Source organism: Acinetobacter sp. PC34 (assembly GCF_051789135.1).
Taxonomy (GTDB): domain Bacteria; phylum Pseudomonadota; class Gammaproteobacteria; order Pseudomonadales; family Moraxellaceae; genus Acinetobacter; species Acinetobacter johnsonii.
Genome location: NZ_CP196664.1, coordinates 2,418,760 through 2,476,430 on the forward strand (window position 1 = coordinate 2,418,760; position 57,671 = coordinate 2,476,430).

The window sequence follows — 57,671 nt, forward strand, 5'->3', positions numbered from 1 at the left end:
ATCCTAAGTCTGTAGCTAACCCAGAGGTCAAACTTGAACATCCTTTAGAACTGATGATGCACGGCGCCAATCACGGTGGCTTATGGCGTGTAGCTTATTTAGCACGTACTGCACTGCCCTTTGCAGCACTTTATGGCTTTGCCGCAGATAAACTACCTTTAGACAAAGTCTGGGCGAAGTTCAAAAAGTAAAATATGAACAGCATCGTTCATAAAATACAGAGCTAAAAAACGCTACCTTAGGTAGCGTTTTTTTATCATTGGTTTTTACGCATCAAATTAAACGAACTGTAGGAACAACCAGAACAAACCACCTGATAAACAGATCGTGGCTGGTAAGGTAAAGATCCAAGCCGAAAGAATGGTTCTCACTGTTGCAAAATTCAGACCTGACTTATTCGCCACCATGGTCCCTGCTACCGCAGAGTTCAATACGTGTGTGGTCGATACTGGCATACCAAAGCCATCCGCAGCTGCAATCGTAGTCATAGCCACTAACTCGGCTGACATACCTTGACCATAAGTCATATGGTTCTTACCAATACGCTCCCCCACAGTCACGACAATACGCTTCCAACCGACCATCGTACCTAGACCTAAAGCCAATGCCACAGCCACTTTCACCCACGTTGGGATGTACTGTAAGAATGAATCTAAGTTACTACGATATTCTTTTACTGTCTTTTTGCCCTCTTCCGACATCGCTGGCAATTGATTCGCTTTATCCAAACGTTTGAACGCTGTCGTGCTTAAGTACATGTCATTACGTAGTGCAGAAACTTCAGCTTCAGGAATATCTTTAAGATCTCCATAATGGCCAACACGCTCACCCAAATGATCTGTCAAACTGGCTAAAGCAGGTACGACTTCTGGGGTCATTTCTTTGGTTTGAATATATTGCGTGATCACCGTACGGGCTTTTTCATCTGCAATATCGTTATGATTCGGATAAATCACAGCCGCAGTTTGATCTGAAAGTTGAGCAAATGACTGAATGTGCTGTGAATCTAAATTCTTATTTAAAGAATAAGCCAAAGGCACAATACCAATCAAAATCAGCATGATTAGACCCATACCTTTTTGACCGTCATTTGAACCGTGAGCAAAACTTACACCTGTGCAAGTAAAAATCAAAATGGCACGAATCAGTGGAGGTGGTGGTTTGTTGCCTTCAGGTGGTTGGAACAGTTCCAGTTGTTTCTTAAAGATTTTTTTCACCAATAAGAACAACACTGCTGCAAAAGCAAAACCGATCATGGGTGAAAACAGTAAAGCTTTACCGACTTTAATCACCTGATCCATATCGACACCCGAAGCACCACTGCCTGAATGCATCAAGTAGTTCATGATGCCCACACCTAAGATCGAACCGATCAAAGTATGTGAACTTGATGCTGGAATACCCAAGAACCATGTGCCCAAGTTCCACAAAATCGCAGCAATCAACATGGCAAACACCATGGCAAAACCTGCGCCTGAGCTGACATTCATAATCAACTCAACGGGCAGCAGCGCAATAATACCGTAAGCCACTGCACCACTTGCGACCATAACCCCAAGAAAGTTACAGAAACCTGCCCACATCACCGCAACAGGTGCAGACAGTGCATTTGTATAAATGACCGTTGCAACCGCATTGGCAGTGTCGTGGAAGCCATTTACAAACTCAAAACCCAAAGCAATGAACAACGCCGTCGCTAAAAGAATTAAAGAGTAAAGATTCAGTGCAGGAACATGCGATAAGTCAGCAGAAAGCTGAAAGCCAATATAAATTAGCGTTGAAATAATGACCGTTAAAAACACCGGCATAAAAAATTTCGGTGTAGGTACGTGCACATTCGTCGACTTGACCTGTGTCACGTGCACCTGATCTTGGACGGGAGGAATATTAGAATTCATGCAGACGGCTAAAGAGGATATCAATATCCCCTATTGTTCAATTTAATTGTGACAATTATATGACAAATGCGTGTCACATGAAGCCAATTTTTTCATAATTGGCTTATTTTAGATCAGCAGTAAATCGCTTATAAGCCTTGAACGCACTGTGCTGGCTCAAAATTTAACTTTTCGGTGCGGATTACGCTGAATTATTTTCTTACATTTGGCTGTGCTGTCTGTAACAATCTGCTCCAATCAATATTTTTCATCTCTATTTCTTCTGATCTATTAACATAGCGGGTCTATATTTCACTTTCGTGAAAACTAAAGCTAAATCAGCCTTTTTTATTTGCCATATAGCCAATACCACTTGAATTAGGCATCAATCAACCTGCTTTTCTGCTAAAATATTGCACGTTTTGAAAACCTGTTTGTGAGTTTTGAATGTCTACACTTGCCACCTTAAAAGCACTTCTTGCCGAGCGCATCCTTATTATCGATGGTGCGATGGGTACCATGATTCAGCGTCACAAGCTCGAAGAAGAAGATTATCGTGGTGAACGCTTTGTAGATTGGGCTTCTGACCTCAAAGGTAACAATGACCTGTTGGTATTGACTCAACCGCAAATTATTCAAGGCATTCATGAAGCGTACCTCGATGCTGGTGCAGACATTATTGAAACCAACAGCTTTAACGGCACACGTGTTTCAATGTCGGATTACCACATGGAAGATCTTGTTCCCGAGATTAACCGCGAAGCGGCACGCTTAGCCAAAGCCGCTTGTGAAAAATATTCAACCCCTGACAAACCACGTTTTGTGGCAGGTGTATTGGGGCCCACATCACGTACCTGTTCGATTTCACCGAATGTAAATGACCCTGCGTTCCGCAACATTACTTTTGATGAACTCAAAGAAAACTACATCGAAGCGACGCATGCCTTGATTGAAGGTGGTGCAGACATCATCTTGATCGAAACCGTGTTCGATACCTTAAACTGTAAAGCTGCGATCTTTGCAGTAAAAGAAGTGTTCAAACAAATTGGTCGTGAACTTCCACTCATGATCTCAGGCACCATTACCGATGCATCTGGTCGTACCTTAACAGGTCAAACCGCAGAAGCGTTCTGGAACTCGGTTCGTCATGGTGACTTACTCTCAATTGGTTTTAACTGCGCCCTAGGTGCAGATGCCATGCGTCCACACGTGAAAACCATTGCTGATGTAGCCGATACTTTTGTTTCAGCGCATCCAAATGCAGGCTTGCCAAATGCTTTTGGTGAATATGACGAAACCCCTGAACAAACCGCAGCCTTCATTAAAGAATTTGCAGAAAGTGGTTTGATCAATATTACCGGTGGTTGCTGTGGTACAACGCCTGATCATATCCGTGCAATTTACAATGCAGTGAAAGACATTCAGCCACGTCAGGTGCCAGAAACCAAACCTGCCTGCCGTTTAAGTGGTTTAGAACCGTTTAACATTTATGATGATTCGCTATTCGTGAACGTCGGTGAACGTACCAACGTCACAGGCTCAAAAAAATTCCTACGTCTCATCCGTGAAGAAAAGTTTGCTGAAGCTTTAGAAGTTGCACAACAACAAGTTGAAGCTGGTGCACAAATCATCGACATTAACATGGATGAAGGGATGCTCGATTCGCAAAATGCGATGGTGCATTTCCTGAATCTGGTTGCATCTGAGCCTGATATTTCTCGTGTGCCAATCATGATTGACTCATCAAAATGGGAAATCATTGAAGCTGGTTTGAAATGCGTACAAGGTAAGCCAGTCGTCAACTCGATTTCCTTAAAAGAAGGTTATGACGAGTTTGTCGAAAAAGCGCGTTTATGCCGACAGTACGGTGCTGCGATAATTGTTATGGCCTTTGATGAAACAGGACAAGCTGATACTGCTGAACGCAAGCGTGAAATCTGTAAACGTTCTTATGATGTTTTAGTCAATGATGTTGGCTTCCCTGCCGAAGATATTATTTTTGACCCGAACGTGTTTGCAGTTGCAACAGGGATTGAAGAACATAATAACTATGGCGTCGACTTTATTGAAGCCACAGGTTGGATCAAGCAAAACCTACCGCATGCTATGATCTCAGGTGGTGTCTCTAACGTCTCCTTCTCCTTCCGTGGTAATGAACCTGTACGTGAAGCGATTCACTCTGTGTTCCTTTACTATGCCATCAAACAAGGCATGACCATGGGGATCGTCAACGCGGGTCAAATGGCGATTTATGACGATATTCCAAAAGAACTGAAAGATGCTGTTGAAGATGTTGTTCTGAATCAAAACCAAGGTGAATCAGGTCAAAACGCCACAGAAAAATTGCTTGAAGTGGCAGAAAAATTCCGTGGTCATAGTGGCGCGCAGCGTGAAGCTGAAAACCTTGAATGGCGCAATGAATCCGTTGAAAAACGTCTCGAATATGCGTTGGTAAAAGGCATCACTACCTATATCGACGAAGATACCGAAGAAGCCCGCCTCAAAGCTAAACGTCCACTGGATGTGATTGAAGGTGCTTTGATGGATGGCATGAACGTGGTCGGTGATCTGTTCGGTTCGGGTAAAATGTTCCTACCACAAGTGGTGAAATCTGCACGTGTGATGAAACAAGCTGTGGCTTGGTTGAACCCGTACATCGAAGCCGAAAAAGGCAATGCACAATCCAAAGGTCGTGTGTTAATGGCAACCGTAAAAGGTGACGTACATGATATTGGTAAGAATATCGTGGGCGTGGTCTTGGGTTGTAATGGTTATGACATCGTTGACCTCGGCGTCATGGTTCCTGCGGAAAAAATCCTGCAAACCGCGATTGATGAAAAATGTGACATCATCGGTTTGTCTGGTTTGATCACGCCATCTTTAGATGAAATGGTGTTTGTGGCCAAAGAAATGCAACGTAAGGGCTTCAAAATTCCATTGTTGATTGGTGGTGCAACGACCTCTAAAGCACATACCGCCGTTAAAATTGACCCGCAATATTCCAATGATGCGGTGATTTATGTGGCTGATGCTTCACGTGCTGTTGGTGTGGCAACCACCCTGCTGTCTAAAGAAATGCGTGGCAACTTTATTGCCGAGCATCGTGCTGAATATGCCAAAATTCGTGAGCGTTTAGCCAACAAGCAACCGAAAGCAGCGAAGCTTGGCTATGCAGAATCTGTTGAAAATGGCTTTAAGATTGATGACAACTATGTGCCACCAAAGCCAAATGCTTTGGGTACGCAAGTCATCACCAACTATCCATTGGCAACATTGGTTGAATATTTTGACTGGACCCCATTCTTTATTTCTTGGAGCTTGGCGGGTAAATTCCCGAAAATCCTAGAAGATGAAGTAGTCGGTGAAGCTGCAACGGATTTATATAACCAAGCGCAAGCCATGCTCAAAGATGTGATCGAGAATAATCGTTTCGATGCCCGTGCTGTATTTGGTCTATATCCTGCTCAACGCACAGGTGCAGATACAGTCAGCGTGTTTGATGAAACAGCGCAGAATGTCACGCATACTTTTGAACACTTGCGTCAGCAGTCTGACAAAGTTACAGGCAAGCCGAATTTATCTTTAGCCGACTTTATTAGCACCTCGAAGGACAATACCGATTATCTTGGTGGTTTCACGGTATCAATCTTTGGCGCAGAGGAATTGGCGAATGAATACAAAGCCAAAGGTGATGATTATTCTGCAATCTTAGTTCAGTCTTTAGCGGATCGTTTTGCTGAAGCTTTTGCAGAGTACTTACACGAGCGTATTCGTAAAGAGTTCTGGGGCTATAAAGCCGATGAAACCTTGAGTAATGAAGAGCTGATTAAAGAGAAGTATGTCGGTATTCGTCCTGCACCAGGTTACCCTGCTTGCCCAGAGCATTCGGAGAAAGCAGTGTTATTTGATTGGTTAGGTTCAGAAGCGAAGATTGGTACAAAATTGACTGAACACTTTGCGATGATGCCACCTTCTTCTGTGAGTGGTTTCTATTATTCACACCCTGAAAGTGAATACTTTAACGTGGGCAAGATTTCTCAAGATCAGCTTGAGGATTATGCAAAGCGTAAAGGTTGGACACTGGATGTAGCGAAGCGTTGGTTAGCGCCGAATTTAGATGATTCGATTATTTAATTTAGAGTTCTTATAATCTCCCTTACGAAGCAATGCTTCTCACCTTCTTTAAAAAAGAGGGGGATGTCATGTGATTCAATTTGTTACGTGACAGCTCCTCCCTTTTCAAAGGGAGGTTGGGAGGGATTAACATATTGAATAAAAAAATAAAATCTATAATATCAAATAAATAATTAGGGTCTGTTGACATTTACTGTTCATAATTAACCCTATAAAGGTAGCCATAAAAATATACAGGCTAAAGCAACAGAACTTTGATAATTTCTTTTGAGCTTGTCATATCGAGTAGCTATTCCTCTAAATTGCTTTAATCTACAAAACATATTTTCAACTAAATGCCTGATTTTATATAAATACCAGTCCATATGGTCATTGTTCGATTGGCTATTTGTTTTCTTTGGTATATTCGCTTTAGTCCCTGTTTTCCTGATCTGTTCACGCAGTGGTTCTGAATCATAGCCTTTATCTGCACATACCACTTTTGTCTCTTTTAAATCTAATGTTGATATTAAATCAGGTGCAACTTTAACATCATGTGTGGTTCCATCGGTAATCATGAAATCAATAGGATTGCCATGTGCATCAACAATCAAATGTATTTTTGAGGAATTTCCTCCTACACTTTTAGAAATAGATTGATTCGCTATGCCGGCAGAATGTTGATGAGCACGTACATGAGAGCCATCAATAAAAATCCACTCCATATCGGGGCATGAGGCTAGTAATTTGAATAATCTAAGTAACTTACCGCTGCTTGACCAACGATTAAAACGTTTAAAAATAGAGTTTGAATGACCAAAACAACAAGGAATATCTCGCCACGGACAGCCTGTTCTAATTCTATAGAGAATAGCTTCAATAAAATTGCGTAAATTTGAGTTGTGGTGAATGGATAAATTACGCAGAATAACTTTCAACTTTTGCCAGTGTTGATCTGTCAGCATGGTACGAGGCATAGCGAATAGTAAAATTGGGTTTGGCGATTTGATTTTACTACTTCGCTATTTTTTTAAGCTAAAAGTGTCAACACCCCCTAAATTGCTTTGAGCATGGGGAAATATGTCTATTCCAAAGATTAAAAAATTAATCATTAAAAACTTTGGTTGTATTGGGTCAAATTCCATTGAATTAGAAATTGATAAAATTGTAATTTTAGTTGGAGCAAATAATGCTGGTAAGAGTACAATTTTAAGAGCCTTTGAGGTTGTTACAGACAATTTACAATTAGAAGAGTCTGACTTTCATAATAATCAAGTTTCTCCAGATTGTTTACCTGAAATCGAAGTACACTCAATTACGACAAATGATACAAAACCTGGTAATGAATGGTGTTTACCATTAGATGATGGAACTTTTCTAGTTAAAGAAAAATGGACATGGGCGGGTACAAAGAAAGAACCTATACGAGTTGGATTCAATATACATGAACAAAGATTTGCTATACAAACTGATGCTGAAAAAATGCCTTGGGGAGTCAATAGTGTAGCAAAAGCTAGAAGACCCAAACCACACCGAGTTAGTACTTTTGATGAACCTGAAATTCAAGCAAGAGCTATTAAATCTCTACTAAAAAATTTATTAGATGAGGCAATTAAAACGCATAAAAGCTCAGATGAAGATGATAAAACAATCTATGAGACCATTATTGAGTCATTAGATACCCTAAGAAAAACTACAAAAAGTCAACAAATACAAAATATTGAAGAACTTGAAACCTCTGCAAATGAAATAATTGGAAAAATTTTTCCAAATCATGAGCTTAAAATCTCTTCACCTGAAATAAATACTCCAATAGAAATAACTTTACTTGGTGATGAATTTGATGTTCATATGGGGACGATAAATGGAGAAAAATTCCCTTTGGAAAAACAAGGAAGTGGTAGTCGACGAACCGCCTTATGGACCATTTTAAAACTTCTAGCTGATAAAGGCATCAAAGCTAAAAATACAACTGCAAAAAATGCAAAATCTCAGCATGAAAATTTAGGCTCCAATACTTCACACATCTTACTTCTTGATGAACCTGAAGTAAGTTTACATCCTTTGGCTATCGCTAACGCCCGTGATGTTTTATATTCATTACCAGAAAATAATAATTGGCAAATAATGATTGCCACACATTCACCGAATTTTATTGATTTAAGTAAAGATCACACAACTGTTATTAGGGTAGAAAAAAGTCTTAATAATGACATTGAAGCTTCAACACTTTATAGACCTGAAAACGTACAGCTAGATGCTGACGATAAAGAAAATTTAAAATTAATGAATTTATTCGACTCACATATTTCACAAGCATTTTTTGGTGGAAAAATTCTCATTGTAGAGGGTGACACTGAATACTCGGCATTTAATTATATCCGTGAAAAAGAATCATTAAGCAATGAACACTACCATGATTTAAATATAATTAGAGCAAGAGGAAAAGTTACTGTTGCATCAATGATGAAAGTATTAAATCACTTTAAAAACAAATATTACGTACTTCACGACACTGATACACAACAATGTCTAAGTAAGAGAATAAATAAAGACTTAAGTTCAGATAAACATAAAGTTTATGACACAATTACTATCACAAATCCTGCATGGACTAACAACAATAAAATAAAAGCTCAAATGACAAATAAATCACGCGTAATAGCATCACTCATAAACTTTGAATCAGCATATTTTGCAGAGACAGTAGAATCAGATAAACCTGAAAACTGTATAAACAATATTAAAGAATGTGAAATTAAATACGCTACGATTAAACAACTTTTGGATGGAATTTTAGAAATTAACAATACGACTTTACCAAATGGCGCTATTTGCTGGAATGAATTAGCAGATCTTGAAGATTCAATCCCAACAATAACCTTAAAATAATCCCTCCTAACCTCCCTTTAAAAAAGGGAGGAACTCCGCGAAAAAATACCACCATCAAATTTGCGAGAAGTCCCCCTTTCTCAAAGGGGGATTTAGGGGGATTCTAATTTAATAAGTTCTAACCTTTGCTCAACAACACAATAAATCTGCTCCACCACCCCATCAATCTCAGTCAAAATCTGCCTGTTACTATACCTCACCACCACAAGCCCTAATTCACTTAAAGCTTGATCCCGAATTTGGTCAGCCGAACGACCATCTTCGGTGTAATGCTGCCCACCATCACATTCGATAATTAAATTCGCTGCAGGACAATAAAAATCGACGATAAAATTTAGAATCGGCTTCTGTCTATAAAACTGCAGCCCTAAAATCTGTTTACGTCTTAATCTCTGCCATAACAGTTGTTCAGCATCAGTCATACTATTACGTAAATCACGAGATGGAAGTTTTAAGTATTTGTTATAAGGTTGCATCACGGCACTCTTAATTTTCATATCTTCTTATAATAACCTTGGCATAATACTGCCAGAGAATAACAATGCACGAAACATCATCATGAACGCAAACCAACTTTTCCTCGGTGTGATCTTTAGCTCAATTGGTTTAGGCTATTTTTTCTATGGAAAAAGCAAAAAATGACCGTGCCCTTTGTTGCAGGTCTGGTTTTAATGGTTTTTCCTTATTTTATTGAAAGCAATGTTTTGCTTAGTAGCATTGGTATTTTACTGTCTGTCATTCCGTATTGTTTACGTTTTTAAAGCGACTTAGCCGTTTCAAGCGACTCGACGAACTTTATGTCGACCACATTCCAGTGATGCATCATCTCGCGTAGAAATATAAAGTAAACCAGACTGAATAGCCCTTGTTTGGTCACCTTCGCCAAATAATATTCCCGACACTCAAGAAATGCATTAAAGCCACTTTCAAGCTGTACACGACTTATACTGTGCTGATTTGGGAAAAATAAAGTCAAAACTTGCTGAAATAAAGCATCCGTACTGATTGCACTTTTGGATTGGGCATACTGGACGGGAACCGATTCTAATATTTCTTCAATCACATAAATCATCGACTCAATCGCAAGCTCATCCAACAACCCATGGCGCATACTGTTTGACTGTATAAAGCTTAAACCTTGATCTAGCTGGATATGCTGTCCATCCATTTCAAATGCCAGCTGATCTAGGCCGAATGAAAACTTGAGTACACCATTCAGATCCGTCATCGCTTCAATACTCCAAAGTCAAAGTACATACATTCAATGCCGTTATTACCGATCATAATCATCAAGCCGAAATGCAATCGCGCCATCTTCGTTTGATAAGATAGCGCGATTAAGACTGAAGGTCAGCCGTATTCCGTTAGTTTGCTTGAGTCTTCGGTAAAAAGAAGGTCGCCAAACCGAGTAAAGGCAATAACGAACACACACCAAACACCCATTCAATGCCTTTGACATCGGCTAAATATCCTAAACCTGCTGCGGCGATGCCACTCACACCGAACATTAAACCGAACATCAAACCTGCAATCATGCCCACTCGTCCCGGAACGGCTTCTTGTGCATAAACCACCATGGCTGCAAAGGCAGAGGACAGTACTAAACCTGTGATAATCGACAGTACAGTCGTCCAAAATAGATTGGCATGCGGCATCATCAACGCAAACGGTGCCATGCCAACAAAAGACACCCAAATCACCGCTTTACGCCCAATTCTGTCTCCAATCGGCCCACCTGCAAATGTACCCAGAGCCACAGCAGCCAAAAAGGCAAAGAGATGTAACTGCGCACTTTGCAAACTGAGGTGAAACTTGTGCATTAAATAAAAAGTGAAATAGTTACTGATGCTGGCGATGTAAGTAAATTTGGCAAACATCAACACGCAAATGGTCGACAGCGCGATGACGAGTTGACGCCCATGCAGTTTGCTTTGCACTTGATGCGCTTTGGCAGCCAATTGTTTTTTACTGTGACTGATGCTCCAACGGCTGACACCGAACAACACCCAAATCGCAAGTAAAGCAAATACAATCAACCATGCCACGGCGTGCTGTCCGAAAGGCACAATAATCAGCGCGGCCAATAAAGGCCCAATGGCTGTACCTGTATTGCCACCGACCTGAAAGGTCGATTGTGCTGTACCAAAGCGCCCACCCGAAGCCATACGTGCTACACGTGAGGCTTCAGGGTGAAAGGTCGAAGACCCTACACCAATTAATGCCGAGGCCATGAGCAGTACAATAAAATTCGGTGAAAAGGCCAACAGTAAAATGCCACTAAAAGTCACCACCATACCGAGTGGGAGCAGATAAGGTTTCGGATGTTTATCGGTATAGAGTCCAATCCAAGGTTGCAGTAGCGATGCCGTAATTTGATACACCAATGAAATCAGTCCGACTTGTGCAAAGCTGAGCGAGAAATTGGTTTTCAGCATCGGGTAAATGGCTGGCAAAACAGCTTGAATCAAGTCATTGAGCAGATGTGCAATAGCCACAGCCCCCACCACTTTTATGATCATGCCTTGCGGCTGCTCATTGATCGTAGCTTCGCCCATACCCTCTTTTATTTGAATTGAAGACGACATACCTCGCAAACTCCATGTATTTTTCATCAGGCATTGATTGTAAAATGTCATTCATAAGACTATCTTCCAATAATCATTGTATAACTGACAATTTTAAACTACACATGCCAAACTCTCTGATTCAAACCGAAATGTCCGAATTGGTGATTGGGCTTTCTTCTGAGCATACCTATCGAGAGATTACCCCTGCGCATACCCATTCGCGGGCACAGTTTCTGTATGCTTCGACAGGGATGATTCAAGTGTTCACCCCAAACCACGTTTGGATCGTGCCGCCGATGTGCGCACTATGGATTCCGACCCATGTTGAACACAGTGTGATTTCATTAAGTCGAGTTAAGCTCAATACCGCATTGGTTCAAGCCGATGCAGCTGCACTGCTGGGGCAACATTGTTTTATTATTCGGGTCAGTAAGTTATTGCATGAACTGCTCATTCGGCTCAATGCGATTGAACACATTCCACCCTCCGAACTGATCAGCTCTGATGAACTGTCACGATCTTTACAAATTTTAATTTTTGATGAAATTCATAAAGCCAATCTGTTGCCGATTCAGATTCCATGGCCGCAAGATCGACGCTTAATGAATATTTGCCAAGCGCTGTTAAGTACGCCCGATCAGTTAAAAGATTTAAGCACATGGGCAGATGAAATTGGCACCAGTTCCAGAACCTTGATGCGCATGTTCCAAAAGGAAACGGGGCTGTCTTATCGCGCATGGGTTCAGCAAATGCATATTGCCCATGCCTTAAGTAAAATTGCCAATGGTGAATCTGTCGCGCAGATTGCAAGATCTCTTGGTTATAGCAATCCGAGTGCATTTAGTACCATGTTTAAACGTCATTTAGGACAGACCCCGCAACAGTTTAAATATAAAGATGAATAGAACGATACTCGCACCTAAGCACTCAGACGATCGACAAATAAAATACCATTGAGATGATCGATTTCATGCTGCACTATTCGTGCAGGAAAACCTTCAAAAGTGCTTTCCATTACCTCACCTGTCAAAGTGTGATACAGCACCTTAATACTTTGCGCACGCTGTACCTGACCGCGTTCATTCGGCACACTTAAACAGCCTTCTTCACCTAAGGTCGTTGCTTGCGAAAACTCTAAAATTTCAGGATTGACCATCACCACGGCGTCCATTTCAGGTGCATCGGGATAGCGTAAATTTGGCCGTGAAGCCACAATAATGACCCGCTTTGAAATATAGACTTGTGGTGCAGCAATGCCTACACCGCTCCGCTCTAACATGGTCGCAATCATGGCAGAAGCCAACTGCATGAGCCAGTCACTATTAAATTCTGCATCTGCGACGCGAGCAGCTTTGAGTCTTAAAATATCTTCACCACGTTGTGCAACAGGTAAAATCACACTCATACACAAATCCTCATTTTTATACCTATTTATTCTTTTTTATATCATAAGCTTTTTATCTCGCCTGCGTTATATATTTACGTTGACTGTCAAATCAACGATATTGATTCATGTATAATTTTTAGTTCAGCCCCAGTAAAGAAAGATTGATTATTCATTCAAAAAAGACTTCTTTAAAATCAAATATAAACCTTTATTCAGCTTTGGAAATATACGCATGGATGCAACACCACGTTTGACCAGAGAAGACAAACGTACCCTTGGGCTGTCATCACTCGGTGGTGCACTTGAGTTCTATGACTTTGTTATTTATGTTTTTTACGCCAAAATTATTTCTGAGTTGTTCTTTCCCGCAGGGCTCAGTCCGTTTTGGGCCATGCTGAATACTTATGGTATTTTTGCCGCAGGTTACTTCTTCCGTCCACTTGGCGGTGTAGTCATGGCGCACTTTGGCGACCTCATTGGTCGTAAGCGACTCTTTAGTTTGTCTATTTTGCTCATGGCTTTACCTACCCTCATGATCGGGGTTATGCCGACCTTTGAAACGATCGGTTATGCTGCGCCGCTGCTTTTGCTCCTTATGCGGGTAATACAAGGCATTGCAATTGGTGGAGAAATTCCAGCGGCTTGGACCTTTGTTTCTGAGCATGTCCCCTCTGAAAAAATTGGTTTTGCCAATGGCTTACTTACGGCTGGTTTGTCACTCGGCATCTTGCTCGGTGCTTTAATGTCACTATTCATTTCTCTTCAGTTTAGTGAAGCAGCTATACATGATTGGGCATGGCGCATTCCCTTTATTGTGGGCGGTATTTTTGGCTTAGTGGCCTTGTATTTACGCAGTTATTTGAAAGAAACCCCAGTATTCAAAGCCATGCAAGCACGTAAAGAGCTTTCTAAAGAAATGCCGGTGAAACAAGTCTTAGCCCGTCATAAAACCGCCGTGGTGATTGGTATGCTCTTGACTTGGTTCTTAACTGCTTGTGTGGTGGTACTGATTTTAGCCATGCCAAACTTACTGACAGGTGCCTTTGGATTTGAACGTAGCGATGCTTTTCAAATGCAAAGTGCTGCGATCATCATGCAAATGCTGGGATGCATACTCGCTGGAATATTGGCTGATCGTTTTGGTGCAGCCAAGGTCTTGATTTTTGGCTCGCTCGGTGTCGCCGCTATCGCAACCATTTTCTATCACAGTTTAGGTGCGGTCAGTCCAACTACTGTGTTTGCACTGTATATGCTTTTGGGATTCTTTTCAGGCACGGTAGGGCTTGTGTCCTATAGCATGGTCAAAATGTTCCCTGCTCCGATCCGCTTTTCGGGCATTTCGTTTTCCTACAATGTCGCCTATGCCATTGCAGGAGGCATCACACTGCCTTTGGTTCAATGGCTCAGTCTCTATAGCAACATTGGCGCGATGTATTATATTTGGCTGGTCTGTTTGGTTTGCTTCTTCACAGCTTTGGTTTATCGAACTCAGTTTGAAACCAAGCCATAAAAAGAAACCCTTCAATCGAAGGGTTTCTTTTTATGCAAGCTACTTTGAAAACATGAGGTCAAAGCCTTTAGCTTAAAGTTTCTGCATGCAGATTTTGACGCAGTTCATCTTCCACAATATCCAGCTCGATTTGGCTAAACTTACGGATTTCACCTTCAGCATGTTTTTCTAACATACCGCCAATTAATGGCACTTTCACTTTTACCGTCCATTCCAGTTGAAAGTGAATCTGCTCATCATTACCCGATACACTACGTTGGCACACGGCTTCTAAAGGTAAGTTGGGGTCTAAACGGACTTCCGAGCTCAATACAACTAAATTGCTGACGTCGGTACGTTGTAAGCGAAAGGCATCTTTTAGAAATTTCTTCGCAATATCAGGAATATTGACATCCAAATTATACGCGCGCTTGAGGGTATAAATATCGCCGACTTTATTCGACTCCAAAATTTCCAACTTCTCACCGGGAATACGACGACAAACATTTTCATGTAAGCTAATATCGGCTGCGAGTCGACGGAAGTCATCCAATGAAACACCTTTGATGGTGGCATTGACTACAAACTGATGTGCCATAATATTAAATCCTTTATTTTTTGTTTTTGTAAACATCCATGCCCTGATCAGGACTGAAAACTGGATCTCGTCATCCTGTAGAAAGGTCAAATATAGACGATGTTCCAGCACCGACTATACCGTGATCTAGATTTCAATGTGCGCCATTCTGTATGACAATATCATCTGCAATATGAATAAAAACCACGCGCTCAAAACAGGCCAAGCGAATATCAAAATGCTCGGCCCCATCATCCAGTCCTGTAACCGCCCAACTTGCACTGCTGGGTAAGTCATCCAGCCAAGTGGCCTGATAAAAATCCGCAACCGAAGCAAAGTCCAAATATTGCTGTGGACTTCCCTTTAACCGCTCAATGACCGACTCAAATTGAGCCAATTGTGCGTGTTTAAAATCAATCAACATACCCAGCCTATACACTTTTTAGCTGTTGTTTATGTCGTACCTGAGTCCATTGCCACCAGCCAAAAGCCGCCAAGCCAACAAAGCCTGCATATAAAGCCGCGGTTAGGAACAAATCTTTATAGATAAACATACCGACATAAACAATATCGACAAATACCCACAGCACCCATGTCGCAATATGTTTACGACTGGTCCAATAAGTCGCCAACAGACTAAACGCTGCGAGCTGCGCATCCAATAGCGGTACAGCTGCATCGGTCAAATACTTTAAGCTCAAACCAAATACTGCACCAGCCGCAGCGGCAAGCAGTATTTGCAAAATCACTTGCCGAGCTGTAATCGGTTCAATCCGAATATCATGATCTTGTTGTTTACCTTTGAGCCAGTGATAAAAACCGTAAAAGTTCACCACTACAAAGAAAAACTGCAAAATGGTTTCGCCATATAGCTTATAGGTATAAAACAAATAGCCATATAAGAAGAAAGCAGCGAAGTTAAACCACCAACACCACATATTGCGCTTAATGGTCAACGTCACCCCGATTAAGCTAATGATGACTGCAAATATTTCAAGGCTAGACATGGTTCAACTGGTATTCAAAGAAGTGCTGCTATTATGAAAAAAAACTCAATAAAGGCAAGACAATTCGGCTCAATCTAAACGCCGCTCTTTTTTCGGGGAATCTGAGCAAACTGTCGAGTCACAGAATGCATACGCATAAGTTTTGACAGTTTTCTAACAATCGTTTAAAAACTTATAAAACGATGCAGGAATAATCAAAATGTCAGAACAACAAGGTCGTGTCAGTCGCGAAGTTCGCGGTTCGTTATTTTTAATTGGTTTAGACCGCGCAGCCAAGCGTAATGCTTTTGATAGTCATATGATTCATGACTTATCACTGGCCCTTACCGAATATGAGGATGATCCTTCACTGCGCTGTGCTGTAATTTTTGCGCACGGAGAACACTTTACTGCTGGGCTTGATTTGGTTGAGTTGCAACCCAAACTCACTGCAGGCGTTTTCGACTTTCCCGTGTCACAAATTAACCCTTGGGGCACCAACTCCAGACCCCGCACCAAACCCGTGGTTGTGGCAGTCCAAGGCTTTTGCTTCACCGCTGGAATTGAACTGATGCTCAATGCCGATGTGGTGATTGCGGATGCCAATACACAATTTGCCCAAATGGAAGTGCAACGCGGCATTTTACCTTTTGGCGGTGCAACGGTTCGCTTTGTACAAGCCGCAGGTTGGAACAAAGCCATGCGCTATCTACTCACAGGTGACAGCTTCAATGCGCAAGTAGCTCTCGATCTTAATTTAATTACCGAGGTCGTAGAAACGTCCTCGCCAAACACTACATTAGAGCGAGCATTGGCCCTTGCAGAATCGATTGCACAAGCAGCACCACTCGCCGTTCAAGCTACACTGGCTTCTGCACAACAAGCCGTACAGCACGGCGCAGACTATGCCTTTGCACATTTACAAGAGCACCTCAGCCCACTACTCAAAACCCAAGATGTCCAAGAAGGTGTCATGGCAATGCTACAACGCCGCCCTGCTCAGTTTAAGGGACAGTAAAGCAAGGGCAATAAAACTTAAAAGTCTGGAACCGACTTTAGTATTTAACAAAAAGAAGAAACGATGATGCAAGCCACCGCCCATTTAGATTCGACCCAAATTGAGAAACAAACTGTAAAATTTTCAGCAACCGATGGTTATGTACTCGTTGGTACACGTTATCGTTCATCTGAGCCGATCAAAGCCAACATTATTGTTGCCAGTGCAACAGGTGTACCACAGCAGTTTTATCGCCGCTTTGCCGAGTATGCAGTAGCTCTAGGTTATCAAGTCCTAACTTTTGATTATCGTGGTGTGGGGCTTTCTGCACCGAAGCAACTCAAAGGTTTCGGCATGTCCTATTTGGACTGGGGACAGCTAGACTTGTCGGCTGCTATTGACTCTATCCGCAAAGATGACAAACCTATTTTTGTGGTTGGACACTCTTATGGAGGCCAAGCACTCGGTTTAACCCACAACCATGACCAAGTCACTGCGATGTATTGCTTTGGCACGGGTGCGGGTTGGCATGGCTATATGCCGTTTCGGGAAAAAATGAAAGTGCACGTCATGTGGAATATTATTTTCCCGCCGATGGTTGCACTAAAGGGCTATCTGCCTTGGAGCCTGCTTAAAATGGGTACCGATTTACCTGTGGATGTCTACACACAGTGGCGAAAATGGTGTAAAAATCCGACCTACTTTTTTGCAGATCCAGAGCAGCAACACTTACTGGAACAGTATGCACAGGTCAAAACTCCAATCTATGCTGTTTCAGCACTGGATGATGACTGGGCTTTACCGAACTCAAGGCATGCATTTATGCAGCATTATCGGCATGCGAACATGCATTATCTCAATATTGAAGCCAATGACTATGGCTTGAAAGAAATTGGGCACATGGGATATTTCCGCCAAGGGGCCGAAGCCATCTGGGAAGATATGCTGAACACTTTCAATGGCTATTTATCATTACCAACCATTACGGAACGTTAAAACTCTATGCGCCCACAAAAACTGAGTAAAGAACAAATCCAGTTGCATTGCATGCAAACCTTTAAAACCCATGGTTATGCAGGCACCAGTATGGATTTACTAGCAAAGTCTTGTGGGCTCAGTAAAGCAGCATTTTATTATTATTATCCCAATAAAGAAGCTTTGGTTTTAGATATTTTGCAAGTCAGCCAGCAATACTTAAACCATAAACTGTTCAGTATTTTGTGTGATACGCACTTAGATTATTGCGTTCGCTTTGAACACTTGCACCAGCAAGCTGTCAGCTTTTTTAGTATGGGTGTTCAAGGCTGTTTAGTCGGGATGCTGTCTTTGGAAGTCCCACATTTATCCGAACAAATTCATCTCAAAATTCAATCAATTTTCCAAGATTGGGAGTTGGCGTTGTTCCACTACTTTCAGCAGGTCATGCCTATTGCTCAAGCTGAGGCACTGGCTAAAATCAGTGTTGCCGATTATGAGGGGGCAATCTTAATGACACGCTTAAAACAGGATGACTTCTATCTAAGTCATGTTGCAGAACGAATTCTTAAACAGTTATCCATGGCTGTGATGGAAGCTGCGGAGGCTTAAGCGAGGAGATCAATCACGAGTACGATGGCTTTTTTTATGCTCGCGTCCACTGCGGTCGATATGCGTATAAAACATGCCATAACGACTTACATAGTATTCAAGCGACTGATCATAGAAGCTCCAAAAAATAGACCATTCATTTAAATCCATTTTGCGGATTTGCGTCTGGGTTTTCGCAGGCATTTTGACCAATAAGGTACTTTGCATCAGCGTTGCATCTTCTTCAGCCGTGAGCAATATCGCTTGATCTAGAAATAGAGTCGCCACGTCATCGAACAGTTCTTGTTCATAAGCATCAACTTCAATAACACGCTCAACCTGAGGTGCTCTATTGGTATGCGTTGCCATTTGCACAGATGCTGCTTTAGATTCAACCGCTTTTTTTTGTCGCTTCAGAAAGCGGTGCTTTTTTTGAATTTTGATTACAATAATAGATGCCGCAACCAAAGCAATGAGTATGCAAATCATCAGTAAAAATGTCGCCATGCTCTGCTCTCGTAACAAATATTCCCTTTTAAAATACAGCATTATCGCTCAAATAAACACCAAATTAATTAAAACAGACTACGTATGAACTCAAATGCTCAATTCGATGACTTGTAATTGGGTGTTGATTCTCAGACCAATTCTGGTGATTCAACACATATTCGCACGAATGTGAAAGGTATCACGATATGTGATTTTTCACTCACAAAATCACTATAAAAAATAATTAACTTAATGCGATTGAACAACAAAGTTACATCCGTACTAACAGTAATTCAATTTAATAAATACAGTCGCTAGCATGAAATAGCTGTTTCTATAGCTCTAAGAAGAAAAGATGATACGGGCAGCCCAACTTCAGGACATTCCTGAAATTTTAAATGTCGTGCACGACAGTATTCGATCATGTATCAAAGACCACCATCGCCATGAAAGTACGATTCAAATTTGGCTAGAAAATAAAACCCAATCCAACCTGATTATGTGGATGCACTATAACGACAGCTGGGTCTATGTACTCAATCAGCACGTAGTGGGGTTTATTATGGTCAGTGATCAAGGTCGTATTTTACTCAATTATATTTCATCCGCTGAACAACAGCGCGGCATTGGGAAAGCCTTATTAGAAACCGTTATTGAACATCTTAAACGTAAAAAAATTCGTCAAATGAGTTTAGAAAGCACCCAAACAGCATGCTCTTTTTATCAAAAACATGGCTTTCAAATCCACGCTCAAGACATCCCAAATCCCAAAATGGTGGCTATGGTTAAACTCTTGTCCTAAGGGAGATTGACCGAAGCATGACTCACCTAAAAATCACTTATTTTCATAGGATTCATTGGGCATTTTCATCTGATCACGGCCCGCTTCTTTGGCTTGATACAGTTTTAAATCGGCCGCTTTCATAAGGTCATGAATATTGGCATAAATCGTTTCATGATCCATCCACGACACCCCCATACTCAAAGTCACATAATCTTTGCCATCTAGGCGGTTATGATGCTCAAAGCGCGCACTACGCACTGCATCTAAAACGGTTTGCATAATCTGACTAATAATCGCAATTGGGACATTATATAAAACAATGGCAAACTCTTCCCCACCATAGCGTGCTAAGTAGGCATTATGTGGCAGTACTGCACCAATCACTTTGACCAGATTTTGCAGAACTTCATCGCCCTTTAGGTGCCCATAGAAATCATTATAATTTTTGAAATAATCGACATCCATCATGGCAAAAACCAAAGTTGCATGACTATTTTGTTGTGTTTCAATAAAGCGCTGCTGAATTTCCTGATTCAATGCACGCCGATTATAGGCGCCTGTTAAGGCATCAATTTGAATTTGATATTCGAGTTTTTCATTTAAGTCATGTAATTGAGAGGTGCGCTGTTGCACTTTTTGCTCTAAAGAATCATTCAATTCAATTAAATTATTATTTAAACGTTCGGTATGGTAAGTCTGATAAGCATAGTTACGTGATTGTCGGAACATCACCAAAAGTGCATACAGACTGGTAGAGATAAAAGATAGATGAATAGAATCAATCACATGTAGCGTTAGTAAAAAGTCATGAATGACCGATATACACAGCAATACCACGGCGTATAAATTGATTTTCGAATATTTTTGTTTGGTCTTTAAAGTAAGGTAAAAACCATAGGCAAAATTAAGCAAAATAACAATACTGAAAAATGCGCTATAAAAAGCCAGCTGCTCAAAAACAACTTGCTCGGATAACAAGGTAATGACGATATTCAAGGTCAAAACTAAAATGGAAACGGTATAAATCCAACGCTGTAAATAGTACTGATTGAGCAAATACATATAGCTCAAAAAAAACATGACCGCTAAATAGATAAATAAATATTCTAAACGTATGCCCCACAACCAGTTGATATCTAGGAAGGTCGTATAAGCATATGGCGCAGTAAAAAGATTATGTAAGGCAAGAAATAAAATAAAAATACCAAAAACAAAAATACTTTTACTATTCCGTTCATCTGAACCACGGAACATCGAGAACATGGTGGTGAACATTCCTACACCAAACACCACGCCACAGATCATGGCGATACTCATCATCAGTTGCTGATAATGTCGATTAATCGTTTTAGCAATGCCAATATGCATGGGGCTTTCAAGGCCGCCGCGTAAATTGTTAAAGTTTGAGGCTTGTATACTTAAAGTAAAATAGGGGCTGTCAGGGACAAAATAAGCAATCCGCGGTGCATTTTCTGTTTGCTGTGCTCCCGCATTATCCGCGACATCCCCTAAACGAACTAAAAAATCGCCATTGAGATAAACCCGATAAGCACAATTTTGATTGGGGATATGAATGGCTAGCCTTCGACCAATAAATTCATCCGGAATTTTGAAATGACCGACAAAAGTCCCATAACCCGTATTACTGCCTGTAAGTTCTTGAAATGAAATTGGCAATTCGGTAGTTTTAGAAGGGAGTTTACGATTAGGCTGAGAAATCAGCTCTTGGTCATAATAAGACCATGTACCTTTTAAATAACTGGTGGTTTGTTCGGTGAATTGAATGTCATTGACATTTTTTTGATGCAAATAATACTGCGTGGGCTCAGCTTCATATTGTGCCCACGTCGAAGGTATCAAACTTAAAACCAGCAAACAGCTTAAAACAAACCCAAACAAAGACCGTTTGCTCAATGAGCTATACAAAAGCGACTCTTCCCTTAAATACGCTCTGCCTAATAATTAATCTACAAATGTTTTTCTTAAAAACCAAGTGTTTTTACAAATGAATCAAATACATCCTTGTAATTGACTCTTTTATTTATCAATATTTTTGATTAATCACGTGTTTTTACATCATACAACTCAATTTCAAAAATCAAATTTGAATTGGCAGGAATAATATTACCCATTTTACGCTCACCATAAGCCAAATGTGATGGCACGATGAGTTTACGTTTACCGCCCACTTTCATGCCCATAATACCTTGGTCCCAACCTTTAATGACACGGCCTGTCCCAATCACGGTTTCAAAGTAATTTCCACGGTCTAAAGATGAGTCAAACTTCGTTCCATCTTCTAACCAGCCCGTATAATGCGTGGTGATTAAAGCACCTTTAACCGCTTCTTTACCTTCACCGACAATTAAATCAATAATTTCTAATTCTGCGCTCATGTTCTCGCTCCAACCTGTTCAATCAATAAATCTAGTTAAACTGCATGCTTATTGCAATTGCGTCCACTCAATAATGGCTTGAGCATGGTCACCAATTAAGGTCCACTCACCATCCATTACATTCAACTGAAGTTGCATGGTCCGCTCACACAGAGCTTGAACCGCTTCAGTACTTGCAGTCGACAATTGCCAGATTTCTACATTGTTCAATGTCTTCAACTTACTGTTACGCTTATACCATTCATCGACCGCTGTACCATAAGTGACAATCGCCACTTGCTTACAACGTGCACTGGCTTTTTTCACTTTATCTTCGTCTGGGCTGCCCACTTCAATCCATTTCACCAACTGACCCGTGAGGTCTTTTTCCCACAGCGCAGGTTCATTGGTTTCAAATAAATCTTTGGTAAACTCTAAAGCTTCATCCGCAAAACGTGCAAATGCCAACAAACGCACCATCAAACGCTCAATGGTTTCTGAAGGATGCAATGCCAAAGTCAGTTGATAGTCCCCATATTGGTGGACATCCATATTGGCAATATTCAAATCTGCCTTATAAATTGTAGCTTTAAGCGCCATACATACCATCCTCAAATTTGCCGACTAGCATATAAGATTTCGGCTTTTTTTGCTTAAAACAATTTAAGTCATTGCTCTATGCGACATTCAAAAAGTGCGCTTTCAAAATCCATCCAATCTCTTTCATTTTGAACAATCAATTCAACTCGATTATCAATCCCTTCTTCCACATCTTGATAGTTAAATTGTTCAGGATTGAAATTAAATGCCTTCCATCCCTGATTGGTATGGAAAATTCCTTTAATCCGTCGCCAATCTTGCTGTTCACAAAGCAAATCTAATAAATCGTAAAAGTCAAAAACCCAACGCTTCGGCATTTTCCAACCTGCAACACTATAACCTTGCGCCGTTTCTACATAGTGATACGGCAACTGTTTAATCTCGGGAAAATCTTGTTGAGTCGCTTTCAACTGTTGCTGAATGTTCAGTAAAGGTTGCTTTAGTCGTTTTGTTCCGATGTACTCAAAATCGATTTGCGCAAGCTCAATCTTGCCCTGCTCTGCCATCAACCACTGCTGAGCATAAGGCTGATATTCAGTTTGCAGTTTTTCAAGAGCATCTTGATCTGCTTTTTGCATTTGAGCTTGATGCGAAACCACCACAATCTGCGCCGCTTTTAATTGATCCTGATAGAGATTTTGTGCTGTCCATGCATGATCATGTAAACGCGAACCATCCAGCACCGTGATCGGCGCACGCATGTGCAGGGTCGAGTGCCAATGTGGCTCGGTCAGTTGCTCTAGTAACTGTGCTGGATGTCCCAAGCCTGTGGGTTCAATAAACAGCCGATCAGGCTTTTGTTCTGAGAGCAACCGAGACAGTGCAATTTGCATCGGTAGTTGGCTGCTACAACATAAACAACCACCGAGTAATTCTTTCACCGCATAGCCTTCTGTTTGTGGCATGAGCCGTTGATCTACGCCAATTTGCCCAAACTCATTCATCAGTACCGCCCAAACTTCATGTTCAGGTTTCTGACCTAACAAATGCATGAGCAAAGTGGTTTTACCTGCACCAAGAAAGCCCGAAATAATATGCGTATGAACCGCCTGCGGCATCGATATCAGTTTCAAAATTTTATACCTAGCATGGAATATGATAAAAACAGCACAATAAAATAAGCCATCATCTTAATTTAAATAACCAATTTTCTCATCTCAAATCCATGGCATCGAACACTCAGCATTCAATTGACTGACATTTCATTCATCGATACCCGTATTAGACAAACTTCCTTACATTTTACTCAGGACCAAAATTAAGCTTCCGCACTTAATTCGCATGTTTTGTACAGTTTATGTGACTTTTCAAACATTTAAATTGATCATTAATTCTTCATTTCCTCTCAATCTATTCACAAAAAGCTTCTACTTGTTACTTAAAGCTCACCATTTTTTCATCATCTGTAGTTTTAGGTAATGTGTACTTTTCACATTGTTGCTTCGATTGAACCGTAGATATTCAGGCTATAGGATGAAGCTCAGTTCAAATTGATGTGATGATCAGTCTGAACTATTTTTATCTATAAAATATAAGGATGCCAAAACCATGAAACTTTCTCACTTAATTATTGCAACATCTTTAACAGCTGCGAGCTTTGCAACTTTTGCTGCACCTCAACAAGCGCCAGCTCAAGAAGACAAAGTTGTAGTATCAACCCAAGAAACAGCTGAAACTACAGACTTAAGTGCAAATGCACCTGCTTCGGAAGCATCAGCAGAACAACCGAATCAAGAAAAAGCTGCTAAATAATTGAAATGTTGAGAGATCCGGTGGCTTACTCTCCTGCTGGATCGCAACAACTTTTTAGCGTCACTTGAAACCAAGATATATCCTGTCTTGGTTTCTTTTTATTTATGCGCATAGACTTTAGAAGTTTGAGATCAACAGGTGCAAAAAGCCAAATTTGCGTAGTTTTCCCATATGAGCTTCTATTCAAAACATCAACGTTAGACATAAAAAAAGATCCCCTATGTAGGAGATCTTTTTTTTTAAACTTAACTATGTGAGGCTTTTTTATAAATACTGCACGAAGGATGATGGTTCTCTTGTAAACGCGCGACCTTACGTTGTTCTGCCGCTTCAAAACGGCAACGCTTCCAGTCATTGTCCAAATTCAACGCAGGAATTTGTTTTGGCTTACCATTTTCATCTACCGCGACCATGGTGAAGTAACAACTATTGGTATGGCGTACTGTACGCTTTTGAATATTTTGTGCTTCAACACGAATACCAATTTCCATCGAAGTACGACCGACATGGTTCACGCTTGCCAAGAAAGTTACTAACTCGCCCACATGAATCGGCTCTTTAAAATTAACTTTATCAACAGATAAGGTCACCACATAACTTCCTGAAAAACGACTTGCACACGCATATGCCACTTGGTCTAACAGTTTCAAAATGGTGCCACCATGCACATTTCCTGAAAAATTCGCCATATCAGGTGTCATTAAGACCGACATAGTGAGTTCAGACTGGTCATCCGCAGCCGCAGCAATTTGATCTAATGGGGACATCGCGTTCTCTAATTGGTAAGATAATAGGATATGTGACATTTATTATATCGGTTTTGAACGCTAAATTTGGTAACAAAACCATCATTATTATTTATAGTGATTTAAGTATCATTCAAAAAAATATATATAAAGAAGACTAAGCTTTTGAATCTATAGGCCTTCTTTAAATTTTAATTTATTCAAAAACATTGTCGCTGTGATATTTTCGCAGCACATAAATGGCTTTGAGCCTCATTAGCATGTATTTCTAGTTATAGAAACACATGCTAGTCCAGTCCATTCAGGCTTTTATTTTGAAATCACGCGTGATCAATGCGTTCGTGCTTGAATACTTTGAATATTCAATTTTTGCTTATAATTTTTCTGCGCAAAAACTTTTTGAATCTGTCCTAACTGCGCAACGGTTGCATCGACCCCAGCTTGCATGGTCAACTCACGTCCACTCACATCAAAAATATGTACTTTCTCACGCAAGTCTGGCTGAATCACAATATCGGCATTTTTCAACTCAATTTGTGCAAGGTTCTTTTGCATGATATTGATATTTTGGTTAAACAGCCCCCAAATATTTGAGGTTTCGGTATACATCGGCTGTGCCAAGATATCGACCGCAATAATAATATCTGCCCCTAACTTGCGTGCCACATCAACAGGTACGGGGCTGACTAAACCACCATCTACATATTCATCGGCACCAATTTTGGTTGGAATAAACATACTCGGGATCGATACCGATGCTCGAACTGCTTGACCAGTATTGCCATAGTTAAAGACGACTTTTTTACCCTCTTTTAACTGCGTGGCCACCACATACATCGGGATAGGTAAGCGCTGTAGTGGAACATCGCTTACTTGCTCATTGACATAGTCTTCAACTTTTTGACCATCAAAGAAACCTTTCATGTCCAAACGGATATCGCGCACATCATTGGCTTTCATATTCAGCGCAATATCACGAATTTGATTGGCATTTTTACCGCTAGCATACAGTGAACCGACGATACTACCGGCACTGGTTCCCACGATAAAGTCGGGACGAATCCCCGACTGCTCTAAAACTTGAATTGCGCCAATATGTGCATAACCACGTGCACCACCACTCCCCAATACCAAAGCAATGATTGGGCGGTTTTGTTCTTTTTTGAGCTGTTTAAAGTTAATCTGGTTGAGTCGCTCTTGGGCTTCCCCTGACTCAGTTTCGGCTGAAAAAGCCTGATTTGGCGTTTCTTGAGCCACTTTGGGCATGCTTTGACAGCCTGCTAAAGCGAGCAATGTAAACGACATAAGGCTAAGTTTAATGTTTAACATGATTCACCGAGGTTGAGATAGAGCGAAGTTTTCCAGCAGCATAGTGTATGAAAATCAGCAGTCCAAGTACTGTTGTTTTTCGTAAAAGCGTCATATTTCTCTATTATAATCTGTTTCAATTTTTCAGCATAATTCAACATGCACACTCAGCAGCTCATTCGCATCTTTCTGCATTTTTTAAAATTGGGCTGCTTGTCTTTTGGTGGCCCTGCTGCTCATTTGGTGTTTTTTCACCGACATTTTGTACAACAACTTCGGTGGTTGAGTGATGCTGAATATGCCCAGTTGGTTGCTCTCGCACAATTGCTCCCAGGACCGACCAGCAGCCAAGTGGGTATTGCCATTGGTTATCAACTCCAAGGCTACCGCGGTGCGTGCGCGGCTTGGCTCGGTTTTACTTTGCCGTCTATGCTCCTCATGGCATCTTTCGCGGTACTGGGTCAGCAGTATTTCAATCAACTCAGTGCGATGACACTACATAGCATTCAGTTGATCGTTTTTGCTGTGGTGGTCTGGGCCTTTTGGCAAATGTTGACAAGTTTCTGCAAAACTATCTGGCAATATGTGCTGATGCTACTTAGCACCTTGTTTCTTTACTTTGTGCCATGGTCATTCAGCCAAGTTATCGTCATCTTTGTTGCTGCTCTCGTCGGTATTTATTTCGCATCAGATTCGACATCAAAGCTCCAAGACAGCAGCTTAAAATCAAAAGTCCAAGCAAAGCAGACTTATCTTTGGCTAATTGCCTTTGTTTTGCCTTTTGTAGTTTTTATGGTGTTGCATTCATCTTCTTCACTCTTCTCACAGAGCCTGTTCAGTTTTTACCAAGCAGCATCTTTGGTTTTTGGTGGTGGGCATATTATTTTGCCACTTTTACATCAGGACTTCGTCTCCAGCCATATTTTATCTGCCGAACAATTTGACTTGGGTTATGCGCTGGCTCAACTCATGCCCGGCCCCTTATTTAGTTTCGCAAGTTACTTAGGTGCTTTACTGCCTTTAACTCCGTTTGTTTGGCTGAATGTGGTTCTAGCCACTTTAGCAATCTTTCTGCCCTCATTCTTTTTAATCTTTGCCACCTTGCCCTATTGGTCTTGGCTTATGCAGCAAGCTGCAATACGAAAAGCCGTGATTGGGATTAATGCGGCAGTGGTAAGTTTACTGCTGTGTTTAGTGATACAAATGGGACAAAGTTATTTCAAGCATTGGACTGACTTAGTTTTTGTAATCGCTGTAATTTTAATGCTTCGAACCAAACTCCCGATTTGGCTAAGCCTGATTTTAAGTTTTGCACTCTATCAGCTGTTCTTTTACTTTAGCGGTTAAATAGCCATAAAAAAGCCCCTATCAATGTAGAGGCTTTTTTATGTACTAAATAATTACCAAATGTCTGATTTCACTTTGTCTTTAAATTTAGGATGGTTATCCAATTTAAACACTGGCTCTTTCACACCTTGTTTCAGCTGTGCCAAATAGTCTTTTAACAGCATCAATAAGAATGGTGTTAACAGCAAAATAGCAAACAAGTTAATGGTGGCCATGATACCCATGAACAAATCGGCAGTGTTCCAAATGAGAGGCACACTCATCACTGAACCGAGATACACCATAATCAAAACAAAGATACGGAAGACGAACATCACCTTGGCATTGTTATTGATAAATTGCACATTCCCTTCAGCATAAGCATAGTTACCAATGACTGATGAAAAGGCAAACATGAATAAAATCGTTGCAAGGAAGTCATCACCCCAAGAACCAATTTGGCTCTCTAAAGCCATTTGGGTGAGCGCTACGCCTTCAAAGCCCGCATCATGATAAAGTCCTGATGCCAAAATAATAATCGCTGTACATGAACACACCACGAAGGTATCCACAAATACACCGAGCATTTGTACCAAACCTTGGTTTACAGGGTGCTTTACATCCGATGCAGCTGCCGCATTCGGTGCTGAACCCATCCCTGCTTCATTAGAGAATAAACCACGTTTAATCCCCATCATCATTGCCATAGAAACCATCGCACCGAAGAAACCACCAGCAGCAGCTTCAAACTCAAAAGCTTTAGAGAAAATGAGCTGGAAGATATCAGGTAAAATAGCGTAATTAATTACGGCGATATATAAAGCAACAGCCAAATACAACAAGGCCATCAATGGCACAAAACTTTCTGCCACTTTGGCAATACGTTTGATCCCACCAAAGATAATCATTGCGGTCAGCAAGACTAAAGCTAGTCCAACCCAAGACACCACAATATGAATGCCGCCGAGTTCAAATGCCAGATTGGCTTTATCCCATCCCCATGCATGTGCTGTTGCACCCGTAATTGCATTGGCTTGTACTGCGTTAAACACAAAACCATAGGTTGAAATAAGCGCAACAGCAAAGACTACACCCAACCATTTTTGTTTCAGGCCTTGGGTAATATAGTAGGCAGGTCCACCACGGAACTGTTTATTTTCTTGGTCGCGCACCTTGAACAACTGCGCGAGAGATGACTCAACAAAAGCCGAACTCATTCCCAAAAATGCAGTGACCCACATCCAAAATACTGCACCCGGTCCACCAATCGCAATTGCGATCGCAACGCCCGCAACATTACCTACACCTACACGACTTGCAAGCCCAGTGACAAAAGCCTGAAAAGGTGTAATGCCATGATCATCATCACATTCCTTACGGCTTGATTTCATGACCTTGATGCTGTGCAAAAATAAGCGCACCTGTACTGCACCTGTAATTAGGGTGTAAAACAAACCGACCGCAACAAGGAAAATCACCAAAAAGTCCCACAGAGGTCCATTCAGTGTATTCACCCACCCGAGTAATGTTTCATTTAATTGATCATTCATCTCGATATCCTAATTATTGTGAGAGACCTGAAAGCAAAAAAGCCCTAGTTTCCTAGAGCAAATTGCATTTCTAATTAGTTAAAATATTGCAAAATAGACTGAATGACAGCCACGTTAATCAAGTCTACAAAGAATGCGCCACATAAAGGCACAATCAAGAATGCCTTGTGCGAAGGACCATACATGTTGGTAATCGCCTGCATGTTTGCAACCGCAGTCGGGGTTGCACCCATACCAAATCCACAGTGACCCGCAGATAGCACCGCAGCATCGTAGTTTTTACCCATTACACGGAATGTCACAAATGCAGCATATAAGCCCATCGTAATTGTTTGTGCACCTAAAATCACCACAAGCGGACCAGCAAGGTCAGCCAATTGCCATAATTTCAATGAAAGCAAAGCCATCGCAAGGTACAACGACAGTGATGCATTACCAAATACATCAATCGCACGGTCAAAGATTTGAACTTTGAAAATACCTTCCAACACATTACGTAAAATCACACCACCTGCAAGCGCCCAAACAAAAGTCGGTAACTCAAGCATTGTGCCTTTCATATGACCGGTCATAAAGTCAGCAAAAGCCAAACAGCCTGCAAACAAACCTAATGTCGTAATCGCATTATCCGCAGTGATTAAACGCACACGATGTGGATATTCAAACGGTACATATTCTGTTGAATTAATATCAGTCAGTGGCGTGTTATCACTCTTTTCAATTTGTTCATTGGTACGTGGTGTCGCCAATTGATAGCGGTTAATAAGTAACTTCGCTAAAGGACCGCCAATCAAACCACCAATAATCAAACCAAATGTCGCACTCGCCATACCCAAAGCTAATGCACCTTGGATACCATGTTTAACTTCTAAAATTTCACCCCAAGCACCCGCAGTACCATGACCACCAGTTAAGGTAATTGAACCTGCAATCAAACCAATAAGTGGGTCAATACCCAATAAAGTTGCAAGGCTAATGCCGACAAAGTTTTGCACCACAATAAATGATGCGACAGCAATCAAGAAAATAACCAGACCAATTCCCCCTTCGCGCAATTTGGCAAAGTTTGCACTTAAACCAATTGAGGCGAAGAAAATCAGCATAAAACTTGTTTGCAATTCGCTACTGGTCGTGATGCTATAGCCCCAAAGACTATGCACAACCAAGGAGATAATCGCTGCAACTAAACCACCTGCGACAGGCTCAGGAATGTTGTAGCGTTTCAAGAAACCAATTTTATTTACCAAGAAGCGGCCAAGTAACAAAACGATGACGGCTGCAATCAAGGTATAAAAAGCGTTAAAAGTAAATTCCATGACAATTGTCCATAAAGCGGATGCTTAGATTTTGTTATCTGGCTAATAAGCCACCGAATCCATTGATACTTCAAGAGATATTTCGTAAATCTGAGACAAACTCAGTCTTGCGTATGGAAGTTCAGGCAACGGGTAAATTGGTAACAAACTAAGCGATCTGATGCATAACATGTTCAGTTCTACACGATGAGTAAACTGAAATAACGTAATGCCCAATAATGTTTGGACACAGATACGGTTTTTGAAAAAAATCACAAAACCGCCCCATATTGCTTTAAAAACAAGCAATAAATGCACAATATGGGCGAAAGACGGACATTATGCAGATTTTTTATAGATAATCTTTATTTTTTTACAATAATTTCCAACTATTTCACTTATTCTTTTCTGACCCAATACTTAAGTCTATATTCAAAATGTATTTAGTCTGTATAAATTTCTCGACTCAAACAAAACAGGAGCCTAAAGCTCCTGTTTTTAAACGGCTTTGTTGCATAAAGCCTTTGACGGCAGAGTTTTCCTAAGTTGCTAAAATTTAGGTTACAACTTGGGTATGAGGTCTGCCTAATTCTGTAAATTTATTTAATACGGCTACGCGTGCATGGATCTCATTCACTTGGCTTTGAAAGTTTCTCGCACGGAGTTTATCGCCTAATAACTTGATGCAATGCATCTTAGTTTCAACCAAACTTCGCCGATGATAGCCTGACCAATTTTTCCATATTGTTCTTCCTAAACGTTTAACTGTTCGAAGTAATTCATTTCGCTCTAGCGAGCTGGTCTTTGTATCTTTCCAAGGTTTCGCATTTTTTCTTGGCGGAATCACCGCATGTGCTTGTCGGTCTGCAATTACTTGACGGCATTGTTTGGTGTCATAAGCCCCATCAGTATAGACAGAGTCAATCTGCTCATCTTGTGGAATCTGATCGAGTAAATCACCAAGCACTTGTGAATCACTCACATTATTTGTAGTGAGTTGAATAGCGCGTATTTGAAGGGTTTTAGCATCTATACCAATATGAAGTTTACGCCATTGGCGACGATATTCAGGTTGGTGTTTCTTACGCTTCCATTCACCTTCGCCTAGAAACTTTAAGCCAGTAGAATCGACGAGTAGCTGGAGACCATTACTGCTTTTTTGATAGTTAATTGCAATATCAATATGCTTTTGTCTTCTGCAGATGGTGGAATAGTCTGGTGCTGTCCAATCTAATCTACAAAGATGAATGAGACTTTGCACAAAGCCAGTGACCATACGTAAAGAAAGACGAAATAAAGATTTGATCATTAAACAGCATTGGATGGCTGTATCTGAATAAGTTTGATTTCGACCATGTTTACCTTTGGGTTGAGCGTACCATTGAGTCTTGGGATCAAACCAAATTGAGAGATTTCCTCGATTTATTAATGCACTGTTATAAGAAGACCAATTGGTTGTACGATAGATTTTAGGTGTGGGCTTATTCATTTGAGAATTATATTGTGGAATAAGCCTTTATAGATAGGTTTGTGCAACAAAGCCTTTTTAAACTACAACTATTTCATCACATGATCAGAAGCTGTATTTCGCCATTAAGCCAACACGGTTGTCTTTTTTGCTTTCACCAGCAAAGGTATCACGTTTACCATTGATATATTCAACACCTAAGTCCAACGGCTTAACTGGTGAATAGATGAAGTTAATCCATGCTTGGTAAACTTCTTCATTTGCAGCATCATTTATACGCGCGTAATCAGTACCATCATCCGCAAAGAGTGCGCCATACGCTAAAGTCGAACGTAATTTTTCGTTAAATTTATACGTACCACCGACTTGTACACCAAACGCTTCATTTTGCTCGATATTGCCATTTACTGGATCTACATAAAATGCTGTATTGCTTCCGTATAAATAGTTGCTATTGCCCTGTACATAGGACACATCAGCACTTAGTTTTAAAGGATCAATCACTTGATAGTTTACACCAGCAGCTAAGCCCCAACCTGTTTTATCATCACCAGATGATTCAGACTTATAGTGCTCCACTAAACCACGAACAGATGCATTCGCTTTGCCATCTGCAAAACCTTGCGTTAATTTCGCAGTTAATACTGGTAAGCTATATTTCACATCTGAACTAACAGTCTCCCTCTTAGTTACACCATCAGTCGTGGTAACTTTAAGCTGGTTTGCTGAACTATTCCCTTCTTCCGCAGCAATAAATAATTTCGTTGCAGGCGCCAAGTTAAAGCCATAACGTACTTGTGGAATACGTGCTGTACCCCCCCCCACGTTAGTGCCGAAGTCAATCATTTCTGGTGCATGGCTAGACAAGAAGTTAGATGTAGTTTGACCAAACAACCAGTTGTTATAAGTCAAATATGCATGACGAATACGCAGTGCTTCATTTGTTCCAGCGAAGTCGACTTCTACTTTACCGCCAAGTTTGTTATCACCAGCCACATTGGTATTGAAATCTAAACCTAAACGTGTAGTTTTTGCTGTTGCACGAAGTTTGTCTTTAGTTTTACCATCTGAACTTGCAACTTTGTTGAAGTCGTCATCCGCACCTTCAATAATGTAGTTTGCATCGCCACGAACAAAACCATATAGGTTAATGTCTGCGCCAGACTTAGATTTGAACGAAGATAGTGGAGATTCAGCTTTTACAGGAGCTGGCTGTGTTTTCACTTGTTGAATCTGAACTGCTTGTTGTTGTTGAACTTGTTGCTGTTGTTGCATCAATGCTTTTAGCTCTGCAACTTCAGCGCGTAATTGAGCGAGTTCTTGTTGTTCTTTGGTTGCAGCATGAGTTGTTGTCATCATCAGAGCAGCCACACTAAGTGCTAGGCTTTGAGCGATAAATGGCTTTTTATTGAGGGCTAAACGCATACACAAACTTCCTTTATTACATTGTTAATAGTGAATCAAAAATTCCATTTCAGTAAAATTTTTTGCACAAAAGACCACTCCGTTTTGGTCTTTTCATATGCAAAGTAATCTTATAAAGATGAAAAATCGCACATTTCGATGTTTTAAGATATGACCTTTTATTACTCTTGCCACTAAAGTCTAATGCACACAATTTCAAACGATAATTGATGTTATTCGCGATTGGCTTTGAAGCATCAAATTACAATTTAGACAGACTTTTGCAATAATTAAGTAACAATTCTTCATATTTTCTTAAATATAGACTGAGTTTTATTTGAGATCTATATTTTTTTCTTATAACTAAAGTCTTAGTCTAATAGATAGCCACCTATGCCCAATGATGGGTCAAAATCACACCTTTGCACCAAAAAAGCCTAACTATTCAGACGATTATTGAGCATGATAAATAAAATATCCCCAAGCACGAATACACGGTTATGGCAAATAGATGTGCTCATAGGAAAACTCCTAACAAAATGTTTGAGCAAACCCGTCAAACTCAATTTAGACCGTCTGAACATCCTGAAAAAAACATCTAATAATAAGAAACTTTTGGATATTATCCGAAAAAATGGATTTCGCCTTTTATTGAGCACCGCAGCGAAAATGGTTGGGGCTTATATGGCTTGCTTAATATTCAAAAAGGTGAAAAAGCGAAAATCGCACAGCAGCAATCATGTAATGACTAATTTTTTGATACACCTGTTGGACTATTCTTAATAGTTAATCAAGCTATGAGCATCGGCGCGAAATGAATTTGTAATGATGATGCAAAATGTCATGATTGCAGCCAAAGTACGAGGCTTAGACACTTGCCTACAAGCCGCATGGAATCATCTTCATGCTCTCGTGCTGAATATACTTGATGCTGTACAGAAAGAAGAATTGGTCTGCAGTATAGCACTAGGTTATGCGGATCCTGAGCGGATCGTCAATCGCTTTATAACACCACACGCACCAGTTGAAGATTTTGCAGTATTATTAAATAATGACTAAGATTTAAAGCATTCATTTAAATACAAAAAGAGACTAAAATGAGTCTCTTTTTTATATAGTCACGACTTCAATTTTTAGGCTTTTTCGTGCTCAAGCTTAAACACATAATACAAAGCCAAAGCCACAAAAATAGCCATAACGATGGCCATATTCAAAAGTGCCGACCAAAGTAGAAAATTAAGAATCACGCCACAAAGTAGACCACAACCAAATTGCATACTACCCATAATCGCACTGGCCGTTCCTGCCCGTGCACCCTGCTCAGACATTGCAATCGCCATAGCATTTGGTCCTGTAAAACCAATTGCTGCGACAGCAAGAAACATCCCTGCGCAAACGATATATAAAGGAGCATGCGTCATGCTGCCCGCTACCAACAGCAGCCCCACACCAACCAACTGCAAAAAACTGCCTAATTTTAAGCGCTGAAAAACACTTAACTTTTGTGCCAAGCGCTTATTTAAAGTTGAGAACAGCATAATCCCAACCGCATTGGCACCAAAGGCATAGGCAAAAACTTGCTGACTTAAGCCGTAACCATCCATCAGAATGGCAGCAGAAGCACTGATATAGCAAAAGAGTACAGCCCCAGCAAAACATCCAACAAACATCGGACGTCTAAAGCTCGAATCTTGCAGAATCGCCCCGTAGAGGTTTAAAACTTGATTAAAGTTAAGCTTTAAACGGCGCTTCGGATCTAAAGTTTCTTCAAAGAAAAAGTGTACGCAGCACAGGCTTCCCAAACCAACGACCATCAAAAAGGCAAAAATACTATGCCAACTACTGAAACTCAGCACCAACGCGCCTAAACTCGGTGCAATAATCGGCGCGATGGTAGTCACAATCATCATACTGGCAAATGCTTGAGCTGAGGCTTGCATATCTAAACGATCACGAATCGCAGCACGGGCAATCACCACGCCCACACAACCGCCTAAGGCTTGCAAAACCCGAGCGGCAATGAGACTCCACTCACTGTTTGCAAACACACATAGTAAACTGGCAATAATGTAGAGACTTAGGCCAAAATACAGCGGTTTTTTCCTTCCAATTCGGTCACTTACCGGCCCATAAATCAATTGTCCAATAGCCAAGCCTAAGAAGTAGGCAGGTAAGCTGTTTGCCACTATTTGTGTGCTTACCCCAAAGTCATTCGCCATTTGTGGCAAAGCAGGCAAATACATATCAATAGACAGTGGACCGAGTGCAGTCAGTGAAGCAAGTAAGAGAATCCAAGCGTTGGAATAGACCGCTTTTTCCTGTGTAGTCGACATAGGATTAATTTATGTTTTGGAAGGAGAGTTTGCAGACAAGTTTACACGCTCCATAGTATGATTTATACCAGAGCAGGTGAAATTTCACATATTCTCATATTTGAAAATTGTCCAACCCTAAGCGACAAACAAAGGTGCCCTTTGAAAGCATGGCTGACCAGTCTAAAACAGGCTACTTATAATACAACCTTCATGTATAACCTCCGCATGGTCATTACTTTTGCAGGGACTGCTTTTGTTCCATATTTTATGGGTTTTCAACTGGCAACTATTCCGCTGACACTCGGTGCAGTTGCTGCGGGTTTAAGTGATATTGATGACCGCTTTTCCGTGCGGATCATGAATTTAATTTTTACCTATATTGGCTTTTTCATTACCGCAACGTCTATTTACTTTTTATTTCCGCACCCAATTTTATTCGCACTGGGTCTAATCGTTTCGTGTATTGGTCTGATTTTACTGGGTTCACTGGGACGTCGTTATGCCACGATTTCCTATGGTTGCTTAGTGGTTTCGGTTTACTCCATGCTCGGTGTCGGACTTTTTGACAACTGGTATACACAACCGTCTCTGCTAGTGATTGGGGCAATTTGGTATAGTGTTATTTCAACCATCAGTTTTCTGCTCTTTCCCGTTCGTCAGGTACAGGACAATCTATCGAAGTGTTATTCCTCACTCGCCGATTTTCTGTTTGCAAAATCCAACCTGTTTGATGTCGATATGACAGCAAACAGCTATCAACAGAGCATGATTGAACTGTCGTTGGAAAATGGTAAATTAATTGCAATTTTCAACGACATGAAAACCGCCCTACTCACCCGTTTAAAAGGTGACCGTGGACAACGGGATACCCGTCGCAGCCTGCAATATTATTTTGTGGCGCAAGATATTCACGAGCGTGCAGATTCAGCACATATTGACTATCAAAAACTGGCGAAAATTTTTCAACACAGCGATATCTTATTCCGCTTTCAACGAATTTTATCTATACAAGCTAAAGCCTGTAAGGACTTAAGCAGCAGCATTTTAAACCGTCAAACCTACACCCATAATAAGCGCTTTAAACATGCTTTTGAAAATCTCCGTTTATCATTAGAAAAGCTGAGAGATGAACAACAATATGACCAAATTTGGGTCAATGCTCTGTTTTCTCTGTATCAAAACTTAAAGTCGATTGATGCTCAGCTACGTAACTTAGAAACTGAACGCAATATTAAACTCGATAAAACCAAGCATATCGAAAGCCAACTCAAAGATGATGACTTGAAAGGCTGGGATGACATTAAGGTTCGGATTAAACAACATCTCACCCCAGAATCGGTGTTATTTCGACATGCGATTCGTTTGTCTATCGTGCTATTGGTTGGATATATCTTTGTTCAAGTCACTAACATTGAATATGGGTACTGGATTCTACTTACAGCACTCTTTGTCAGTCAGCCCAATTTCAACGCAACCAAACGTCGTTTACGTTTACGTATCGTAGGAACGTTGGTCGGAATCATTTTAGGGTATGCCGTATTGTACTTTGTACCTTCGATTGAAGGACAACTTCTCGTCTTGGTCATCAGCGGGGTACTTTTCTTTGAGCTGCGCAGTAAACAATATGCACAAGCCACCGCTTTCATCACTATTTTGGCGCTGATTAATTTCAACTTAGATGGTATGGGATACGAAGCTGCCCTTCCGCGCATGATGGATACCTTAATTGGCTGTGGTCTGGCATGGTTAGGCGTGAGTTTCATTTTCCCTGACTGGAAGTTCCGTCGCCTACCCCGCACAATTTATCGTTCGCTTTCCGCTCAATGTGATTATTTAGCTGAGGTGATTGAACAGTATAAGTCTGGACGCAACAATGGCCTGAATTATCGAGTGGTCCGTCGTGCGGCACACAATACTGATGCCGAGGTTGCTTCACTCATTTCCACTTTAGCCACCGAGCCCGATTTTGACCCAACGCAAAAAAGCTTGGCATTTGAGTTCTTGTGCCTCAATCATACCTTTATTAGCTATATTGCAGCTTTGGGGGCTCATCGCGAAAAAATTGACGACCCACAAATTTTAGAATTGATGGATCGCGCTTTTGACAATATCCAAGGTGCGCTACTGCGGGATGAAATGCCTGATTTAACTGCGCAAAATATGCTACAGACCATTCGTCAGCGTTTAAGCCAAAATAATGAGGAAGATCAGAAGGCATTGATTATTTTACAACAGCTTTCCTTGATGTTTAGCATCTTGAATCAGTTCAGTCGTTTGAAGCAAAGTTTAAGCCACGAACGGGATCATGAGGCCACAGAATTGGCTTCATTATAATTTGGGTGATTTTGGAACAATATACTCACTGAAATGCTCTAAATGATGCTAAACTTTTTGCAGTTTTAAATCTGTTACTTTCACTATGACCGCGAAAAATTTATACGCTTATACTTTACAGCCTGTGACCTATGAAATCACTGAAGCTGAACAACGCGATGCTCAATTAAAAATTTGGCGTAGCACAAACAAAATTAGCATGAAAGCTTGGATCATCATGGCTGTCGTTACAGCCCTTTCGATTCTTGGCCTAATTTTACTCAAGAATTATTCAACCATCTTTTGTTGGGTCGCAATCGCCTGCGTCGTGGTTTACCTTTTAGTCCGTAAATTCGGCTTAGAATGGTATGTGAAACGCAAAATGAATGAGTTTCCAGTTCAGGAAATTAAAGGTATTCGTTTAGGCGTACAACCTCATGGTCTGATTATGCGCCAGCAAATGGGCATGCAAGAAGGTGTCGGTGCGATCGGCTGGAAAGACATCTACGAATGGTATAACACACCTGAGTTTTTGTTGATTAAATTCAAAGTGAAAGGCCAAGAAGGTGCATACATTCTGCCAAAACGCATGGATAGCAAAAACTTCTCGTTTAATACGATTCGTAAACATTTAAAAGAAACAGTCGGTGAAGCGCAGCCACTTTAAGTCCTGCCTTTCTCTTCTATAAAAAACCTCCACCTTTTGGAGGTTTTTTTTATATCCCAAACTCTCGAATACAAATGATAATGAGAATAAATATTAATTTCTAAATCCATATTATCTTCTCAATCTTCAGGTATAATTTGCGCACAACAAATCGCTCACCATTAAGTATCGCCATGTTTAAAAAAACATTTTTCCAAGTGCATTGGTTTTTGGGAATCACTGCGGGTCTTATCCTGTCGCTTATGGGCGTCACAGGGGCCATCTATTCTTATGAACAACAAATCTTAAAATGGATGAACCCAGATAGCTATACCGTTCAAGCAACACAAAACAATAAATTAACCCCTGCTGAGCTGTATCTACATTTCCAAAAACAAGATCCTGCCATCAAAATCAATAGTATTACGATTGCTCAAGAGTCAACCACTTCAAGTACGGTCAATATCGAGAAAGAAGGCGCACGTCGTGGTTATAATATGATGGTGAACCCGTATACTGCTGAAGTCCTACCCGAAGTTAAAGGCCGTGAATTTTTTAACTTTATTCAACAGTTGCACCGTAATTTAACTATCGGTCCTGTCGGTAAACAAATTACTGGCGCTTGTACCCTCATGCTTATTTTCTTTGTATTGAGTGGTCTGTACTTACGTTGGCCCAAACGTCATTCCATCAAACAATGGTTTTTTATTAAACCTAAATTGAAAGGGCGTAACTTCATTTGGGATTTGCATGCTGTTGTTGGTACTTGGGTGGTGATCTTTTATCTGATCTTGGCCTGTACAGGACTGTACTGGTCTTATGATTGGTGGCGTGATGGCATGTTTAAAGTCCTCGGTGTTGAACGCCCACAAGCACAAATGCAAGAAGGACCCCGTCCAAATGTTGGTGCAACTCAAGGCCCACGTGGCGAACAGGCTGGTGCTCGTGGTGGCGAATCACGTGAGCAAGGTCGTGGCGGCCCACAAGGTGAACACACAGCCCGTGGTGAACGAGGTCAAGGCGAACAACATGGTGAGCGTAAAGGCTTATCTCCAGAACAAGTACAAATTGCTTTAACCCAAACGTGGACAGGATTTAATGCACAAATTGGTCGAGACTATTCAACCCTGACCCTAAATATTCCGAAAAAACCTGATGGTACACTTGAGCTTTCATTTGTAGATGCAATTCCACAGCATGAGCGGGCGCGAAATTCAGCGGTCTTCAATTATCAAACTTCACAAATTGAAAAAATGGAGTTATATGAGCAGAAGAAGCTGAATGAAAAAATCATGAGCAGTATGCTTCCTGTACACCGTGGTAGCTTCTTTGGCCCAATTTATCAATTCTTTGCCATGTTTGCATCACTGATGATGCCACTGTTCTTTGTAACGGGTTGGATGCTGTATCTCAAACGCCGTAAGCAAAAGAAACTCACCCAGCAAGCCCGTGGTGGAGCGTTGAATGTTCCAGTTGATCTACATGCGAAACCATGGCTCATTGCCTATGCAACTCAAACGGGTGTTTCTGAACAAATTGCTTGGCGTACTGCAACCAGCTTACAAGAAGCAAGACAACCTGTAAGCGTTAAAGCTGTGCAACACTTAACACAGGATGACTTAAAAGCTGCTGAGCAAGTGCTTTTTGTTGCAAGTACTTATGGCACGGGTGAAGCACCTGACTTAGCCAGTAGTTTTGAAAAGAAATTTTTAAATACAACTTTGGATTTGTCACACCTTCACTATGCCGTTTTGGCTTTAGGCTCTCAAGAATATCCTGATTCCTATTGTAGTTTTGGACATCGCATTGATAGTTGGTTAAAAGCCAATGGCGCACATGCTTTGTTTGCAACCATTGAAGTCAACAACGCAGATAACAATGATATTCAACGTTGGAACAGTGCTCTTGCCTCTGCAACCAAACTTGAACTTCAAGCCATGAACATTGACAAAACCTTTGATCAATGGAATTTGGCACAACGTGAAGTACTCAATCCAAATAGTGTCGGAGCACATGCTTATAATATTGAGCTAAAAACCAACTTCGATGCAACATGGCAAGCAGGTGATATTGCTGAAGTTCAACCAGGTAACAGCACAGCACGTATCCAAGCCTTTATGCAAAAGCATCACATTGCAGCACAGAGCATCGTTGAGTCTTTAGCCATTTCCATTGAGCAAGCGCTTTGGGATAAAAACCTCAACACAGAGATTGAGCCTTTTGCCAATTTGGAACATTTACTGGAACAGTTGAGCCCTTTACCTACACGCGAATACTCAATTGCAAGTGTACCGACTCAACAAGTGTTACGTTTAGTCGTGCGCCAACAGCAAGATTCAGCAGGTGAACTGGGCTTAGGTTCTGGTTGGTTAACCCAACATGCCGAGCTTCAGCAACCTATCGCACTACGTATTCGTACTAATGAATCATTCCATTTGATCAATGACAACCGTCCTATCATTTGTATTGGGAACGGTACAGGCATCGCAGGTTTAATGAGTCTACTCCATGCACGTACCCGCCTAGACTATACGCAAAACTGGTTGATCTTTGGTGAGCGTCAACGTGAACATGATTTCTTCTATCAAAGTACGATTGAAGCGTGGCAAACCACAGGCATGCTACAACGCTTAGATTTAGCGTTCTCGCGAGATCAGGCAGAGAAAGTCTATGTACACCATAAACTGCGTGAACAAGCCACTGAGCTTAAAACATGGGTTGAAAATGGTGCCGTAATTTATGTCTGCGGTAGCATTAATGGTATGGCGAGCGATGTCGATGCTGCCCTAATTGAAATCTTAGGCGAAGAAAAATTAGATCAACTCCGTCAAGAAGGTCGTTATCGTCGCGATGTTTACTAAACACTAAGTCTAAATGAAAAAACCGAGCCACAGCGCTCGGTTTTTTCATGCGTAAATTTGCTAGAATCCATGCAAACGATAACCCACAAGCCTATATGCAAAAATCAAAAAGAGTCATTAGTTTTATTATCGGGTCATTACTGTTCGCAGACGGCCTGTATTTTGTTTTACAACTACGCTTTAATTTTGGCGCCCTCTTGCCCTTATTGATTGGACTAGGTCTAATCACTTATGCACACGCTTATCCTAAGCTTATCGCCTATATTCAAACTAATACAATCAGACAATCAATATGGCGTTGGGCTTGGGCTATTTTCTTTGTTTGGGTTTTTAGCTTAGTCATTTTCTTCGCCTTTTTAGGGTTTTCAAATCAACAAAATACCCCTCATGTCGCTGCACCCGCTATTGTAGTTCTTGGGAGTGGTCTGAAGCATGGCAAACCGAGTCCAACATTGGCCAGCCGTTTAGATCAAGCGGCAAACTATGCCAAGCTACATCCCAACAGCATTATGGTCGTCAGTGGTGGCCTATCTTTTCAGCAAAAAAATAGTGAAGCTGAAGCAATGCGGCAGTATCTGATTGATGTACACCATATCCCAGCACAGCGTATTTACACCGAAGATCAAAGCACCAGTACTGAGTTAAATCTGATCAATAGTAAAAAGATTTTAGCCAAGCAGCATATTTCTCTCCAGCAACCGATTGCTATTGTGACCAGCGATTTTCATATTCCACGTAGCCGCGCTATAGCCATACGTCAGGGTTATCAAACGCCCATCATGATCAGCGCTCAGACACCTCTTGCCATTCGCTATAATGCATGGTTACGTGAGTATTTTGCATATTGGAGTGGTTGGTTACTCAATGAATACTAAAATGGGATCATCTTGAATTAATGGAGGCGAATTGTCCGTGGCGATGGTAATTGTAATTGTTTAAATAACTCAGGCTTCTGCATTGAAAATTGATATAAATAGTTTTTGATATCTAATAATAATTTTTCTGGTGCAACCAAGACATTTTGTCCTTCTGGACTTAAATTCATCGAGACCGTGGTTTTTTCTGAACGTAAGAATGGAATCACTTTTTCGACTAAATCGCTAAGACCAATACTCTGGATTTCGTAGCCTGCCCAATTATCTTTCACTAAAAGCTGTGCTAAACCTTTACTCTGCCACATCGCAAATGAACGTTGACCGGTTGGCGTAGCACATAAAGCCCAGCCATCTTGGTATAAGGCAATAACATGGCCTTGATGCACGATAGTTTCGATAAAAAGACGATAGATTTCAAGAGGATCGTAAGCAATATTTTGATTTTTAGACGCAGCTTTGCGTTGATATGGGTTTCTCATAAATCTGTCATATTTTAAAATTATTATTGCACAGAAGTGTATGAAAACAGCTTGAGATAAGCAAGGTTTTTACGATAAGGGAATATGGTGGGCGCTGACGGGATCGAACCGCCGACATTCTGCTTGTAAGGCAGACGCTCTACCAACTGAGCTAAGCGCCCTTGAGAAATAAAAATAGCGTCGCTATTTTTATGATGCAAGAGAGAAATCTTGCTTGATTCCATTTACTAGCACAAGGGATCTAGAAAATGGCGCAGCGGACGGGGCTCGAACCCGCGACCCCCGGCGTGACAGGCCGGTATTCTAACCAACTGAACTACCGCTGCAACGGTAATTGCGAATGCAATTAGGGTCATTAAGCTTTACAGCTTGAATATGGTGGGCGCTGACGGGATCGAACCGCCGACATTCTGCTTGTAAGGCAGACGCTCTACCAACTGAGCTAAGCGCCCTGATTAAGATTGTCAGTCTTAGTGTTTAAATTTAAGCTCAGGGACTTAAATTTATATTTTAAATGGCGCAGCGGACGGGGCTCGAACCCGCGACCCCCGGCGTGACAGGCCGGTATTCTAACCAACTGAACTACCGCTGCGTCGTAAAATATGGTGGGCGCTGACGGGATCGAACCGCCGACATTCTGCTTGTAAGGCAGACGCTCTACCAACTGAGCTAAGCGCCCTGATTAAGATTGTCAGTCTTAGTTTTTAAACTTAAGCTCAGGAACTTAAATTTAATCGATTCTTTGAATGGCGCAGCGGACGGGGCTCGAACCCGCGACCCCCGGCGTGACAGGCCGGTATTCTAACCAACTGAACTACCGCTGCATCGCAAAAAATCTGGTGGGCGCTGACGGGATCGAACCGCCGACATTCTGCTTGTAAGGCAGACGCTCTACCAACTGAGCTAAGCGCCCTCATTAAGGATTTCGTATAAATGGCGCAGCGGACGGGGCTCGAACCCGCGACCCCCGGCGTGACAGGCCGGTATTCTAACCAACTGAACTACCGCTGCACTTACACAAAGTCACTAATGTGGTACAAACAATATTAAAAATCTTAAGTGGCGCAGCGGACGGGGCTCGAACCCGCGACCCCCGGCGTGACAGGCCGGTATTCTAACCAACTGAACTACCGCTGCACGTAAGATCTTTAACGTAAAGGCTTGGTGGGCGCTGACGGGATCGAACCGCCGACATTCTGCTTGTAAGGCAGACGCTCTACCAACTGAGCTAAGCGCCCTTAACGTCTTTATCGTTTGTGAGGTGCATTATAGAGAATCTTTACAGGCTGTCAAACGCTTTTCGGCTTGTTTTCGCTTTTTTGCAATCGAGTGATTAAAAAATAGGTCAAATGGTATAAAAACAAGTATTTTCTGTATGTTATTTAACATATTTGCGAAAATTAAAATGATTATTCGCTAAATTTCTTTTCCTCAAAATACACATTTTCTATGATTAATCCCCTTCTTCTATTAAATACTCATATTTTAAATTACAGCGGTGAATACTCAATAAAATAAGCTTGCACATTTTTTAACAACTATTTTTAGAGTTCAAGTTTATGTTCGGAAATATAAACCAGTGCATTGCAATCAATTAGTTCAAATAACTCTATAACATCCGTATTACGCATACGAATACAGCCATGCGACATCGGCATCCCCATTGGTTCGCTATCTGGTGTTCCATGAATATAGATATAACGTTGATAGGTATCGCAGCCTTCCCCGCGATTAAAGCCTTCTTCTAAACCACTCAGCCATAAAATCCGAGACAAAATCCAGTCTCGTTCAGGAAACTGATTGGCTAAATCGGTGTCGTATACTTCCCCTGTAGGCTTTCGAGCAATAAAAACGGCATTTTGAGGTTGCTCAGCACCATGCTTCTCAGCAATGAGATGCCAACCCCGTGGGGTTTTACCACTATTTTCAACTTCGCCAATGCCATTTTTTCCTGACGAGATCAGATAAAATTTATTCTTTTTAGGCAGTGTTAAAGTCTGTTCAGCCAGATCAATCAAGACGTCTGCATCAGCAATTACATAAGACATCAGTTGTCCTCTATTTGTTTTTTATCTACTCCAGTATTTGGTTCTGGGCGTAACCATAACCATATTGCGACTAGCAGCATGGTGGTATTGGTAAATAATTTCACAAAGAATGGTGCATTGGTCAGTAGCATGATCAGTCCACTGATCAACATCATGATACTGGCAAACCATTTCGCTTTACGTGGTACAGTGCCATTGGCACGCCATGCTCTTAACGTTGCGCCATATTTAGGATGGTTGAGTAACCAAGCATCCATTTGTGGCCACCCCTTAGATGCAGCCCAAGCAGCCAAGATCAGAAAAACAGTTGTTGGCATACCCGGCAACAGTGCACCGATAAAGCCTAGGATGACAAAGATCACCACTAAACAACGCCAAAACAACGTTTTCATACCACTTTCCTGAGCACCGAATTGCGGTAGTATAAAGTGTTTTTTAATTTTATCCGTTGTCCTTCTGCATATTTAGCTTCTTTTTTAAGGCACTCACATGCATCTCATTTCACAGCATCAGTTGTTTGAACCTTGGCTCCAATTCAAACATCCATTGCTTCGCCAGTTGGCTTTTGCTGTAGCAAGTCCAAACATTTTATCTGCGTTGCCGTTAGAGCTCGATATACAACATGCTTTTCATTTTCATCCCTCACAAATCTGGCAACAGCACTTTCAAACCTATTTACCTCGCCTTAAACAGCTCGATCAAGACCCGAAAGAACTCGAAGACTTTATGGCTCAACTGAAAAGTACCCGTCTGGGTCTGCGCTTTGAAATGTTCATGTGGTTTTGGTTACTGGATCATCACTATCATGCTTATGAATTATTGGGTCATAGTATCCAAATCATTGATGGTGCACGGACTACGGGTGAACTGGACTTTTTAATTAAAAATACCGAAACCAATCAAGTCGAGCATTGGGAAGTCGCGTTGAAATATTATTTAGGTGAAACAGATCTAAGCTTAACCACATGGTATGGGTTGAATCGTACTGATACTTTAAACCGAAAACTAAAACACTTTACTCATAAACAGTTTCAATTCCAGCAAGCTTTAGACACAGGCATTCAAACGCGCTTTGCCGTTTTAAAGGGGCAACTCTTTCTCCCTCTAAGAAATGGTTTCACAGCAGTTGATGCTTTAAACCAATACTCCCTCCCCGATTGGCTCAATCCTGACCGTCGACTAGGTACTTGGGGTAACAGCATTCCAAAGGCCGACTTGAATTACTATCGCCTACAACGTCAAGAGTGGATTTGCCCAAATGCTGAAGTCAGTAGCCAAAATGCACATTGGTGGACCAATGGACTGTACTTACAAAATCAAAACAATCAGTTTTATATGTACCGAAATCCAAATTTGATTTTAACTTGATTTTGCAGAAGTTACTTTATACAAAAATACATAATACAACATACGCTTACTTATCTCCTGTAAAACCATGCTATTTTTTATAGTGTTTATTTTTTAATCTTAAACAACATCAGAACAAAATCATTTGATGAATACACTAAAAATTTTGGAGATAGAGATGAAAAAAATTGTTTTAAGTTCACTAGTGATGCTTTTTGTTTTAACAGGCTGTAATACCGTCAAAGGTATGGGTAAAGATGTCTCTTCAGCAGGTAATGCTGTATCAAATACCGCTGAAAAAACCCAAGATGAAATCCGCAAGTAATTAATATCTGCACTTCAAAACCTTATCAATTGATAAGGTTTTTTTATTGCTAAGTTTCGCATTCCAGAGATTAATCGCCTATTATAGTGCCGACTGTTTTATTGACTTTGAAATGCGCATGACCTCTTCTGCTACTCTCGATTTAAGCCTCCAACTTTTACGTCAGCCATCGGTTACACCTGTGGACCACAACTGTCAAAATATTATGGCTGAACGCTTAAAAAAAATTGGTTTCAACATTGAGTCTATGCGCTTTGATGATGTTGATAACCTATGGGCACGAAAAGGCACTGAAGCACCTGTATTCTGCTTTGCGGGTCACACCGATGTCGTTCCTACAGGTAATTTAGATGCTTGGAACTCAGACCCATTTGCCCCTGAAATTCGTGATGGCAAGCTTTATGGTCGTGGCAGTGCAGACATGAAAACGGCCTTGGCTGCAATGGTGGTTGCTTCTGAGCGCTTTGTTGCAAAACACCCAAATCATAAAGGCTCAATCGCGTTCCTCATCACATCAGATGAAGAAGGCCCATCGATCAATGGCACGGTCAAAGTGATCGAAACACTCGAAGCCCGTAATGAAAAAATGAAGTGGTGTTTGGTGGGTGAACCTTCAAGTACCCATCAACTGGGTGATATTGTTAAAAATGGTCGTCGTGGTTCACTCAATGCAGTACTGACAGTCAAAGGAAAACAAGGTCACGTGGCTTATCCACATTTAGCCATTAACCCAATTCACATGGCCTCTAAAGCTGTTGCTGAACTTTGTGATACGGTTTGGGATCAAGGCAACGAATACTTCCCTGCGACGTCTTTCCAAGTGTCAAATATTCAAGCTGGTACAGGGGCAACCAATGTCGTTCCAGGCACCATGACCGTGACTTTCAACTTCCGTTATTCAACTGAATTGACCGCTGAAGAATTAAAAGCACGTGTTTTAGAAATTTTGGATCGTCATGGTTTAGTCTACGACATTAAATGGACACATTCAGGCTTACCATTCCTGACGCCAGTGGGTGAGTTGGTGAATGCAGCTAAAAATGCCATTCGTAATGTAACTGGTGTAGAAACTGAGCTTTCAACCTCAGGCGGAACATCTGATGGTCGCTTTATTGCTCCTACAGGTGCTCAAGTACTTGAACTTGGTGTTCTCAATGCCAGCATCCATCAAATTGATGAGCATGTGAATGTCGCTGATCTTGAACCACTTGCTGAAATTTACGAACAAATTTTAGAAGGCCTTTTGGTATAAGCATTCAAACCCATATAAAAAAGGAACTCAGTTGAGTTCCTTTTTTATTACATTCAAACTTAAGCTTAAAGCCCTAAACTCGCCTGAATTTTATTTAAATTCGGTACATGGTAAGTCTCATCTCCCATACGCACCAACTGGAAAATAGTGGGATCATTCACAGGGCTTTCATCATCAACAATTTCAGAAATACGCAAACGAATTGACTTCGGCATTTCATTACACATCAAAGCAAAGCGCTGAGAAGCATCATCCCCCTCAATCACCAGCGCCACCCCTTCCATTTGGTCAGGACGGTTGATGGCATAAACAGGCAGATGAAGATCATGCCATTCCACCGTTTTCACTTGCGTATCACTATCGAGCGCTGAAAGTACAATATTTTGAGGCAAGAGCATGGGTTTTTTACCATGACATTCAATGATATAAGCATCAATAAAACCCGTTGATACTGTAATCAGATATTGCAATTCTTGCTGACTGATTTGCTCATTCATGCTCTTTGAAACATTTGCATTCATTTATTTACCCCTGCTTTTCAGCCAATAACTGCTGAATGTTGGCAAGTAACTCTGCCTCTTGGAATGGTTTGCCCATGTAGTGCGTCACGCCCAAGCTGAAAGCACGTTCACGGTGTTTTTCACCCGTACGCGATGTAATCATAATAATCGGCAAGTTCTGGTGAATTTCGTGGTGACGAACCAAGTTCGTTACTTCAAAACCATCCATACGTGGCATTTCAATATCCAGCAACATCAAGTCTGGCTTAACGCTCTCCAGCTGCTCCATCGCATCGACACCGTCTTTTGCAGTCACAATATCAAAGCCTTGACGCTCTAATAAGCGCGATGTGACCTTACGTACCGTAACCGAGTCATCCACAATCATCACTAAACGACGCGTATCCTGATGACGACCAAAGTCACGATGATCGGCGGCATGCGTTACACGCTTGGTACTTAAAATCTGACGTGCAATGTTCTGACCATCTAAAATCAAACACACATGGCCATCACCCAAGATCGTTGCACCCGCAATTGCACCAATGCTGGCAAACTGTTGTCCAACTGGCTTCACTACAATTTGCGCACGTGAACCAATCAGCTGATCAACCAACAATGCAATGGTTTGTCCACTATTGCCTTTAATCAATAACACCGGCAATGAATGTCCAATATTACTCAAACGCGGAATCGGCTGATTGGATAAAAACTCAGATAAATAGCGCAGTTTATAACTCACACCATCAATTTTAAATTGGTCATCTTTGCTGTGGAAATAGTGATCCAGTGCTGTTGGAGCAATACGCACAATACGATCAATCTGCGCCAATGGAATCGCATATTGTTGATCACCGGCTTTCACCATCAACGCATCACTCACCGCTACCGTAGTCGGTACGCGAATAATGAAGGTCGTACCGAATCCAATTTCCGATTCAACCGTGACATGTCCACCCAGTGCTTTAATTTCACTTTGTACCACATCAAGACCAACACCACGTCCAGAAATTTGCGTCACTTCTTTGGCCGTACTAAAACCCGGATGGAAAATAAACTGTAAGATTTCCTGTTTATCCAACACTTGATCGGCTTTAATTAAACCTAAGTTTAGCGCTTTCGCTTTAATCGTGCTTTCATCAATACCTTTACCATCATCTTTAAAGCTGACGATAACGTCTGTACCTTGACGGCTAATGTTTAGTTCAATTTGGCCTGTCACTGATTTTTTCGCAGCACTACGTTGTTCCGCATCTTCAATACCGTGGTCGATTGCGTTACGTAGCATATGCTCAAACGGCGTAACCAAACGTTCAAGAATCGTACGGTCCAACTCACCTTCGGTGTTATGGACGACCAATTCCGTTGGACGGTTCAAAGTTGATGCGGTCTGACGTACAATACGTTGCAAACGAGGCAGCATACGTGAGAACGGTACCAAACGTGTCCGCATTAAGCTTTCTTGAATCTCTGCTTGAATACGGGATTGTTGTAATAACAAGCCTTCCGCATCACGAATTTTCTCAGCCAAAGTGCTCTTGAAGTCGACCAAATCCGAAGCTGATTCGGCTAAGGATTTAGACAATTGATTCAGCGATGAATATTGGTCCATTTCCAAGGGGTCAAAGTCTGCGTAGCGCGAGTTTTCAGAACCGTGCTTCGCAATAATTTGACTCTCAAGCTCACCTTCCATTCGACGCAACTGATCCGCCAAACGCTTAATTGCAAGCTCCATCTCGTTCAACGTATTGCCGAGCTGACCTAAGTCCATCTCAATACGTGAACGGTTAATCGCATTTTCACCGGACAGGTCGATCATTTTCTCAACCAAATCAGCTGAGATACGAATCATTTCATTACCACCATCCAAGTGAGTCGTTTCTTTCCACTCACCCAGCATTGCTGGCGGCTCAGTACCATCACCCTGCACAAACTCAAAACTTGGTACCGCATTAAGTAAATCAATTTGAGTTACACGCGTCGGTAATTGCGCAATCACATCCACATAATCAATAGATGCTAAGCTGTTTTTCAAACCATCATAATTACTAAAATCACGTTTGAAGATGGCTTGTTTTAACCATTCAAATGCGGTTTGCAATAATGGGTCATACACGTTTGAACTGAAATTATGTACAGCAAATTGCTCAAATGTGGTTTCTAGTTCATAAGCAATCGCACCAACGGGTTCATTCTCCGCCATACGTGCGCCGCCTTTTAAACTGTGCGCGGCACGTTGCAATTGTAGTAACACACTACGGTCACTACGTTGTTCAGTCCACTGTTTCAGTAAGCCATCCGTAGTCGCTAAAATTTCTTCAGCTTCTTCCAAGAAGGTTTCTTCAACAATTGATAACAGACTGGCTGCTTCTTCTTGGACAAGTGACGGAGTATCCAGCTGTTCAACGACAGTAACGTCCGTGTTTTCAACTATACTTGACGCTTCAATTGCAGTTGCTGACTCAACAGCAGCAGCTGTTTCAACTTCAATCGTTCTATCTACATTAGATAAAGATTCTTGAACTAGAGGCTGAGCCTCTTCAATTGCTTTAACAAACGCCTCAACCAAAGGCTCAGATGCTGAAGCGGTAAGAGTCGTACCCTCAACCAAGCTCTGAATGTTATGCAATACCTTAATGGTCGCTGTTGCTGGGTAATCAACCTTCTCCGTACGAATGACCTGAATTCGGTCTGCGACGTCATCCTGTACTAAGCGAATGATGCTGATCAACTGTGGCGTTGTGGCTATTTGCTGACGAATCACACGCTCATAAATAGACTCTAATTCGTGTGCAATCGAACCAATAAAAGGTGCAGAAATCATATTGGCACCACCTTTTAAGGTGTGCAAATAACGCATTAAATTATTGAGCGCTGCTGTATCATTGCCATTTTTAGACCAAGTATTAAGATCCTGATCCATCCCCATCAATAATTCTTCGGCTTCTTCCAAGAAGATATCGAGCAAATCATCATCAAAATCGGTATTGGCCGTATTCGATTGCTTGTACTGATGATCCGATGCAATTTGCTGCGAAATCTGCGCAAGATCAAGGCTTGGTTGTAAAGTATTTCCAGAAACAATAGCCGCAGCAACAGGTTCAATTACCGTCGTCGAAGTCGATTCAACATCTTGCTGTACGAAGGCCATTAATTCATTCAGAACTTTATGCACTTCTTCAGTCAGAATAACACGCTGACCCGCAGCTAAAGTGTCAAATAAATGGATAAATTCTTGATGTGCCTGACCAAATAACTCATATGCATAGTCTACATTGAGTAATTCTGGCTTTTCCAGTAAGGCTTGATAACCCGCATATAGCTCAGAAGTAAAGTCATGAATTCCTTGAGCAGCACGGTTATTGGTGAATTCTAGCAATTGTTTTGCTTGTTCACCTAAGTGCTGAATATAGTCTGGATATTCAACCTTAGCACGCTGATCAAACTCAAACTCGGCATCAAGCAACAGATCAATATTTAACTCGATCAGCTTCGAAACCATACCTTGTGGGTTTAGCTCATCAGCTACGTCTTCAATACTGAAACCATAGTTATCCCAAGCCGTAGTGAACGTGGCGTAAATCACGTCAAGCTGTTCGTTCGTACCACGCCCAAGCACGTGTAAATAGTCACGTACAAATTCAGCATATTGGGTGAGTAAAGAGATTTCCTTCGAGGTAGAAACGATCTCTTCTTGAACCAAAGTTTTAAATAGATTTTCAACTTTTGAGCTGGCATTAAAGACATGCTCAATTTGCGCCATAGACGAACTACCGCGCAATGTATGTAAAGCCCGGATTAAACCATTGTAATCTTGTACTTTGGTTTCATCTGCATTTAAGAACTGATCGATAGTCGCTAAATGGTCTTCCGCTTCTTCAATGAAGATCGCTAAAGTTTCTTCAAGGACATCATGCACTTGATCATCCTGCTCAGAAACGTCTGCAACTTGTGGCTCAGATTCAGCCACTTCGATATCGCTCAGCTCTAATCCCGTCACGACATCATTACTATTTAGATGATTAGACAGTTGTAGCAACTCTTCTAGAGCAGGTTCTAAACTTTGATTTTGTTGTAATTGTTGTCCAATTAAAACCAATGGACGAAGATCAAGATCAATTTTCTGCATCTCTTTAAAAGTCGGGTACAGTTTAAATTGATACAGTTTAAATACTGTTTTAGCAAATTTTTGAACCGTTGCCGTAAGCGGTACAGCCCCTGAAATCACACGGTTTAAGGTATCTTCAACCGCCCATGCTGTTTCACCTGCTGACTTTGCTCCCACCATACGACCAGAGCCTTTTAAGGTATGGAAGTGACGGCGTATGCTCAACAAGGTTTCTTGATGGGTCGGTTCAGCGTACCACTTTTCAAATAATGGATCTAACTCAACGAAGATTTCTTCAATTTCTTCAACAAAGATTTCAAGAATTTCTGCATCTTGATCTAGATAACTATCTTCCGGAAGCGTTGTCGTTTCAACTAAATGTTTTAATATTTCTTTCATAGCTAAGGCTTCTTGCGTTGTCAGCTACCCAAAAAAGGTGCATAAACTTCATTATAACCATCATCCCAAACCAGCCTTTTGGCTCAAGCAAATTGAGTTGATGTGTATCCTGATTTTGGTATGCCACTCAAGCGATGAGCAGCATACCCTCCCCCAAAGCAAGTGCTTAATCAGGCAGTTTAAAGTCTGTTACAGACTCACGTAACGCTTCCGCCATATTTGCAAGTTCAGAGACTGAACGTGCTGTATCGAAAGTCGCAGTGGTGGTTTGTGAGGTAATTTCTTGTACGACGTTCATCGTGGTTGCAATATGACCTGCAGACGCTGACTGTAGCTTTGCTGCATCCGAAATGTTTGCAATCAATTTCGCCAAATTACCCGATACGTTTTGAATCTCATCCAGTGCAACACCCGCATCCTTAGATAAGTTCGCACCACGTACAACCTCAGACGTGGTTTGTTCCATCGAAATTACAGCTTCGTTGGTATCGGTCTGAATGGTTTTTACCAGTGTTTCAATCTGTTTGGTTGCTGAAGCAGAACGTTCTGCAAGACGCTGTACTTCATCCGCAACCACGGCGAAACCACGACCTGCTTCACCTGCCATCGATGCTTGGATCGCTGCATTTAAAGCCAAGATGTTCGTTTGGTCGGCAATATCGTTAATCAAGGCAACGATGTTACCAATCTCTTGCGAAGATTCACCCAAACGTTTAATACGTTTAGAGGTTTCTTGAATCTGCTCACGAATGATATCCATACCTTCAATTGAACGGTTTACAACGTTCGCGCCATTTGCAGCAATTTTTACTGAACGTTCTGCTACCACCGCTGATTCTTCAGCGTTTGAAGATACTTGGTCAATTGACATTGCCATTTCGTTAATCGCGGCAGATGCACCCGCAATTTCTTGCGCTTGGTGTTCAGATGCTTCGGCTAACTGGTTGGTAATCCCCTGCGTACTTGCCGTATATTGTGCAACTTCTTGAGAGGTTTCAGTAATACGCGATACAAGATCACGTAATTGGTCAATTGCGAAGTTAATCGAGTCGGCAATTGCACCCGTGAAGTCTTCAGATACCGTAGCATATGAACGCAAGTCACCATCTGCAAGATCGGCAATCTCATCCAGTAAACGTAAAATCGCGTTTTGGTTACGGTCATATTCATCTTGTAGACGAGATACACGTTTTTTATCTGATTCGCCACGAAGTACAAGTAATTTAAATACACAGAATAAGAAGGTAATCAGGGCTAGAATTAGACCTAAGGCAGGAATTGCAATCGCTAAACCTGTACCACCAGATAATTTATTTAAATTGCTTAACAAAGCATCCGACTGTTCAAAAATCGATGATGACGCTTGGCGTACTTTAACGATTTGTGATGAGTTCTTTAAGACGGTTGCTGCTGCTGACTTCAGTACATCATCATATTCAGATTGAATACTGGTTAAAGAGTCACGCATTTCAGGGTCATTAATACGCTCTACACCTAAATCCGCACTGCCATTTAACTGTGCGTTTAAGTATGACGCGAAGGTTTCTGTATCTGAGCTAAAGTCATCCGCAGATTCACGCGAGTTGTCTGAACCGGTTAATACCGAACCAATTGAACGTAAAATACGTTCCGCAATGAATACTTGGTTTTTTGCAATTACGACTTGGTTAGCTGGCACATTTTGACGTGCCATTTGGTCAACCATTAAGTTGTATTCGGCCTGAATCCCCGGAATACTTTCACTAATCGCAATGTTGGTATCGTAGAGTTGGTTAATGATTTTTTGTTGTGAAGCAATTAAATCAATATTTTCAGAAACTTTTTTCCACTGTGCATCTACTTCACGCAGTGCGTCTGTGCTCGCGTGAATATCTTTTACTGTTTCTAAATTTTCAGCAAAAGACTTTTGTGATTCTGTCAGTTTTTTAATAGCTTCAGGCGTACCTGATGCTGTTGCTTCAGTTGCCTGACGCGAAATCGTTTGTGATAAAAGACGTAAATCACCCAAGCTACGGGTGAATTCGTTATTTCGAGGTACACTATAGAATAGGTACAACAGTAAGAAAATTGCCAGTACGATACAAAATGCCGCACCCAAAATTAATGGCTTGGACTTTTCACTATCACCAAATACACGTGAAAACTGTTCCGTCTGTGATTGAAATTTTGCTACTAAAGCATTTCCACCTGAGCGGTTACTGCTTCCATCCGTATTTTTCTTTTTAAGTTTAAAGCCCATGCAGCTTCTCCCCGATTTACGCCCTTATAATTTCGCGCGCGACAATGATATTAATTTATAAATTTTATAGATGCGTTCATATACTTTGGATTGTCTAATAAGCGACTGAATAAGAAAACATGCCATTGTTGGTTGTGTTGGTGAAAATACCCTTGGCAATATTCTTTTAAATTCCGATCTAAATCTTCATGTTTAGAAAAGAAACTCTTCTTATTAAAGTGCTGAATCCCCAGAACCTGATCTACAACTAAACCGACATAGTGGTCATTATGACTAATACAGAGTACTTTTTGAGTTGGTGAATACGCACTACGATGCCCTGATACATAGTGCGCTAAATCGGCAACAGAAAGTAAACGTCCTCGAATATTGGCCAAACCCACAACCCAAGGTTGAGTATTTGGCACTAAGGTATATTTCGGAGGATAAATCACCTCTGCAACTTCACCTAATGGCGCAACGAAATATTGCCCCATCATCTCAAAAGCAATGCCCGACCAGCGGTTTACCTCATTTTCGTTTGAAACGTAGTTTTTATTACCACGTTTAGCAAGTCGAAGTAATTCGATAAATCCATTTGCTGCCATAGAGCTTATCCTGCGTTCAGGTGTTGCTTAATCACATCAATCAGTTGGTTTTCATCAACAGGCTTGGTTAAATAATCACATGCACCTTGACGCTTACCCCATACACGGTCTGTAGCCTGATCTTTAGTACTGACGATCACTACGGGAATGTGTTTTGTTGTTGCGCCACGCGCAATTTGACGGGTTGCTTGGAAGCCATTAACGCCTGGCATCACCACATCCATCAACACAAGATCAGGAAGTTCAGCTTGAGCCATGGTTACACCATCGGCACCATTCGACGCTTCAATCACTTCAAAACCGTGTTTCCCCAAAATTTCTTTAAAGCGGAATGTCTCTGTAGGTGAGTCATCCACAATTAAAATACGCGCCATAATTTTCCCCAATTACACTTATATTATTTATGCTGAAACGTGATTACGAATCGCATTTAATAATTCATCTTTACTAAACGGCTTTGTTAAATATTCATCTGAACCAACAACACGCCCTTTGGCTTGGTCAAATAGACCATCTTTGCTAGAGAGCATCACGACAGGAATATTTTGATAATTTTGTGAATTTTTGATTAATGCACACGTTTGATAGCCATCTAGTCGTGGCATCATAATGTCGACAAATACGATATCAGGATTGGCTTGAGCAATTTTTGACAATGCGTCAAAACCATCGACAGCAGTCACAACCTCACAACCTTCGCGTTGCAATAATGTTTCAGCTGTGCGACGAATGGTTTTTGAATCATCAATGACCATTACTTTTAGATTCTGGAATTTATCGTCCATTTAATATGACCCTTCCCATTTTTAGAATGTTTGTAGAAACAGATTCGTAGACGCTTTACAAGTTACGTACACTTTTAACATATATTTACTTATATTTTCAACGAACAGTTTCCGCATAAAACCACACTTCATCTTCTTTTTAAGAACGGCTTCACACTTTCCTATACCCGTCGATTTTTTTTTGACTGATTATATTTTTTATTCCTAAATTTAGGACTAATATAGCACTATTTATTGCTTGTAAATAAGTAATTTAGTCAACTTTAAACTGGGGGTATCGATGCTTAGGGAGTTTAATCACAAACTTGCTTTGATCGTGAAAAAAAGGATGACTGCGAAAGTCATTTTGCTGGCTTTGCTAAGTTTGCAGACCATCTCGATTATGGCCGATCCACCTAAAGCGGTCTGGTATCGATATTATGAGAGTAAAGGCATCGCGAACGTCAGTAGCAGTGTCACGCCCAACCATATTCGTTATGGTTATGAAGCACTCGATAGCAACATGCAAGTGATTCAACGAGCACGTCCATACAACGCAGAAAAAGATGCGCAATATGCTACACAACGTGCAGCAGCAGCCAAGCAACGCGAGTCAGATCTCAAATTAAAACGCGCTTATACCAACAGCCAAGTCGCTACTCAAAAACGCAATACTGCCCTTTCCTATATCTTAAAACAGATTAAATTCCAGCAAGATGAATTAAAACAATTACAGAATGACCGTATTGGATTCTTACGCCAAGAAAAAGAAAACATGCGTAAAGGCAAAAGCAATCCGAAACCGCTCCAAGATATGATTGATTATAATTCCAAAAATATTGTGATGAAAAAAGAGCAAATACAATCGTTACAAAGTCACTATCGTAATACCAAGGCTGAATACGACAGAATTATTGCTCGTTTAAAAACACTTGAATAATCTGCGTCTTATTTACAGTGTGCTGACTTTCGCCGCTAGACCAAAGGATTTGACTCAATGCAGGCTGCACCATGTATAAAACCCAAATTAAGCCGCCAAGTGCTCCCTATTTTTAAACTCAGTCC

The 57,671-nt window shown here is 41.2% G+C and carries 49 protein-coding genes, 10 tRNA genes and 3 pseudogenes (2 of these 62 only partly in view); 22 read left to right on the top strand and 40 right to left on the bottom strand.

Features of this window, described 5'->3' with window-relative positions:
* Window positions 1–191: the 3' end of a hypothetical protein gene (locus tag ACSC9N_RS11820; RefSeq protein WP_058952103.1), read on the top strand. Its footprint begins 1,357 nt before the window's first position; the window shows 191 of its 1,548 coding nt (coding positions 1,358–1,548); its start codon lies off the left edge, out of view; it ends in the stop codon at window positions 189–191.
* An 87-nt stretch (window positions 192–278) separates the two neighbouring features.
* On the opposite strand, the gene ACSC9N_RS11825 is transcribed toward ACSC9N_RS11820, so the two are convergent.
* Entirely contained in the window at window positions 279–1,898 is a 1,620-nt protein-coding gene (locus ACSC9N_RS11825; protein WP_058952104.1) for an inorganic phosphate transporter, read from the bottom strand.
* Between the two features lie 426 nt (window positions 1,899–2,324).
* Here ACSC9N_RS11825 and metH point away from each other — a divergent pair, with 426 nt between their 5' ends.
* Window positions 2,325–6,011 carry a methionine synthase gene (gene metH / locus ACSC9N_RS11830; RefSeq protein ID WP_094148779.1) on the top strand — a complete coding sequence of 1,229 codons (3,687 nt, stop codon included), beginning with the start codon at window positions 2,325–2,327 and terminating at the stop codon, window positions 6,009–6,011.
* Window positions 6,012–6,201: 190 nt separating this feature from the next.
* On the opposite strand, the pseudogene ACSC9N_RS11835 reads toward metH, so the two are convergent.
* Window positions 6,202–6,967, bottom strand: a pseudogene (locus tag ACSC9N_RS11835) (IS5-like element ISAba31 family transposase).
* 103 nt (window positions 6,968–7,070) lie between these two features.
* Here ACSC9N_RS11835 and ACSC9N_RS11840 point away from each other — a divergent pair.
* Window positions 7,071–8,882, top strand: a complete 1,812-nt coding sequence (locus ACSC9N_RS11840; protein WP_058952106.1) for an ATP-dependent nuclease — start codon at window positions 7,071–7,073, stop codon at window positions 8,880–8,882.
* A 92-nt stretch (window positions 8,883–8,974) separates the two neighbouring features.
* Here ACSC9N_RS11840 and ACSC9N_RS11845 read toward each other — a convergent pair whose 3' ends face one another.
* Window positions 8,975–9,358: an endonuclease domain-containing protein gene (locus tag ACSC9N_RS11845; protein WP_058952528.1), complete on the bottom strand. Its 384-nt coding sequence runs from the start codon at window positions 9,356–9,358 to the stop codon at window positions 8,975–8,977.
* Window positions 9,359–9,440: 82 nt separating this feature from the next.
* Between ACSC9N_RS11845 and ACSC9N_RS11850 the strand changes: the two are divergent.
* A pseudogene (locus ACSC9N_RS11850) lies at window positions 9,441–9,643 on the top strand (amino acid transport protein).
* On the opposite strand, the gene ACSC9N_RS11855 reads toward ACSC9N_RS11850, so the two are convergent.
* On the bottom strand, window positions 9,640–10,110 hold the full coding sequence (locus tag ACSC9N_RS11855) for a hypothetical protein (RefSeq protein WP_058952107.1): 471 nt from the start codon (window positions 10,108–10,110) through the stop codon (window positions 9,640–9,642). The pseudogene ACSC9N_RS11850 and the gene ACSC9N_RS11855 overlap by 4 nt on opposite strands.
* 136 nt (window positions 10,111–10,246) lie before the next feature.
* Window positions 10,247–11,467, bottom strand: a complete 1,221-nt coding sequence (locus tag ACSC9N_RS11860) for an MFS transporter (protein ID WP_058952108.1) — start codon at window positions 11,465–11,467, stop codon at window positions 10,247–10,249.
* A 104-nt stretch (window positions 11,468–11,571) separates the two neighbouring features.
* On the opposite strand from ACSC9N_RS11860, the gene ACSC9N_RS11865 reads away from it, so the two are divergent.
* A complete protein-coding gene (locus ACSC9N_RS11865) occupies window positions 11,572–12,354 on the top strand; it encodes an AraC family transcriptional regulator (RefSeq protein WP_058952109.1) in 783 nt (260 codons plus the stop codon).
* Window positions 12,355–12,368: 14 nt separating this feature from the next.
* Here ACSC9N_RS11865 and def read toward each other — a convergent pair whose 3' ends face one another.
* On the bottom strand, window positions 12,369–12,854 hold the full coding sequence (gene def, locus ACSC9N_RS11870) for a peptide deformylase (RefSeq protein ID WP_004694417.1): 486 nt from the start codon (window positions 12,852–12,854) through the stop codon (window positions 12,369–12,371).
* 214 nt (window positions 12,855–13,068) lie between these two features.
* On the opposite strand from def, the gene ACSC9N_RS11875 reads away from it, so the two are divergent.
* A complete protein-coding gene (locus ACSC9N_RS11875) occupies window positions 13,069–14,346 on the top strand; it encodes an MFS transporter (protein ID WP_094148896.1) in 1,278 nt (425 codons plus the stop codon).
* A 67-nt stretch (window positions 14,347–14,413) separates the two neighbouring features.
* Here ACSC9N_RS11875 and ACSC9N_RS11880 read toward each other — a convergent pair whose 3' ends face one another.
* The 3 genes from ACSC9N_RS11880 to pnuC all read right to left on the bottom strand — a co-directional run bounded on the left by ACSC9N_RS11880 (window position 14,414) and on the right by pnuC (window position 15,909).
* Window positions 14,414–14,923, bottom strand: coding sequence for a DUF2505 family protein (locus tag ACSC9N_RS11880; RefSeq protein WP_058869189.1), 510 nt, complete (start codon window positions 14,921–14,923; stop codon window positions 14,414–14,416).
* Window positions 14,924–15,056: 133 nt separating this feature from the next.
* Window positions 15,057–15,326, bottom strand: coding sequence for a hypothetical protein (locus ACSC9N_RS11885; protein WP_058952111.1), 270 nt, complete (start codon window positions 15,324–15,326; stop codon window positions 15,057–15,059).
* Window positions 15,327–15,333: 7 nt separating this feature from the next.
* Window positions 15,334–15,909 carry a nicotinamide riboside transporter PnuC gene (gene pnuC / locus ACSC9N_RS11890; protein ID WP_058952112.1) on the bottom strand — a complete coding sequence of 192 codons (576 nt, stop codon included), beginning with the start codon at window positions 15,907–15,909 and terminating at the stop codon, window positions 15,334–15,336.
* A 199-nt stretch (window positions 15,910–16,108) separates the two neighbouring features.
* On the opposite strand from pnuC, the gene ACSC9N_RS11895 reads away from it, so the two are divergent.
* The 3 genes from ACSC9N_RS11895 to ACSC9N_RS11905 all read left to right on the top strand — a co-directional run bounded on the left by ACSC9N_RS11895 (window position 16,109) and on the right by ACSC9N_RS11905 (window position 18,472).
* Window positions 16,109–16,906 carry a crotonase/enoyl-CoA hydratase family protein gene (locus ACSC9N_RS11895; protein WP_058952113.1) on the top strand — a complete coding sequence of 266 codons (798 nt, stop codon included), beginning with the start codon at window positions 16,109–16,111 and terminating at the stop codon, window positions 16,904–16,906.
* A gap of 66 nt (window positions 16,907–16,972) precedes the next feature.
* Window positions 16,973–17,881, top strand: coding sequence for an alpha/beta hydrolase family protein (locus ACSC9N_RS11900; RefSeq protein WP_058952529.1), 909 nt, complete (start codon window positions 16,973–16,975; stop codon window positions 17,879–17,881).
* A gap of 6 nt (window positions 17,882–17,887) precedes the next feature.
* Entirely contained in the window at window positions 17,888–18,472 is a 585-nt protein-coding gene (locus ACSC9N_RS11905; protein ID WP_058952114.1) for a TetR/AcrR family transcriptional regulator, read from the top strand.
* 9 nt (window positions 18,473–18,481) lie between these two features.
* Here the strand turns inward: ACSC9N_RS11905 and ACSC9N_RS11910 are convergent, their stop codons facing one another.
* The gene (locus ACSC9N_RS11910) at window positions 18,482–18,958 is read right to left on the bottom strand and encodes a hypothetical protein (RefSeq protein WP_171254073.1); all 477 of its coding nucleotides are present in this window, start codon (window positions 18,956–18,958) and stop codon (window positions 18,482–18,484) included.
* 337 nt (window positions 18,959–19,295) lie between these two features.
* On the opposite strand from ACSC9N_RS11910, the gene ACSC9N_RS11915 reads away from it, so the two are divergent.
* Window positions 19,296–19,742, top strand: coding sequence for a GNAT family N-acetyltransferase (locus tag ACSC9N_RS11915; protein ID WP_058952115.1), 447 nt, complete (start codon window positions 19,296–19,298; stop codon window positions 19,740–19,742).
* Between the two features lie 33 nt (window positions 19,743–19,775).
* Here ACSC9N_RS11915 and ACSC9N_RS11920 read toward each other — a convergent pair whose 3' ends face one another.
* The 4 genes from ACSC9N_RS11920 to ACSC9N_RS11935 form a co-directional block, all read right to left on the bottom strand.
* Window positions 19,776–21,623, bottom strand: a complete 1,848-nt coding sequence (locus tag ACSC9N_RS11920) for a sensor domain-containing diguanylate cyclase (protein WP_395001046.1) — start codon at window positions 21,621–21,623, stop codon at window positions 19,776–19,778.
* Between the two features lie 158 nt (window positions 21,624–21,781).
* A complete protein-coding gene (locus ACSC9N_RS11925) occupies window positions 21,782–22,120 on the bottom strand; it encodes an FKBP-type peptidyl-prolyl cis-trans isomerase (protein ID WP_058952116.1) in 339 nt (112 codons plus the stop codon).
* A 48-nt stretch (window positions 22,121–22,168) separates the two neighbouring features.
* Window positions 22,169–22,699, bottom strand: a complete 531-nt coding sequence (locus ACSC9N_RS11930) for a YaeQ family protein (protein ID WP_004981095.1) — start codon at window positions 22,697–22,699, stop codon at window positions 22,169–22,171.
* Between the two features lie 68 nt (window positions 22,700–22,767).
* Window positions 22,768–23,772, bottom strand: a complete 1,005-nt coding sequence (locus ACSC9N_RS11935; RefSeq protein WP_213062760.1) for a CobW family GTP-binding protein — start codon at window positions 23,770–23,772, stop codon at window positions 22,768–22,770.
* A 475-nt stretch (window positions 23,773–24,247) separates the two neighbouring features.
* Between ACSC9N_RS11935 and ACSC9N_RS11940 the strand changes: the two genes are divergently transcribed.
* A complete protein-coding gene (locus ACSC9N_RS11940) occupies window positions 24,248–24,451 on the top strand; it encodes a hypothetical protein (RefSeq protein ID WP_004694446.1) in 204 nt (67 codons plus the stop codon).
* 245 nt (window positions 24,452–24,696) lie between these two features.
* On the opposite strand, the gene ACSC9N_RS11945 is transcribed toward ACSC9N_RS11940, so the two are convergent.
* Together ACSC9N_RS11945 and ACSC9N_RS11950 are read right to left on the bottom strand one after the other, a co-directional pair.
* Entirely contained in the window at window positions 24,697–25,218 is a 522-nt protein-coding gene (locus ACSC9N_RS11945; protein WP_004694449.1) for an acyl-CoA thioesterase, read from the bottom strand.
* A 309-nt stretch (window positions 25,219–25,527) separates the two neighbouring features.
* A complete protein-coding gene (locus ACSC9N_RS11950) occupies window positions 25,528–26,526 on the bottom strand; it encodes a patatin-like phospholipase family protein (protein ID WP_058952119.1) in 999 nt (332 codons plus the stop codon).
* 138 nt (window positions 26,527–26,664) lie between these two features.
* Between ACSC9N_RS11950 and chrA the strand changes: the two genes are divergently transcribed.
* A complete protein-coding gene (gene chrA, locus ACSC9N_RS11955; RefSeq protein WP_058952120.1) occupies window positions 26,665–27,852 on the top strand; it encodes a chromate efflux transporter in 1,188 nt (395 codons plus the stop codon).
* 53 nt (window positions 27,853–27,905) lie between these two features.
* On the opposite strand, the gene ACSC9N_RS11960 is transcribed toward chrA, so the two are convergent.
* From ACSC9N_RS11960 to ACSC9N_RS11975, 4 genes are all read right to left on the bottom strand, one after another.
* Complete coding sequence (locus tag ACSC9N_RS11960) at window positions 27,906–29,381, bottom strand: alanine/glycine:cation symporter family protein (protein ID WP_058869176.1); 1,476 nt, start codon at window positions 29,379–29,381, stop codon at window positions 27,906–27,908.
* Between the two features lie 74 nt (window positions 29,382–29,455).
* A complete protein-coding gene (gene gltS, locus ACSC9N_RS11965; RefSeq protein ID WP_058952121.1) occupies window positions 29,456–30,697 on the bottom strand; it encodes a sodium/glutamate symporter in 1,242 nt (413 codons plus the stop codon).
* A 535-nt stretch (window positions 30,698–31,232) separates the two neighbouring features.
* The gene (locus tag ACSC9N_RS11970; RefSeq protein ID WP_004732409.1) at window positions 31,233–32,165 is read right to left on the bottom strand and encodes an IS5-like element ISAha1 family transposase; all 933 of its coding nucleotides are present in this window, start codon (window positions 32,163–32,165) and stop codon (window positions 31,233–31,235) included.
* 84 nt (window positions 32,166–32,249) lie between these two features.
* On the bottom strand, window positions 32,250–33,569 hold the full coding sequence (locus ACSC9N_RS11975; RefSeq protein ID WP_058952122.1) for a DcaP family trimeric outer membrane transporter: 1,320 nt from the start codon (window positions 33,567–33,569) through the stop codon (window positions 32,250–32,252).
* A gap of 587 nt (window positions 33,570–34,156) precedes the next feature.
* On the opposite strand from ACSC9N_RS11975, the pseudogene ACSC9N_RS11980 reads away from it, so the two are divergent.
* Window positions 34,157–34,607 (top strand): annotated as a pseudogene (locus ACSC9N_RS11980) (nitroreductase family protein); the annotation flags it as partial.
* 74 nt (window positions 34,608–34,681) lie between these two features.
* On the opposite strand, the gene ACSC9N_RS11985 reads toward ACSC9N_RS11980, so the two are convergent.
* Window positions 34,682–35,881 carry a multidrug effflux MFS transporter gene (locus tag ACSC9N_RS11985; RefSeq protein WP_058952125.1) on the bottom strand — a complete coding sequence of 400 codons (1,200 nt, stop codon included), beginning with the start codon at window positions 35,879–35,881 and terminating at the stop codon, window positions 34,682–34,684.
* 141 nt (window positions 35,882–36,022) lie between these two features.
* Here ACSC9N_RS11985 and yccS point away from each other — a divergent pair, with 141 nt between their 5' ends.
* From yccS to ACSC9N_RS12005, 4 genes are all read left to right on the top strand, one after another.
* The gene (gene yccS, locus ACSC9N_RS11990) at window positions 36,023–38,197 is read left to right on the top strand and encodes a YccS family putative transporter (RefSeq protein WP_058952530.1); all 2,175 of its coding nucleotides are present in this window, start codon (window positions 36,023–36,025) and stop codon (window positions 38,195–38,197) included.
* Between the two features lie 85 nt (window positions 38,198–38,282).
* Window positions 38,283–38,843, top strand: a complete 561-nt coding sequence (locus ACSC9N_RS11995; protein ID WP_004981126.1) for a YcxB family protein — start codon at window positions 38,283–38,285, stop codon at window positions 38,841–38,843.
* A gap of 173 nt (window positions 38,844–39,016) precedes the next feature.
* The gene (locus ACSC9N_RS12000; RefSeq protein WP_058952126.1) at window positions 39,017–41,683 is read left to right on the top strand and encodes a PepSY domain-containing protein; all 2,667 of its coding nucleotides are present in this window, start codon (window positions 39,017–39,019) and stop codon (window positions 41,681–41,683) included.
* A gap of 95 nt (window positions 41,684–41,778) precedes the next feature.
* Window positions 41,779–42,558, top strand: a complete 780-nt coding sequence (locus tag ACSC9N_RS12005) for a YdcF family protein (protein ID WP_058952531.1) — start codon at window positions 41,779–41,781, stop codon at window positions 42,556–42,558.
* 17 nt (window positions 42,559–42,575) lie between these two features.
* Here ACSC9N_RS12005 and ACSC9N_RS12010 read toward each other — a convergent pair whose 3' ends face one another.
* The 13 genes from ACSC9N_RS12010 to ACSC9N_RS12070 all read right to left on the bottom strand — a co-directional run bounded on the left by ACSC9N_RS12010 (window position 42,576) and on the right by ACSC9N_RS12070 (window position 45,477).
* The gene (locus tag ACSC9N_RS12010; protein WP_058952127.1) at window positions 42,576–43,037 is read right to left on the bottom strand and encodes a DUF2750 domain-containing protein; all 462 of its coding nucleotides are present in this window, start codon (window positions 43,035–43,037) and stop codon (window positions 42,576–42,578) included.
* Between the two features lie 85 nt (window positions 43,038–43,122).
* Window positions 43,123–43,198: transfer RNA gene (locus ACSC9N_RS12015), tRNA-Val, on the bottom strand.
* An 88-nt stretch (window positions 43,199–43,286) separates the two neighbouring features.
* Window positions 43,287–43,363, bottom strand: a tRNA-Asp gene (locus ACSC9N_RS12020).
* Between the two features lie 50 nt (window positions 43,364–43,413).
* Window positions 43,414–43,489 (bottom strand) — tRNA-Val (locus tag ACSC9N_RS12025).
* A gap of 63 nt (window positions 43,490–43,552) precedes the next feature.
* Window positions 43,553–43,629: transfer RNA gene (locus tag ACSC9N_RS12030), tRNA-Asp, on the bottom strand.
* A gap of 11 nt (window positions 43,630–43,640) precedes the next feature.
* A tRNA-Val gene (locus ACSC9N_RS12035) sits at window positions 43,641–43,716 on the bottom strand.
* Between the two features lie 68 nt (window positions 43,717–43,784).
* A tRNA-Asp gene (locus ACSC9N_RS12040) sits at window positions 43,785–43,861 on the bottom strand.
* Window positions 43,862–43,874: 13 nt separating this feature from the next.
* Window positions 43,875–43,950 (bottom strand) — tRNA-Val (locus ACSC9N_RS12045).
* Window positions 43,951–43,971: 21 nt separating this feature from the next.
* Window positions 43,972–44,048 (bottom strand) — tRNA-Asp (locus ACSC9N_RS12050).
* 49 nt (window positions 44,049–44,097) lie between these two features.
* Window positions 44,098–44,174: transfer RNA gene (locus tag ACSC9N_RS12055), tRNA-Asp, on the bottom strand.
* A 25-nt stretch (window positions 44,175–44,199) separates the two neighbouring features.
* A tRNA-Val gene (locus ACSC9N_RS12060) sits at window positions 44,200–44,275 on the bottom strand.
* Between the two features lie 306 nt (window positions 44,276–44,581).
* A complete protein-coding gene (gene elsL / locus ACSC9N_RS12065) occupies window positions 44,582–45,085 on the bottom strand; it encodes a cell wall-recycling L,D-carboxypeptidase ElsL (protein WP_058952128.1) in 504 nt (167 codons plus the stop codon).
* Window positions 45,085–45,477: a YbaN family protein gene (locus ACSC9N_RS12070; RefSeq protein WP_058952129.1), complete on the bottom strand. Its 393-nt coding sequence runs from the start codon at window positions 45,475–45,477 to the stop codon at window positions 45,085–45,087. The genes elsL and ACSC9N_RS12070 overlap by 1 nt, the downstream gene beginning before the upstream one ends.
* A 97-nt stretch (window positions 45,478–45,574) precedes the next feature.
* Here ACSC9N_RS12070 and ACSC9N_RS12075 point away from each other — a divergent pair, with 97 nt between their 5' ends.
* From ACSC9N_RS12075 to dapE, 3 genes are all read left to right on the top strand, one after another.
* A complete protein-coding gene (locus ACSC9N_RS12075; protein WP_058952130.1) occupies window positions 45,575–46,453 on the top strand; it encodes a DUF1853 family protein in 879 nt (292 codons plus the stop codon).
* A gap of 157 nt (window positions 46,454–46,610) precedes the next feature.
* Window positions 46,611–46,757 (top strand): entericidin A/B family lipoprotein, encoded by a 147-nt coding sequence (locus ACSC9N_RS12080; RefSeq protein WP_058952131.1) that lies wholly within the window; start codon window positions 46,611–46,613, stop codon window positions 46,755–46,757.
* Window positions 46,758–46,875: 118 nt separating this feature from the next.
* Window positions 46,876–48,009: a succinyl-diaminopimelate desuccinylase gene (dapE, locus tag ACSC9N_RS12085; protein ID WP_058952132.1), complete on the top strand. Its 1,134-nt coding sequence runs from the start codon at window positions 46,876–46,878 to the stop codon at window positions 48,007–48,009.
* Between the two features lie 65 nt (window positions 48,010–48,074).
* On the opposite strand, the gene ACSC9N_RS12090 is transcribed toward dapE, so the two are convergent.
* The 6 genes from ACSC9N_RS12090 to pilG form a co-directional block, all read right to left on the bottom strand.
* The gene (locus tag ACSC9N_RS12090) at window positions 48,075–48,530 is read right to left on the bottom strand and encodes a hypothetical protein (protein ID WP_058952133.1); all 456 of its coding nucleotides are present in this window, start codon (window positions 48,528–48,530) and stop codon (window positions 48,075–48,077) included.
* 4 nt (window positions 48,531–48,534) lie between these two features.
* Window positions 48,535–53,016: an Hpt domain-containing protein gene (locus ACSC9N_RS12095; RefSeq protein ID WP_439036042.1), complete on the bottom strand. Its 4,482-nt coding sequence runs from the start codon at window positions 53,014–53,016 to the stop codon at window positions 48,535–48,537.
* A 166-nt stretch (window positions 53,017–53,182) separates the two neighbouring features.
* Complete coding sequence (locus ACSC9N_RS12100; protein ID WP_058952135.1) at window positions 53,183–55,255, bottom strand: methyl-accepting chemotaxis protein; 2,073 nt, start codon at window positions 55,253–55,255, stop codon at window positions 53,183–53,185.
* Window positions 55,256–55,305: 50 nt separating this feature from the next.
* Window positions 55,306–55,842, bottom strand: a complete 537-nt coding sequence (locus ACSC9N_RS12105; RefSeq protein ID WP_004694490.1) for a chemotaxis protein CheW — start codon at window positions 55,840–55,842, stop codon at window positions 55,306–55,308.
* A 5-nt stretch (window positions 55,843–55,847) separates the two neighbouring features.
* Window positions 55,848–56,216, bottom strand: coding sequence for a response regulator (locus tag ACSC9N_RS12110; RefSeq protein ID WP_004694491.1), 369 nt, complete (start codon window positions 56,214–56,216; stop codon window positions 55,848–55,850).
* Window positions 56,217–56,243: 27 nt separating this feature from the next.
* Window positions 56,244–56,627, bottom strand: coding sequence for a twitching motility response regulator PilG (pilG, locus tag ACSC9N_RS12115; protein ID WP_004694493.1), 384 nt, complete (start codon window positions 56,625–56,627; stop codon window positions 56,244–56,246).
* Window positions 56,628–56,907: 280 nt separating this feature from the next.
* On the opposite strand from pilG, the gene ACSC9N_RS12120 reads away from it, so the two are divergent.
* Both ACSC9N_RS12120 and ACSC9N_RS12125 read left to right on the top strand, forming a co-directional pair.
* Window positions 56,908–57,546 (top strand): hypothetical protein, encoded by a 639-nt coding sequence (locus ACSC9N_RS12120; RefSeq protein WP_094148348.1) that lies wholly within the window; start codon window positions 56,908–56,910, stop codon window positions 57,544–57,546.
* Window positions 57,547–57,603: 57 nt separating this feature from the next.
* On the top strand, window positions 57,604–57,671 hold the start of the coding sequence (locus ACSC9N_RS12125; RefSeq protein ID WP_058952137.1) for an efflux RND transporter periplasmic adaptor subunit. The gene runs 1,060 nt beyond the window's last position; only the first 68 of its 1,128 coding nucleotides appear in the window; its start codon is at window positions 57,604–57,606; its stop codon lies beyond the right edge, outside the window.

Bases quoted from the DNA above. Each gene is read 5' to 3' on its own strand.
- ACSC9N_RS11825 (WP_058952104.1), bottom strand. From the start codon at position 1,898: ATGAATTCTAATATTCCTCCCGTCCAAGATCAGGTGCACGTGACACAG.
- metH (WP_094148779.1), top strand. From the start codon at position 2,325: ATGTCTACACTTGCCACCTTAAAAGCACTTCTTGCCGAGCGCATCCTT.
- ACSC9N_RS11840 (WP_058952106.1), top strand. From the start codon at position 7,071: ATGTCTATTCCAAAGATTAAAAAATTAATCATTAAAAACTTTGGTTGT.
- ACSC9N_RS11845 (WP_058952528.1), bottom strand. From the start codon at position 9,358: ATGCAACCTTATAACAAATACTTAAAACTTCCATCTCGTGATTTACGT.
- ACSC9N_RS11855 (WP_058952107.1), bottom strand. From the start codon at position 10,110: ATGACGGATCTGAATGGTGTACTCAAGTTTTCATTCGGCCTAGATCAG.
- ACSC9N_RS11860 (WP_058952108.1), bottom strand. From the start codon at position 11,467: ATGTCGTCTTCAATTCAAATAAAAGAGGGTATGGGCGAAGCTACGATC.
- ACSC9N_RS11865 (WP_058952109.1), top strand. From the start codon at position 11,572: ATGCCAAACTCTCTGATTCAAACCGAAATGTCCGAATTGGTGATTGGG.
- def (WP_004694417.1), bottom strand. From the start codon at position 12,854: ATGAGTGTGATTTTACCTGTTGCACAACGTGGTGAAGATATTTTAAGA.
- ACSC9N_RS11875 (WP_094148896.1), top strand. From the start codon at position 13,069: ATGGATGCAACACCACGTTTGACCAGAGAAGACAAACGTACCCTTGGG.
- ACSC9N_RS11880 (WP_058869189.1), bottom strand. From the start codon at position 14,923: ATGGCACATCAGTTTGTAGTCAATGCCACCATCAAAGGTGTTTCATTG.
- ACSC9N_RS11885 (WP_058952111.1), bottom strand. From the start codon at position 15,326: ATGTTGATTGATTTTAAACACGCACAATTGGCTCAATTTGAGTCGGTC.
- pnuC (WP_058952112.1), bottom strand. From the start codon at position 15,909: ATGTCTAGCCTTGAAATATTTGCAGTCATCATTAGCTTAATCGGGGTG.
- ACSC9N_RS11895 (WP_058952113.1), top strand. From the start codon at position 16,109: ATGTCAGAACAACAAGGTCGTGTCAGTCGCGAAGTTCGCGGTTCGTTA.
- ACSC9N_RS11900 (WP_058952529.1), top strand. From the start codon at position 16,973: ATGCAAGCCACCGCCCATTTAGATTCGACCCAAATTGAGAAACAAACT.
- ACSC9N_RS11905 (WP_058952114.1), top strand. From the start codon at position 17,888: ATGCGCCCACAAAAACTGAGTAAAGAACAAATCCAGTTGCATTGCATG.
- ACSC9N_RS11910 (WP_171254073.1), bottom strand. From the start codon at position 18,958: ATGGCGACATTTTTACTGATGATTTGCATACTCATTGCTTTGGTTGCG.
- ACSC9N_RS11915 (WP_058952115.1), top strand. From the start codon at position 19,296: ATGATACGGGCAGCCCAACTTCAGGACATTCCTGAAATTTTAAATGTC.
- ACSC9N_RS11925 (WP_058952116.1), bottom strand. From the start codon at position 22,120: ATGAGCGCAGAATTAGAAATTATTGATTTAATTGTCGGTGAAGGTAAA.
- ACSC9N_RS11930 (WP_004981095.1), bottom strand. From the start codon at position 22,699: ATGGCGCTTAAAGCTACAATTTATAAGGCAGATTTGAATATTGCCAAT.
- ACSC9N_RS11940 (WP_004694446.1), top strand. From the start codon at position 24,248: ATGAAACTTTCTCACTTAATTATTGCAACATCTTTAACAGCTGCGAGC.
- ACSC9N_RS11945 (WP_004694449.1), bottom strand. From the start codon at position 25,218: ATGTCCCCATTAGATCAAATTGCTGCGGCTGCGGATGACCAGTCTGAA.
- ACSC9N_RS11950 (WP_058952119.1), bottom strand. From the start codon at position 26,526: ATGTTAAACATTAAACTTAGCCTTATGTCGTTTACATTGCTCGCTTTA.
- chrA (WP_058952120.1), top strand. From the start codon at position 26,665: ATGCACACTCAGCAGCTCATTCGCATCTTTCTGCATTTTTTAAAATTG.
- ACSC9N_RS11960 (WP_058869176.1), bottom strand. From the start codon at position 29,381: ATGAATGATCAATTAAATGAAACATTACTCGGGTGGGTGAATACACTG.
- gltS (WP_058952121.1), bottom strand. From the start codon at position 30,697: ATGGAATTTACTTTTAACGCTTTTTATACCTTGATTGCAGCCGTCATC.
- ACSC9N_RS11970 (WP_004732409.1), bottom strand. From the start codon at position 32,165: ATGAATAAGCCCACACCTAAAATCTATCGTACAACCAATTGGTCTTCT.
- ACSC9N_RS11975 (WP_058952122.1), bottom strand. From the start codon at position 33,569: ATGCGTTTAGCCCTCAATAAAAAGCCATTTATCGCTCAAAGCCTAGCA.
- ACSC9N_RS11985 (WP_058952125.1), bottom strand. From the start codon at position 35,881: ATGTCGACTACACAGGAAAAAGCGGTCTATTCCAACGCTTGGATTCTC.
- ACSC9N_RS11995 (WP_004981126.1), top strand. From the start codon at position 38,283: ATGACCGCGAAAAATTTATACGCTTATACTTTACAGCCTGTGACCTAT.
- ACSC9N_RS12000 (WP_058952126.1), top strand. From the start codon at position 39,017: ATGTTTAAAAAAACATTTTTCCAAGTGCATTGGTTTTTGGGAATCACT.
- ACSC9N_RS12005 (WP_058952531.1), top strand. From the start codon at position 41,779: ATGCAAAAATCAAAAAGAGTCATTAGTTTTATTATCGGGTCATTACTG.
- ACSC9N_RS12010 (WP_058952127.1), bottom strand. From the start codon at position 43,037: ATGAGAAACCCATATCAACGCAAAGCTGCGTCTAAAAATCAAAATATT.
- elsL (WP_058952128.1), bottom strand. From the start codon at position 45,085: ATGTCTTATGTAATTGCTGATGCAGACGTCTTGATTGATCTGGCTGAA.
- ACSC9N_RS12070 (WP_058952129.1), bottom strand. From the start codon at position 45,477: ATGAAAACGTTGTTTTGGCGTTGTTTAGTGGTGATCTTTGTCATCCTA.
- ACSC9N_RS12075 (WP_058952130.1), top strand. From the start codon at position 45,575: ATGCATCTCATTTCACAGCATCAGTTGTTTGAACCTTGGCTCCAATTC.
- ACSC9N_RS12080 (WP_058952131.1), top strand. From the start codon at position 46,611: ATGAAAAAAATTGTTTTAAGTTCACTAGTGATGCTTTTTGTTTTAACA.
- dapE (WP_058952132.1), top strand. From the start codon at position 46,876: ATGACCTCTTCTGCTACTCTCGATTTAAGCCTCCAACTTTTACGTCAG.
- ACSC9N_RS12090 (WP_058952133.1), bottom strand. From the start codon at position 48,530: ATGAATGCAAATGTTTCAAAGAGCATGAATGAGCAAATCAGTCAGCAA.
- ACSC9N_RS12095 (WP_439036042.1), bottom strand. From the start codon at position 53,016: ATGAAAGAAATATTAAAACATTTAGTTGAAACGACAACGCTTCCGGAA.
- ACSC9N_RS12100 (WP_058952135.1), bottom strand. From the start codon at position 55,255: ATGGGCTTTAAACTTAAAAAGAAAAATACGGATGGAAGCAGTAACCGC.
- ACSC9N_RS12105 (WP_004694490.1), bottom strand. From the start codon at position 55,842: ATGGCAGCAAATGGATTTATCGAATTACTTCGACTTGCTAAACGTGGT.
- ACSC9N_RS12110 (WP_004694491.1), bottom strand. From the start codon at position 56,216: ATGGCGCGTATTTTAATTGTGGATGACTCACCTACAGAGACATTCCGC.
- pilG (WP_004694493.1), bottom strand. From the start codon at position 56,627: ATGGACGATAAATTCCAGAATCTAAAAGTAATGGTCATTGATGATTCA.
- ACSC9N_RS12120 (WP_094148348.1), top strand. From the start codon at position 56,908: ATGCTTAGGGAGTTTAATCACAAACTTGCTTTGATCGTGAAAAAAAGG.